Source organism: Ectothiorhodospira mobilis, from assembly GCF_016584115.1.
GTDB classification, from domain to species: domain Bacteria; phylum Pseudomonadota; class Gammaproteobacteria; order Ectothiorhodospirales; family Ectothiorhodospiraceae; genus Ectothiorhodospira; species Ectothiorhodospira mobilis.
Genome location: NZ_NRSK01000023.1, coordinates 1 through 45,601 on the forward strand (window position 1 = coordinate 1; position 45,601 = coordinate 45,601).

General features: G+C 69.2%; 42 protein-coding genes, 1 tRNA gene, 1 other RNA gene, 1 pseudogene and 1 riboswitch. Of the genes and pseudogenes, 26 read left to right on the top strand and 19 right to left on the bottom strand.

The window, feature by feature from the left end; genetic code table 11:
- The 5 genes and pseudogenes from CKO33_RS14020 to CKO33_RS09650 form a co-directional block, all read left to right on the top strand.
- Window positions 1-179: pseudogene (locus CKO33_RS14020) on the top strand (DUF502 domain-containing protein); the annotation flags it as partial.
- A 118-nt stretch (window positions 180-297) separates the two neighbouring features.
- Window positions 298-2,082 (top strand): aspartate--tRNA ligase, encoded by a 1,785-nt coding sequence (gene aspS / locus CKO33_RS09635; RefSeq protein ID WP_200181934.1) that lies wholly within the window; start codon window positions 298-300, stop codon window positions 2,080-2,082.
- 181 nt (window positions 2,083-2,263) lie between these two features.
- Window positions 2,264-5,155: a molybdopterin oxidoreductase family protein gene (locus CKO33_RS09640; protein ID WP_200181936.1), complete on the top strand. Its 2,892-nt coding sequence runs from the start codon at window positions 2,264-2,266 to the stop codon at window positions 5,153-5,155.
- Window positions 5,156-5,199: 44 nt separating this feature from the next.
- A complete protein-coding gene (locus CKO33_RS09645; RefSeq protein ID WP_200181938.1) occupies window positions 5,200-5,895 on the top strand; it encodes a 4Fe-4S dicluster domain-containing protein in 696 nt (231 codons plus the stop codon).
- A 44-nt stretch (window positions 5,896-5,939) separates the two neighbouring features.
- Window positions 5,940-6,869 carry a dimethyl sulfoxide reductase anchor subunit family protein gene (locus CKO33_RS09650; RefSeq protein ID WP_200181945.1) on the top strand — a complete coding sequence of 310 codons (930 nt, stop codon included), beginning with the start codon at window positions 5,940-5,942 and terminating at the stop codon, window positions 6,867-6,869.
- 5 nt (window positions 6,870-6,874) lie between these two features.
- Here CKO33_RS09650 and rhlB read toward each other — a convergent pair whose 3' ends face one another.
- Window positions 6,875-8,335: an ATP-dependent RNA helicase RhlB gene (gene rhlB, locus CKO33_RS09655; protein WP_200181947.1), complete on the bottom strand. Its 1,461-nt coding sequence runs from the start codon at window positions 8,333-8,335 to the stop codon at window positions 6,875-6,877.
- 133 nt (window positions 8,336-8,468) lie between these two features.
- Between rhlB and trxA the strand changes: the two genes are divergently transcribed.
- Window positions 8,469-8,795, top strand: a complete 327-nt coding sequence (gene trxA, locus CKO33_RS09660) for a thioredoxin TrxA (protein WP_200181949.1) — start codon at window positions 8,469-8,471, stop codon at window positions 8,793-8,795.
- Window positions 8,796-9,014: 219 nt separating this feature from the next.
- On the top strand, window positions 9,015-10,274 hold the full coding sequence (gene rho, locus CKO33_RS09665) for a transcription termination factor Rho (RefSeq protein ID WP_200181951.1): 1,260 nt from the start codon (window positions 9,015-9,017) through the stop codon (window positions 10,272-10,274).
- A gap of 71 nt (window positions 10,275-10,345) precedes the next feature.
- Here rho and CKO33_RS09670 read toward each other — a convergent pair whose 3' ends face one another.
- From CKO33_RS09670 to CKO33_RS09690, 5 genes are all read right to left on the bottom strand, one after another.
- Window positions 10,346-12,820, bottom strand: coding sequence for a glycogen/starch/alpha-glucan phosphorylase (locus tag CKO33_RS09670; protein WP_200181953.1), 2,475 nt, complete (start codon window positions 12,818-12,820; stop codon window positions 10,346-10,348).
- 39 nt (window positions 12,821-12,859) lie between these two features.
- Window positions 12,860-14,146, bottom strand: a complete 1,287-nt coding sequence (purD, locus tag CKO33_RS09675) for a phosphoribosylamine--glycine ligase (RefSeq protein WP_200181954.1) — start codon at window positions 14,144-14,146, stop codon at window positions 12,860-12,862.
- A 10-nt stretch (window positions 14,147-14,156) separates the two neighbouring features.
- Entirely contained in the window at window positions 14,157-15,734 is a 1,578-nt protein-coding gene (gene purH / locus CKO33_RS09680; protein WP_200181956.1) for a bifunctional phosphoribosylaminoimidazolecarboxamide formyltransferase/IMP cyclohydrolase, read from the bottom strand.
- A 316-nt stretch (window positions 15,735-16,050) separates the two neighbouring features.
- Window positions 16,051-16,356 (bottom strand): (2Fe-2S) ferredoxin domain-containing protein, encoded by a 306-nt coding sequence (locus CKO33_RS09685; RefSeq protein WP_200181958.1) that lies wholly within the window; start codon window positions 16,354-16,356, stop codon window positions 16,051-16,053.
- A gap of 22 nt (window positions 16,357-16,378) precedes the next feature.
- Entirely contained in the window at window positions 16,379-17,125 is a 747-nt protein-coding gene (locus CKO33_RS09690) for a DUF481 domain-containing protein (RefSeq protein ID WP_200181960.1), read from the bottom strand.
- A gap of 95 nt (window positions 17,126-17,220) precedes the next feature.
- Between CKO33_RS09690 and CKO33_RS09695 the strand changes: the two genes are divergently transcribed.
- The 4 genes from CKO33_RS09695 to CKO33_RS09710 all read left to right on the top strand — a co-directional run bounded on the left by CKO33_RS09695 (window position 17,221) and on the right by CKO33_RS09710 (window position 19,622).
- A complete protein-coding gene (locus CKO33_RS09695) occupies window positions 17,221-18,498 on the top strand; it encodes a (Fe-S)-binding protein (RefSeq protein ID WP_200181962.1) in 1,278 nt (425 codons plus the stop codon).
- Window positions 18,499-18,542: 44 nt separating this feature from the next.
- Window positions 18,543-18,971 carry a 50S ribosomal protein L13 gene (gene rplM / locus CKO33_RS09700; protein WP_200181964.1) on the top strand — a complete coding sequence of 143 codons (429 nt, stop codon included), beginning with the start codon at window positions 18,543-18,545 and terminating at the stop codon, window positions 18,969-18,971.
- Window positions 18,972-19,023: 52 nt separating this feature from the next.
- Window positions 19,024-19,416 (top strand): 30S ribosomal protein S9, encoded by a 393-nt coding sequence (gene rpsI / locus CKO33_RS09705; RefSeq protein ID WP_200181965.1) that lies wholly within the window; start codon window positions 19,024-19,026, stop codon window positions 19,414-19,416.
- A 132-nt stretch (window positions 19,417-19,548) separates the two neighbouring features.
- Window positions 19,549-19,622 (top strand) — tRNA-Gln (locus CKO33_RS09710).
- A 96-nt stretch (window positions 19,623-19,718) separates the two neighbouring features.
- Here CKO33_RS09710 and CKO33_RS09715 read toward each other — a convergent pair.
- Together CKO33_RS09715 and CKO33_RS09720 are read right to left on the bottom strand one after the other, a co-directional pair.
- Complete coding sequence (locus CKO33_RS09715; protein WP_200181967.1) at window positions 19,719-20,090, bottom strand: HepT-like ribonuclease domain-containing protein; 372 nt, start codon at window positions 20,088-20,090, stop codon at window positions 19,719-19,721.
- The gene (locus tag CKO33_RS09720; protein ID WP_200181969.1) at window positions 20,087-20,377 is read right to left on the bottom strand and encodes a nucleotidyltransferase family protein; all 291 of its coding nucleotides are present in this window, start codon (window positions 20,375-20,377) and stop codon (window positions 20,087-20,089) included. The genes CKO33_RS09715 and CKO33_RS09720 overlap by 4 nt, the downstream gene beginning before the upstream one ends.
- 180 nt (window positions 20,378-20,557) lie before the next feature.
- Between CKO33_RS09720 and CKO33_RS09725 the strand changes: the two genes are divergently transcribed.
- From CKO33_RS09725 to CKO33_RS09735, 3 genes are all read left to right on the top strand, one after another.
- Window positions 20,558-21,889 (top strand): sigma 54-interacting transcriptional regulator, encoded by a 1,332-nt coding sequence (locus tag CKO33_RS09725; RefSeq protein ID WP_200181971.1) that lies wholly within the window; start codon window positions 20,558-20,560, stop codon window positions 21,887-21,889.
- A 337-nt stretch (window positions 21,890-22,226) separates the two neighbouring features.
- Window positions 22,227-23,273, top strand: a complete 1,047-nt coding sequence (locus tag CKO33_RS09730; RefSeq protein ID WP_200181972.1) for a porin — start codon at window positions 22,227-22,229, stop codon at window positions 23,271-23,273.
- Between the two features lie 284 nt (window positions 23,274-23,557).
- On the top strand, window positions 23,558-27,403 hold the full coding sequence (locus tag CKO33_RS09735; RefSeq protein ID WP_200181974.1) for a DUF3683 domain-containing protein: 3,846 nt from the start codon (window positions 23,558-23,560) through the stop codon (window positions 27,401-27,403).
- Window positions 27,404-27,461: 58 nt separating this feature from the next.
- Here CKO33_RS09735 and CKO33_RS09740 read toward each other — a convergent pair whose 3' ends face one another.
- Complete coding sequence (locus CKO33_RS09740) at window positions 27,462-27,665, bottom strand: DUF2905 domain-containing protein (protein WP_200181976.1); 204 nt, start codon at window positions 27,663-27,665, stop codon at window positions 27,462-27,464.
- A 28-nt stretch (window positions 27,666-27,693) separates the two neighbouring features.
- A complete protein-coding gene (rpiA, locus tag CKO33_RS09745; protein WP_200181977.1) occupies window positions 27,694-28,353 on the bottom strand; it encodes a ribose-5-phosphate isomerase RpiA in 660 nt (219 codons plus the stop codon).
- A gap of 98 nt (window positions 28,354-28,451) precedes the next feature.
- Here rpiA and ilvA point away from each other — a divergent pair, with 98 nt between their 5' ends.
- Window positions 28,452-30,020, top strand: a complete 1,569-nt coding sequence (ilvA, locus tag CKO33_RS09750) for a threonine ammonia-lyase, biosynthetic (protein ID WP_200181980.1) — start codon at window positions 28,452-28,454, stop codon at window positions 30,018-30,020.
- Here ilvA and CKO33_RS09755 read toward each other — a convergent pair.
- The 5 genes from CKO33_RS09755 to CKO33_RS09775 form a co-directional block, all read right to left on the bottom strand.
- Window positions 29,989-30,453 (bottom strand): EVE domain-containing protein, encoded by a 465-nt coding sequence (locus tag CKO33_RS09755; RefSeq protein WP_200181987.1) that lies wholly within the window; start codon window positions 30,451-30,453, stop codon window positions 29,989-29,991. The genes ilvA and CKO33_RS09755 overlap by 32 nt on opposite strands.
- A complete protein-coding gene (locus CKO33_RS09760; RefSeq protein WP_200181989.1) occupies window positions 30,438-31,076 on the bottom strand; it encodes a 5-formyltetrahydrofolate cyclo-ligase in 639 nt (212 codons plus the stop codon). Before CKO33_RS09760 ends, CKO33_RS09755 begins: the two co-directional genes overlap by 16 nt.
- 108 nt (window positions 31,077-31,184) lie before the next feature.
- Window positions 31,185-31,370: non-coding RNA, 6S RNA (ssrS, locus tag CKO33_RS09765), on the bottom strand.
- Between the two features lie 49 nt (window positions 31,371-31,419).
- Complete coding sequence (locus CKO33_RS09770; RefSeq protein WP_200181991.1) at window positions 31,420-31,731, bottom strand: cell division protein ZapA; 312 nt, start codon at window positions 31,729-31,731, stop codon at window positions 31,420-31,422.
- Entirely contained in the window at window positions 31,728-31,961 is a 234-nt protein-coding gene (locus CKO33_RS09775) for a TIGR02449 family protein (RefSeq protein WP_200181993.1), read from the bottom strand. Before CKO33_RS09775 ends, CKO33_RS09770 begins: the two co-directional genes overlap by 4 nt.
- A 143-nt stretch (window positions 31,962-32,104) precedes the next feature.
- On the opposite strand from CKO33_RS09775, the gene CKO33_RS09780 reads away from it, so the two are divergent.
- The 9 genes from CKO33_RS09780 (at window position 32,105) to CKO33_RS09820 (ending at window position 40,561) form a co-directional block, all read left to right on the top strand.
- Entirely contained in the window at window positions 32,105-32,650 is a 546-nt protein-coding gene (locus CKO33_RS09780) for a UPF0149 family protein (protein ID WP_200181995.1), read from the top strand.
- Between the two features lie 22 nt (window positions 32,651-32,672).
- The gene (pepP, locus tag CKO33_RS09785; RefSeq protein WP_200181997.1) at window positions 32,673-33,998 is read left to right on the top strand and encodes a Xaa-Pro aminopeptidase; all 1,326 of its coding nucleotides are present in this window, start codon (window positions 32,673-32,675) and stop codon (window positions 33,996-33,998) included.
- A 70-nt stretch (window positions 33,999-34,068) separates the two neighbouring features.
- A complete protein-coding gene (locus CKO33_RS09790; RefSeq protein ID WP_200181998.1) occupies window positions 34,069-34,698 on the top strand; it encodes an SAM-dependent methyltransferase in 630 nt (209 codons plus the stop codon).
- 101 nt (window positions 34,699-34,799) lie between these two features.
- A riboswitch (glycine riboswitch) is annotated at window positions 34,800-34,891 on the top strand.
- Window positions 34,892-35,040: 149 nt separating this feature from the next.
- On the top strand, window positions 35,041-36,144 hold the full coding sequence (gene gcvT / locus CKO33_RS09795; protein WP_200182000.1) for a glycine cleavage system aminomethyltransferase GcvT: 1,104 nt from the start codon (window positions 35,041-35,043) through the stop codon (window positions 36,142-36,144).
- Between the two features lie 62 nt (window positions 36,145-36,206).
- On the top strand, window positions 36,207-36,599 hold the full coding sequence (gene gcvH / locus CKO33_RS09800) for a glycine cleavage system protein GcvH (RefSeq protein ID WP_200182002.1): 393 nt from the start codon (window positions 36,207-36,209) through the stop codon (window positions 36,597-36,599).
- A 139-nt stretch (window positions 36,600-36,738) separates the two neighbouring features.
- The gene (gene gcvPA / locus CKO33_RS09805; protein WP_200182004.1) at window positions 36,739-38,100 is read left to right on the top strand and encodes an aminomethyl-transferring glycine dehydrogenase subunit GcvPA; all 1,362 of its coding nucleotides are present in this window, start codon (window positions 36,739-36,741) and stop codon (window positions 38,098-38,100) included.
- 67 nt (window positions 38,101-38,167) lie between these two features.
- Window positions 38,168-38,668 (top strand): thiol peroxidase, encoded by a 501-nt coding sequence (gene tpx / locus CKO33_RS09810; protein ID WP_200182006.1) that lies wholly within the window; start codon window positions 38,168-38,170, stop codon window positions 38,666-38,668.
- A gap of 67 nt (window positions 38,669-38,735) precedes the next feature.
- The gene (gene gcvPB, locus CKO33_RS09815) at window positions 38,736-40,199 is read left to right on the top strand and encodes an aminomethyl-transferring glycine dehydrogenase subunit GcvPB (RefSeq protein WP_200182008.1); all 1,464 of its coding nucleotides are present in this window, start codon (window positions 38,736-38,738) and stop codon (window positions 40,197-40,199) included.
- Window positions 40,199-40,561, top strand: a complete 363-nt coding sequence (locus CKO33_RS09820) for a diacylglycerol kinase (protein WP_200182010.1) — start codon at window positions 40,199-40,201, stop codon at window positions 40,559-40,561. The genes gcvPB and CKO33_RS09820 overlap by 1 nt, the downstream gene beginning before the upstream one ends.
- 24 nt (window positions 40,562-40,585) lie before the next feature.
- Here the strand turns inward: CKO33_RS09820 and CKO33_RS09825 are convergent, their stop codons facing one another.
- Complete coding sequence (locus CKO33_RS09825) at window positions 40,586-41,548, bottom strand: zinc ABC transporter substrate-binding protein (RefSeq protein ID WP_200182012.1); 963 nt, start codon at window positions 41,546-41,548, stop codon at window positions 40,586-40,588.
- Between the two features lie 142 nt (window positions 41,549-41,690).
- Between CKO33_RS09825 and CKO33_RS09830 the strand changes: the two genes are divergently transcribed.
- Both CKO33_RS09830 and znuB read left to right on the top strand, forming a co-directional pair.
- On the top strand, window positions 41,691-42,461 hold the full coding sequence (locus CKO33_RS09830; RefSeq protein ID WP_200182022.1) for an ATP-binding cassette domain-containing protein: 771 nt from the start codon (window positions 41,691-41,693) through the stop codon (window positions 42,459-42,461).
- Window positions 42,462-42,474: 13 nt separating this feature from the next.
- Entirely contained in the window at window positions 42,475-43,296 is an 822-nt protein-coding gene (znuB, locus tag CKO33_RS09835; protein WP_200182014.1) for a zinc ABC transporter permease subunit ZnuB, read from the top strand.
- A 10-nt stretch (window positions 43,297-43,306) separates the two neighbouring features.
- Here the strand turns inward: znuB and CKO33_RS09840 are convergent, their stop codons facing one another.
- From CKO33_RS09840 to lgt, 3 genes are read right to left on the bottom strand one after another with little or no spacing between them, the layout of a single operon-like run.
- Entirely contained in the window at window positions 43,307-43,804 is a 498-nt protein-coding gene (locus CKO33_RS09840; protein WP_200182016.1) for a dihydrofolate reductase, read from the bottom strand.
- Complete coding sequence (locus tag CKO33_RS09845; protein ID WP_200182018.1) at window positions 43,801-44,634, bottom strand: thymidylate synthase; 834 nt, start codon at window positions 44,632-44,634, stop codon at window positions 43,801-43,803. Before CKO33_RS09845 ends, CKO33_RS09840 begins: the two co-directional genes overlap by 4 nt.
- Before the next feature lie 3 nt (window positions 44,635-44,637).
- Window positions 44,638-45,441, bottom strand: coding sequence for a prolipoprotein diacylglyceryl transferase (gene lgt, locus CKO33_RS09850; RefSeq protein WP_200182020.1), 804 nt, complete (start codon window positions 45,439-45,441; stop codon window positions 44,638-44,640).
- Window positions 45,442-45,601 lie beyond the last annotated feature (160 nt).

Sequence of the window (45,601 nt, forward strand, 5' to 3'; positions counted from 1 at the left end):
CAACCCCCAACCCCACCTCCGGCTTCATCCTGCTGGTGCCCCGGGATGAGGTGATCGAGATGGACATGACGGTGGAGGACGGCCTCAAGTTCGTCATGTCCCTGGGTGTGGTGTCGCCCCGTTCGTCCCAGACCCGGCGGGCACCGCCGGCCGTCCCCCCGGAAGCGGGACGGGAGTAGGGCGCACCCGCCGGGCGGCGGGGCTTGGGTCCCCTCCCAAAGCCCCTTGCCAGTGCGCAAACAACCCCCTTACCATTGCCGGTTTTCCCCTCCGAAGATGCAATCACCAGGAAAGGCCATGCGCACCCATTACTGCGGTATCGTCGACGAGTCCCTGCTGGACCAGGAAGTGACATTGTGCGGCTGGGTCCACCGGCGCCGCGACCATGGGGGCGTGATCTTCGTGGACCTGCGGGACCGGGAGGGCCTGGTGCAGGTGGTCTTCGACCCGGACCGGGCCGAGGTCTTCGCCCGCGCCGAGCGCATCCGCAGCGAATACGTCCTGCGGGTGCGGGGCCGGGTGCGGCGGCGTCCCGAGGGGACGGTGAACCCCGACCTGCGCACCGGCGCCATCGAGGTGCTGGGCCTGGAACTGGACGTGCTCAACACCGCCGAGACCCCGCCGTTCCAGCTGGATGAAGAGGATGTGGGGGAGGATACCCGCCTGCACTACCGCTACGTGGACCTGCGCCGCCCCCTGATGCAGACCCGGCTGCAGATGCGGGCGCGCATCACCGCCACCCTGCGGCGCTTCCTGGAGGCCAACGGCTTTTTGGATATCGAAACCCCCATGCTCACCAAGGCCACCCCCGAGGGGGCCCGGGACTACCTGGTGCCCAGCCGCACCCATCCCGGCAGCTTCTTCGCCCTGCCGCAGTCGCCGCAGCTGTTCAAGCAGCTGCTGATGATGTCGGGCCTGGACCGCTATTATCAGATCGTGCGCTGCTTCCGCGACGAGGACCTGCGCGCCGACCGCCAGCCGGAATTCACCCAGCTGGACATCGAGACCTCCTTCATGGACGAGGAGGGCATCATGGGGCTCATGGAACAGATGGTGCGTGAGCTCTTCGCTCAGGTGCTGGAGGTGCCCCTGCACGATCCCTTCCCGCGCATGTCCTATGCCGAGGCCATGCACCGCTTCGGCTCCGACAAGCCGGACCTGCGCATCCCCCTGGAGCTGGTGGAGCTCACCGACGTCATGGGCGAGGTGGACTTCAAGGTCTTCTCCGGCCCGGCCAGGGACCCCCATGGCCGGGTGGCCGCCCTGCGGGTGCCCGCCGGCGGGGAACTCACCCGCAAGGAGATCGAGGACTACACCGGCTTTGTCGGCCGTTACGGCGCCAAGGGCCTGGCCTATATCAAGGTCAACGACCTCAACGCCGGCCGGGAAGGCCTGCAGTCCCCCATCCTCAAGTTCCTGCCCGACACCGTGGTGGTGGAGATCCTGGACCGCACCGGGGCCGGGGACGGGGATCTGATCTTCTTCGGCGCCGACAAGGCCCGGGTGGTGAACGAGTCCATGGGCGCCCTGCGGGTGAAGCTGGGCCACGACCGCGGGCTGGTGGAGCGGGGCTGGCGGCCCCTGTGGGTGGTGGACTTCCCCATGTTCGAACTGGACGACAAGGAGGGTCGCTGGGTGGCCCTGCACCATCCCTTCACCGCGCCCCGGGTGGACAATCCCGACGAGCTGGCCGGGGATCCGGGGCACCTGGTCTCCCGCGCCTACGACCTGGTGCTCAACGGCACGGAAGTGGGCGGTGGTTCCGTGCGCATCCACACCATGGCCATGCAGCAGAAGGTGTTCGAGCTTTTGGGCATCGGCGAGACCGAGGCCCGGGAGAAGTTCGGCTTCCTGCTGGACGCCCTGAAGTACGGCTGCCCGCCCCATGGCGGCATCGCCTTCGGCCTGGACCGGCTGGTGATGCTCATGACCGGGGCCCAGTCCATCCGCGACGTCATGGCCTTCCCCAAGACCCAGACCGCCGCCTGCCCGCTGACCCAGGCACCGGCCCCGGTGGAACAGGCCCAACTCAAGGAACTGGGCATCCGCCTGCGTCCCGCCCCCGGCGCGCAGAAGGACTGATCCCTCCCGCCGCCCGCCCCGGTCCGGGGCGGGCGCGGCACCCCGCCTTCCCCCTTGCGGGTATTTACTTATGCCCGAATCAAAAACTTCCCTTTGAGTTGTCCGCCGCCCCCCGGCAGACTGTCCGCAGGACCCTGTGCAGGGGTCCGATCGACGGTCAACGCATTCACATGGAGCGGGTATGGGGACAATGCCGGACTTCGAGGATCACGCCGCCCAGGAGGTGAAGTACTCCACCTGCTACATGTGCGCCTGCCGCTGCGGCATCAAGGTCACGGTGGAGAACAACCGCATCCGCTACATCCAGGGGAACCCGGATCATCCGGTGAACCGGGGCGTGCTCTGCGCCAAGGGCAACGCCGGCATCATGAAGCAGCAGTCCCCGGCGCGCCTGCGCCAGCCGCTGATGCGTAAGTCGGGCACGGAGCGGGGGGCCGGTGAGTTCGAACCCGTCTCCTGGGACGAGGCCCTGGACGTGCTCACCCGGCGCCTGTCCCGCATCCGCGCCAGCGATCCCCGCAAGCTGGCCTTCTTCACCGGCCGCGACCAGATGCAGGCCCTCACCGGGCTCTGGGCCAGCCAGTTCGGCACCATCAACTGGGCCGCCCACGGCGGCTTCTGTTCCGTGAACATGGCGGCGGCGGGGCTCTACACCATGGGCCACGCCTTCTGGGAGTTCGGTGATCCGGACTGGGCCCGCAGCAAGTACTTCATGCTCTGGGGCGTGGCCGAGGATCATGCCTCCAACCCCATCAAGCTGGGCATCGAGCAGCTCAAGCGCCGCGGGGCCAAGTTCGTGGCCGTCAATCCGGTGCGCACCGGCTACCAGGCGGTGGCGGACGAGTGGGTCTCCATCCGCCCCGGCACCGACGGCCTGTTCGCCCTCTCCCTGATCCATGTCCTGCTGCGCAACGACCAGTTCGACCGGGACTACCTGCTGCGCTACAGCAACGCCCCCTGGCTGGTGGTGGACACCCCCGGGCAGAAGGGCCACGGCCTGATCCTGCGGGACGAGGACGGCAGGCCCCTGTGCTGGGACGAGGCCTCCGGGACCGTGGCCGACGCCTCCCGCACCGACATCCGGCCCGCGCTCTTCGGGGACCACACCGCCCCCGACGGCCGCCCGGTGCGCACGGTCATGACCCTGCTGGCGGAGCGCTACCTGGATCCCGAGTACGCCCCGGAACAGGTCAGCGGGCGCTGCGGCGTGCCGGCGGAGCAGATCGAGCGTCTGGCCCTGGAGATGGCCCATGTGGCCTTCCGCGAGACCATCGAGATCCCCTGCCGCTGGACCGATGCCTACGGCCGTGAGCACGACCGCTTCATCGGCCGGCCCGTCTCCATGCACGCCATGCGCGGCATCTCGGCCCATTCCAACGGCTTCCAGACCTGTCGTGCCATCCACCTGCTGCAGATCCTCCTGGGCACGGTGGATGTCCCCGGCGGCCATCTGGCCAAGGCCCCGTATCCCAAGCCCATCCCGCCGGGGATCAAACCCGCCCGGGAGACGGCCCCGGACACCCCGTTGTCGGGGCCGCCCCTGGGCTTCCCCACGGCCCCGGAGGACCTGGTGATCGACGCCGAGGGACGCCCCCTGCGCATCGACAAGGCCTATTCCTGGGATGCCCCCATCTCCCCCCACGGCCTCATGCACATGGTCATCACCAACGCGGTGAAGGGGGACCCGTACCCCATCGACACCCTCATTCTCTTCATGGCCAACATGTCCTGGAACTCCACCATGAACACCCGCGGGGTCATGGACATGCTGCGGGAGAAGGGCGAGGACGGGGAGTACAGGATCCCCTTCATCGTGGTTTCCGATGCCTTCCATTCGGAGATGGTCCACCACGCCGACCTGGTGCTGCCGGACACCACCTACCTGGAGCGTCACGACACCATCTCCCTGCTGGACCGGCCCATCTCCGAGCCCCACGCCCCGGCGGACTCCATCCGCCAGCCCGTGCTGGAGGTGGACCGGGACGTGCGCCCCTGGCAGGAGGTGCTGGTGGAACTGGCCGGGCGCCTGGGTTTTCCCGCCTTCACCCGGGAGGACGGCAGCCGCCGCTATCGTTCTTACCAGGACTTCATCGTCCACTACGAGAAGGAACCGGGCATCGGTTTCCTCGCCGGCTGGCGGGGCAGGGACGGGGACCAGCACCTGCGGGGCGAGCCCAACCCCCGCCAGTGGGAGGCCTATGCGGAAAACGGCTGCTTCTTCGCCCACCACCTGGAGGATCACCAGAAGTACTACCGCTTCTGCAACCGCGACTACCTGGAACTGGCCCGGCACGCCGGCTGGGTGGGCTCCACCGAGCCCATGGTCATGCAGCTCTACAGCGAGCCGCTGCAGCGCTTCCGCCTGGCGGGGGAGGGGCTCTACGACGGCCCGTGCCCCAGCACCCCGGAACACCGGGAACGCCTCACCCGCTACTTCGATCCCCTGCCCATCTGGTATCCGCCCCTGGAGCACGGACGCATCGATGAGGAGGCCTATCCTTTCCACGCCATCACCCAGCGGCCCATGTTCATGTACCACGCCTGGGACTCCCAGAACGCCTGGCTGCGCCAGATCTGTTCCGCCAACGTGCTCTACATGAACCGGGCGCGGGGCGAGGCCATGGGCATCGCCGACGGGGCCTGGGTCTGGGTGGAGTCCCATCTGGGGCGCATCCGGGTGCCGGTGAAGCTCATCGAGGCGGTGGAGCCGGACACCGTCTGGACCTGGAACGCCATCGGCAAGCAGCCGGGGGCCTGGGGCCTGTCCACCGACGCCGACGAGGGGCGCCGGGGGTTTTTGCTCAACCACCTGATCTCGGAACTGCTGCCCCGGCGGGGGGATGCCCTGGACGGCATGACCAATTCCGACCCCATCACCGGCCAGGCCGCCTGGTACGACCTGCGGGTGCGCATCACCCCCGCCGACCCCGGGGAGACCGGCACCTGGCCCGAGTTCGAACCCCTGCGCCCGCTCCCCGGGGCCCAGCCATCCCCCGGGGAGGTGCGCTACCACAGCCACCGGCCGGTGCGCCTGGGGCGCAGCCTGTGGGACGTGCTCACGCGGCGGGACTGAGACCGCACGAGGATGCGACGGATGCAACATCGAGGAGCCGATTCATGCGACTGGGCCTGGTGATCGACCTGGACACCTGCGTGGGCTGCCATGCCTGCGCGGTGGCCTGCAAGCAGTGGAACACCTCCGGCACCTCCGGACCCCTGACGGACGAATCCCCCTACGGGCCCGAACCCGGCGGGGTATGGTTCAACCGCGTGCGCCACTTCGAGGTGGACGACTACCCCCACAACAAGACGGTGAACCTGCCCCTGTCGTGCATGCACTGCGAGAACGCCGAGTGCGTCGACGTCTGCCCCACGGGGGCCTCCTACAAGCGGGCCGAGGACGGCATCGTGCTGGTGGACCACGACAAGTGCATGGGCTGCAACCTGTGCGCCTGGGCCTGCCCCTACGGTGCCCGGGAACTGGACCCGGCGGAAGGGGTGATGAAGAAATGCACCCTGTGCATCGACCGCATCCACGACGCGGCCCTGCCCGAGGCGGAGCGGCAGCCGGCCTGTGTGATCACCTGTCCCGCGCGGGCGCGTTTCTTCGGGGACTTCGACGACCCCGACTCCACGGTGAGCCGCCTGGTGCGGGAACGGGCCGGCCAGAAGCTCCTGCCGGAACTGGGCTACCGCCCCACCAACACCTACCTGCCGCCGCGCACGGCGCCGCCGGTGCCCACGGACGACGTGCGCCGTGCGCAGCCCGTGACCGGCGTGGAGGCCTGGATCCCCGCGCCGAAACCGCGCTGACGGCGCGGCGTCACCGCCCATCCGCAAGCCGAGACCGAAACGCCATGCATCCAGCGCTCTCCGTCATCCTCTTTACCGTCCTCTCCGGCGCCGGCTATGGCCTGTTCAGCCTGGTGGCCGTGCTGCAGCTCACCGGCGGCTATCCGGCGGCGGCCCCGGGGGAGGCCCTGCTCCAGCTGGGCGTGGCCCTGGTGCTGATCACCATCGGGCTCGTCTCCTCCAGCCTGCATCTGCACAACCCCAGGAACGCCTGGCGCGCCTTCCTGCGGGTGCACACCTCCTGGCTCTCCCGGGAGGCCCTGCTGGCGGTGGCCTTCTACCCCTTCGCCCTGATCCACCTCTGGGGCACGGCCACCGGTGCGGGGGGGCTGACCGCCGCCGCGGGCTGGCTGGCGGTGCTGCTGGCCGGGGGCACGGTGTTCTCCACGGGCATGATCTACGCCGGCCTGAAGACCCTGCGCCAGTGGCACACGGCCCTGACCCCGGCCAACTACCTGCTGCTGGGGCTGGCCCTGGGGGCGGTGTTCATGGCGGCGGTGCATGCCTTTTCCGGCGGCAGCGACCCGCTCCCGGTGGCCCTGGCCCTGGGGGCGCTGGTGGTGGCCGGTCTCATGAAGGGGATCTACTACCTGTGGATCCGCCTCGCCGGGGGCCCCACCCTGAACACCGCCACCGGCTTCACCCGCGCGCCGGTGCGGCTCATGGACCCGGGGCACAGCGCCGCCACCTTCCTCACCCGGGAGTTTGGCAACGACCCCGGCCGCGGGCGCGTGGAACGGGTGCGCCTGGGGGTCCTGGGGCTGGGCTTTGTCCTCCCGGTCCTGCTGCTGGCCTGGATGCTCCAGGGGGCGTCCGCCGTCTGGGTGTATGCGGCACTGCTCTCTGCGCTCATGGGGATCGGTCTCGAGCGCTGGCTGTTCTTCGCCGAGGCGCGCCACAGCGTGATGCTCTACCACGGCCTGCAGCGCACCTGATCCGGTCAGCCGCCGGAGTTGGGGGGAGGGGTGCCGCCCCGGCGATGGCGTGGGGCACGCTTGCGCCGGGAGGTCTGATCCGGGCGGGTATCCTTCGGGTCCGGGCTGCCGGAAGTCCCGGCCTTCCCGTCCTTGCCCCCGGCGCCGGATGTTCCCGGGCCGGCATCACCTGTGGCACGCCGGCGTCCCTGGCCGCCGCGGCCCTTGCCCCCTTCCCGGGGGCCGGGTTTCCTGCCGCGGCGCCCGTCCCCGTCCCGGGATCGCGGGGGGCGTTTCGCCGGCGGGGTCAGGTCTTCGGCCAGCACGGAGGCATCCGTCACCTGGGAGGGGATCTTGACCCCGATGTAGGCCTCGATCTCCGGCAGATGGAAGGCGGAGTCCTCGCAGGCGAAACTGATGGCATCCCCCTCGGCCCCGGCGCGGCCGGTGCGGCCGATGCGGTGCACATAGTCCTCGCCGGAGGCGGGCAGGTCGAAGTTGAAGACATGGGAGACATCGGGGATATGCAGCCCGCGGGCGGCCACGTCGGTGGCCACCAGGGCGCGGAAGCCGCCGTCCTCGAACTGCTGCAGCAGACGTTCCCGCTTGCGCTGGGGCACGTCCCCCGAGAGCAGGGCGGCCTCGACGCCGTTGGCCTGCAGCCATGCCGCGATCCGTTCGGCCATGTGCCGGGTGTTGACAAAGACCATGGCGCGCTCCGGCTGCAGCCGGCGCATGAGCCCCAGCAGCAGGGGGATCTTCTGGTCGTTGGCCGGGTAGTACACCACCTGGCGCACCCGTTTCGCGGTGACCTGCTCGTCCTCGGTCTGCACCTTCACCGGGTTGTTCATATGCTCGTAGGCCAGTTCCATCACCCGGTAGGACAACGTGGCGGAGAACAGCATGGACTGACGCCGGTCCGGGGCCGGGGCGCGGCGCAGCAGGAAACGCACATCCTTGATAAAGCCCAGATCGAACATGCGGTCCGCCTCGTCCAGGACCAGGGTCTGTACCCCGCGCAGGTCGAAGACCTTCTGCTTGAAATAGTCGATGATGCGCCCCGGGGTGCCGATGAGGATGTCCACCCCCTCGGACAGCTGCCGGCGCTGGCGGTCGTAGTCGGTGCCGCCGTAGGCCAGGCCCAGGACCAGGCCGGTGTGCCCCCCCAGCACCTGGGCGTCGCGGTGGATCTGCAGGGCCAGTTCCCGGGTGGGGGCCAGGATCAGGGCCCGGATCTGCTGGGGGCGGCGCTCCGCCGGGGCGGGGTGGTGCAGCAGGTGGGTGAAGACGCCGATGAGAAAGGCGGCGGTCTTGCCCGTGCCCGTCTGCGCCTGTCCGGCCACGTCCTGACCCGCCAGGATGGGGGGCAGGGCCAGGGCCTGGATGGGGGTGCAGCGGCTGAAGCCGGCGTCCGCCAGGCCCTGCTGCACGGCCCCGGGGAGGGGGAAGCGTGAGAAACGGGTGTCGGAGAGATGCTGGTCCGTCATGGAGATGGGGCCTTTGCTCGCGGTATCATGGGCGGGCTTGCAACGGGATGCCGAATCGGCTCCAATTAACCCGCGCGTCGCGGTGCACGCGTCATGCCGATCGCGACGACTATTCTAACGGAGGTCAAGCGTAGTGAGTGAAAAGATCAGCCACGTATCGGATGCGAGCTTCGAGGACGATGTCCTGAAGTCGGATCAGCCCGTGCTCGTCGACTACTGGGCCGAGTGGTGCGGTCCCTGCAAGATGATCGCCCCCATCCTGGACGAGATCGCCGAGGAATACGACGGCAAGCTCCGGGTGGCCAAGCTCAATATCGACGAGAATCCCGCCACCCCGCCCAAGTACGGCATCCGCGGCATCCCCACCCTGATGCTCTTCAAGGGGGGCAACGTGGAGGCCACCAAGGTGGGGGCCCTGTCCAAGTCGCAGCTGACGGCCTTCATCGATCAGAACCTCTGATCGCCGCCGCCGGGAGGTCCGGTCCCAGGGGCTGGACGTCCCGGTGACGACATGGTACTGTCACAGAAAAAATATCCTTGCCCGGCCTGCCGTTCTGGCAGGGGCACTTCCTGACCCCAAACCCGTTGCAACCTGTCGTCCCTTGGGTACCCCTCTCCGGGCGGACCCCGCGTCCGGTACAGGTCATCCCTACACTCAACCCCCGCCCCCGAAACCCCTATGAACCTCACCGAACTCAAGCGTAAGTCGGCCGCCGAACTGGTGGAGATCGCCCAGTCCATGGACCTGGAGGGGATGGCGCGATCCCGCAAGCAGGACATCATCTTCTCCATCCTCAAGGCCCACGCCAAGGGGGGCGAGGACATCTTCGGGGACGGGGTGCTGGAGATCCTGCAGGACGGCTTCGGGTTCCTGCGGGGGGCCGACAGTTCCTATCTGGCGGGGCCGGATGATATCTACGTCTCCCCGAGTCAGATCCGCCGCTTCAGCCTGCGCACCGGGGACACCATCTCCGGCAAGATCCGGCCGCCCAAGGAGGGGGAACGCTACTTCGCGCTGCTGAAGGTGGACAAGATCAACTTCGAGGCCCCCGAGGCGGCCAAGAACAAGGTCCTGTTCGAGAACCTCACCCCCCTGCATCCCTCCAGCCGCATGCGCATGGAGCGGGGCAACGGCTCCACCGAGGACATCACCGCCCGGGTGATCGACATCGTCGCCCCCTTCGGCAAGGGTCAGCGCGGCCTCATCGTCTCCCCCCCGAAGGCGGGCAAGACCATGATGCTGCAGAACATTGCCCAGAGCATCACGGCCAACTACCCCGAGTGCTATCTCATCGTGCTGCTCATCGACGAGCGCCCCGAGGAGGTGACGGAGATGGCCCGCATGGTGCAGGGGGAGGTGGTCTCCTCCACCTTCGACGAGCCGGCCACACGTCATGTACAGGTGGCGGAGATGGTCATCGAGAAGGCCAAGCGCCTGGTGGAGCACCGGCGCGACGTGGTCATCCTGCTGGACTCCATCACCCGCCTGGCCCGGGCCTACAACACCGTGGTGCCCTCCTCGGGCAAGGTGCTCACCGGCGGTGTGGATGCCAATGCCCTGCACCGGCCCAAACGCTTCTTCGGCGCCGCCCGCAACATCGAGGAGGGGGGCAGCCTCACCATCCTGGCCACGGCCCTGATCGACACCGGTTCCAAGATGGACGAGGTGATCTACGAGGAGTTCAAGGGCACCGGCAACATGGAGGTCCACCTGGACCGGCGCATCAGCGAGAAGCGGATCTATCCCGCCATCAACATCAACCGCTCCGGCACCCGCCGCGAGGAGATGCTCACCGATCCGGAGGAGCTGCAGAAGCTCTGGATCCTGCGCAAGTTCCTGCATCCCATGGACGAGCTGGAGGCCATGGATTTCCTCCTGGGCCGCCTGTCGTCCACCAAGACGAACAACGAGTTCTTCGACCTGATGAAGCGCAGCTAGGCCCCAGGCCCCGCGCCGGCGCCGCGCCCCCGCCCTCCCGATGGAGGCGGACCGGGGGCGCGGCCTCCCCTTCAGTTCCAGCCTTCCGGCTGCACCCCCCAGATCTTGTCCGCGTACTCCTGGACCGTACGGTCGATGGAGAAATAGCCCATGCGCGCGGTATTGAGCAGGGCCATGCGGCTCCAGGCCTGCGGGTCCTGGTAGAGGGCATCCACCCGGTCCTGGGCCTGGATGTAGCTGGCGTAGTCCGCCAGCACCATGAAGGTGTCCTCGGTGAGCAGATGGTGCACCAGGTCCCGGTAGCGGCCGGGCTCGTCGGGGGAGAAGAAACCGTCGCGGATCATGTCCAGGGCCCGGCGCAGCTCGGGATTGGACTCGTAGTAGTCCCGGGGCCGATAGCCCTCGGCCCGCAGCCGGTCCACCTCGTCGGCGTTGAGGCCGAAGATGAAGATGTTCTCCTCGCCCACCGCCTGGCGGATCTCGATGTTGGCCCCGTCCAGGGTGCCGATGGTGATGGCGCCGTTCAGGGCCAGCTTCATGTTGCCGGTGCCCGAGGCCTCGGTGCCGGCGGTGGAGATCTGCTCCGACAGGTCCGCGGCGGGGATGATCAGGGCCGCGCTGCTCACCTCGTAGTTGGGGAAGAAGACCACCTGCTGGCGCTGGTGCACCACGGGGTCGTTGTTGACCACGTCCGCCACGTCATTGATGAGATGGATGATCTGCTTGGCACGCACGTAGGAGGGGGCGGCCTTGCCGGCGAACAGGCTCACCCGGGGGGCCTGGCCCTCGGCGTGGCCGTCACGGATGCGGTTGTACAGGGTGATGATGTGCAGCACGTTCAGGAGCTGGCGCTTGTACTCGTGGATGCGCTTGATCTGCACGTCCATCAGGGCCCCGGGCTGGATGGTCAGGCCCAGGCGGCTGTGGATCTCCGCCGCCAGGCGCTCCTTGTTGCGCAGCTTCACCTCGCGGAAGTCCCGGAGGAAATCCGCGTCCTCCAGGCAGTCCTCCAGCTGCTTCAGACGCCCCAGGTCCATGACCCAGTCCGGCCCGATCTGCCGGGTGATCCGCTCTGCCAGCCCCGGATTGGCCTGGTTCAGCCACAGGCGCGGGGTGATGCCGTTGGTGATGCTGACGAAGCGGTCCGGCCACAGGCGGTGGAAGTCCCGGAACAGGTGCCGCTTGAGCAGTTCGGTGTGCAGGGCGGCGACGCCGTTGACCTTGTGGCTGCCCACCACCGCCAGGTGGGCCATGCGCACCTGGCGGCCGTGGTCCTCGTCGATGATGGAGAGGCGGCGCACGATGGAGTGGTCGCCGGGGAAGTTGTGCCGCACCTCGTTGAGGAAGTGGAAGTTGATGTCGAAGATGATCTGCATGTGCCGCGGCAGCACCCGCTCCATGAGCGCAACCGGCCAGGTCTCCAGGGCCTCGGGCATGAGGGTGTGGTTGGTATAGGCGAACACCCCCCGGGCGATCTCCCAGGCCTGGTCCCAGGGCACCAGGTGCTGGTCCACCAGCAGGCGCATGAGTTCGGCCACGGCGATGGCGGGATGGGTGTCGTTGAGCTGGATGGCCACCTTGTCCGCCAGGTCGGTGATGGGGTAGCCCAGCTTGATGTGCCGCGCCAGGATGTCCTGCAGGGAGGCGCTGACGAAGAAGTATTCCTGCTTGAGGCGCAGCTCCCGGCCCACGGCGGTGGCGTCGTTGGGGTAGAGAACCATGGAGATGGTCTCGGATTCGATCTTCTCCTGCACCGCCCGGATGTAGTCCCCCTCGTTGAAGTAGTCCAGATCGAAGTCGCGGGTGGCCTTGGCGGCCCACAGGCGCAGGTTGTTCACGTTCTTGTTGCCGTAGCCGGGAACGGGCAGGTCGTAGGCCATGGCGATGACCTCCTCGCCGTCCTCCCAGTGATGCCGCACCACCCCATGGTCCCGGTGCTCCACCACATAGCCGTAGAAGTGCACCGGGTAGATCTTCTCCGGCCTTGGGAATTCCCAGGGGTTGCCGTAACGCAGCCAGTTGTCCGGATGTTCCACCTGCTCGCCGTGTTCGATGTGCTGGTGGAACATGCCGAATTCGTAGCGGATGCCGTAGCCGTAGCCCGGCAGGCACTGGGTGGAGAGGGAGTCCAGGATGCAGGCGGCCAGGCGTCCGAGACCGCCGTTGCCCAGGGCGGCATCGGATTCCAGGTCGATGATCTCATGCAGGCTGACCCCCATCTCCTCCAGGGCCTGGCAGCAGGCATCGTAGAACCCCAGGTTCATCAGGTGGTTCACCAGCATGCGGCCGATGAGGTATTCCATGGAGAGGTAGTACACCCGCTTCACCTGTTCCTGGTTGAACAGGCGCTTGGTGTACATGCGCTGCTCGATGATGCGTTCCCGGGCGGCATAGGCCACCGCGTGCAGCCAGTCCCGGGAGGTGGCGTTGCGCGGGTCCTTGCCGATGACGTGGACCAGGGCCTCGCGGATGGAGCGCTTCAGGCTGTCCTTGTCACACGGCAGCGGTTCCAGGTCGTATTCGTGCTCCATGTCCAGCTTCTTCATGGTCTTGAGGGCCTGCTCGGTGGATGGGGGGCCGGGGCTTCAGCCCCCTTCCCGGGCCACGGCGCGGTGGCCGATGTCGCTGCGGTAAAAGACGTCCGGCCAGTGGATGCGCCGGGCCAGGGCATAGGCCCGGTCCCGGGCGTCGGCCACCCGTTCCCCCAGGCCCACGGCACAGAGCACGCGCCCCCCGGCGGTGACCACGCGGCCGTCCTCCAGGGCCGTGCCGGCGTGGAAGACCCGGGCATCGTCCGTGTCCGCCGCCTCCAGACCCTGGATGACGTCCCCCTTGCGGTAGTCGCCGGGATAGCCGCCGGCGGCCAGCACCACCCCCAGGGCCGCCCGCGGGTCCCAGCGGGCCTCCACCCGGTCCAGGCGTCCGTCCACGGCGGCCTGCAGCAGGTCCACCAGGTCGGACTGCAGGCGCATGAGGATGGGCTGGGTCTCCGGGTCGCCCATGCGGCAGTTGAACTCCAGCACCCGCGGCGTCCCCTCGGCGTCGATCATGACCCCGGCGTAGAGGAAGCCGGTGTAGGGATGGCCCTCCCCGGCCATGCCCTGCACCACGGGGCGGATCACCTCGTCCATGATGCGCCGGTGGATGGCGGGGGTCACCACCGGCGCGGGGGAGTAGGCCCCCATGCCGCCGGTGTTGGGGCCCCGGTCGCCATCATCCCGGGCCTTGTGGTCCTGGGAGGTGGCCATGGGCAGGATGTGCTCGCCGTCCACCATGCAGATGAAGCTGGCCTCCTCCCCCTGCAGGAATTCCTCGATCACCACCCGGTGGCCCGCCTCGCCGAAGGCGTTGCCCGCCAGCATGTCCCGCACCGCGGCCTCGGCCTCCTCCAGGGTCCGGGCCAGGATCACCCCCTTGCCCGCGGCCAGGCCGTCGGCCTTGACCACGATGGGGGCCCCCTGCCGGCGCAGATAGGCCAGGGCCTCGTCCAGGTCCGTGAAGCTGGCGTAGGCGGCGGTGGGGATGCGGTGCCGGGCCAGGAAGTCCTTGGAGAAGGCCTTGGAGCCCTCCAGGCGGGCGGCGTCCCGGGTGGGCCCGAAGATGGCCAGCCCCCGGGCCCGGAAGAGGTCCACCACCCCCGCCACCAGGGGGGCCTCCGGCCCCACCACGGTGAGGTCCACCCCCCGCTCTTCGGCGAAGGCCGCCAGGGTCTCCACGTCCGTGGCCGGGATGGCCACGTTCTCGCAACCGGGTTCGGTGCCGGTGCCGGCGTTGCCCGGGGCGACGAACACCTGCTCCACCCGGGGCGAGCGGGCCGCCTTCCAGGCCAGGGCGTGTTCGCGTCCGCCGTTGCCGATGATGAGGATCTTCATGGGGGTCGCCTCAGTGCCGGAAGTGGCGCATGCCGGTGAAGACCATGGCCATGTCGTGCTCGTCGGCGGCGGCGATGACCTCCTCGTCGCGCACGGAACCGCCGGGCTGGATGACGGCGGTGATGCCGGCGTCGGAGGCGGCGTCGATGCCGTCCCGGAAGGGGAAGAAGGCGTCCGAGGCCATCACCGAACCGGCCACCGGCAGGTTCTCGTCGGCCGCCTTGATGCCGGCGATGCGGGCGGAGTAGACCCGGCTCATCTGTCCGGCCCCCACGCCGATGGTCTGCCCGCCGCGGGCGTAGACGATGGCGTTGGACTTGACGAACTTGGCCACGCGCCAGGCGAAGAGCAGGTCCGCCTGCTCCTGGGGGGTGGGCCGGCGCCGGGTGACGCATTTCAGGTCATCCGCGGTGATGCGGCCCAGGTCCCGGTCCTGCACCAGCAGGCCGCCGTTGACCCGCTTGTAGTCCCAGCCCGGCACGGCGTCCCCGTCCCATTCCCCGCATTCCAGCAGGCGCACGTTGGGCTTGTCCGCCAGGGCCCGGGCGGCCTCGGGTTCCACCCGGGGGGCGATGATCACCTCCACGAACTGGCGGGCCAGGATGGCCCGGGCCGTGGCCCCGTCCAGGGGGCGGTTGAAGGCGATGATGCCGCCGAAGGCGGAGGTGGGGTCCGTCTGGAAGGCCTTGTCGTAGGCGGCACCCGGGTCCGGGGCCACCGCCACGCCGCAGGGGTTGGCGTGCTTGACGATGACGCAGGCCGGTTCCACGAACTGCTTGACGCATTCCAGGGCGGCGTCGGTATCGGCGATGTTATTGAAGGACAGGGGCTTGCCCTGGATCGGGCGGGCCGAGGCCACCCCCGCCTCGGCGGGCCGGGCCTCCCGGTAGAAGGCGGCGCCCTGGTGGGGGTTCTCGCCGTAGCGCAGGTCCAGGGCCTTGTCGAACTGCAGCGACAGGGTCTGCGGGAAGGGGCTCGGTTCCTCCCCCTGACGGGCCGTGAGGTAGTTGGCGATGGCGCCGTCGTAGCGGGCGGTGTGGGCATAGGCCTTGGCCGCCAGTTCGAAGCGCAGGGCGGGGTCCGTGGCGCCGTTGCCCGTGCCCATGGTCTCCAGGATGCGGTCATAGTCGGCCGGGTCCACCACCACCGTCACCGCGGCGTGGTTCTTCGCCGCCGCCCGCACCATGGCCGGCCCGCCGATGTCGATGTTCTCGATGGCCTCCTCCAGGGTGCAGCCCGGACGGGCCACCGTGGCCTCGAAGGGATAGAGATTCACCACCACCAGGTCGATGGGGGGGATGTCGTGGTCCTCCATGGCCGCGTCGTCCGTGCCGCGCCGGCCCAGGATGCCGCCGTGGATCTTCGGGTGCAGGGTCTTGACGCGGCCGGCCATCATCTCGGGGAAGCCGGTGTGGGCGGAGACCTCGGTCACCTGCACCCCGGCCTCGCTCAGCATGCGGGCGGTGCCGCCGGTGGAGAGGATCTCGACGCCGCGCCCGGCCAGGGCCCGGGCGAAGGGAAGCAGGCCGGTCTTGTCCGAGACGCTGATCAGGGCGCGGGTGATGGGGCGGGGGTCGGCTTGGGTCATCTTTGCTTGGGGGTCCGGGGCTGGTGAAAAGCTCTGAAGTATAGCGTTTTTCCTGGCCTTGGCGGTAGGAAGGCGGTGCGGGAAGGGGGGCGGATCGGCCAAAAAAAAGCGCGGCTTGAGGGGCCGCGCCAAAACCACCAAAGGAGGATGGAGGAGTATACCGATCCGGGGCTCGACGCCCGGAAACAGTATGGTGCGTACTATCCTATGCTGCACTGCACATGTCAAGCCCGCCGGTGACTTAGCCCGTTTTCCGGGAGACGGGAGGCCGGCCCGGGGCGATGGATGGTGCGCTGCGGCAAACCCCGGCCGGGGATCAGACGCGCAGCCGCTCCACCACCCGCCCGTGGACCAGGTGCTCCTGGAGGATCTCCTCCAGATCGTGTTCGTCGGCGAAGGTGTACCAGACCCCCTCGGGGTAGACCACCGCCACCGGACCCTCACTGCAGCGGTCCAGGCAGCCGGCGCTGTTGACGCGCACGCCGCCCGGGCCCGCCAGCCCCAGGGCCCGGACCCGTTCCTTGGCATAGGCGCGCAGGGCGCTGGCGCCGAAGTCCTCGCAGCAGTTGCCCGTCTCCCGGCGGTTGGTGCAGATGAACAGGTGTCGCTGGTAGTAACTCATGGCCCCGGTCGCGGATGCGGCTTCATCTCCACAGATCGTAGACCAGGTTGACGGCGGTGATGGTGTCGGTGTGCTCGCGGTCAGCGGGGACCTGGGTGTTGTGCTGCACGGTAAAGGACAGGCGCGTGGAGAAGCGGTCGTTGATGCGCAGTCGCAGGGCGCTCACCGCCTCGATCTCCGTGTTGTCCTCGCCGCTCTGCACCAGCAGGTCTTCCGTGAAACGGGTGGTATCGCTCACCTCCAGGGCCAGGGCCGCGGCGCCGCGCAGGATCACCTCTTCCTCGGCGGCCTGGCCCTCGAGTTGGTCCTGGCGCAGGCCGGCGCCCCCCTCCAGGCTCAGCTGCAGCCGTGGGGTGTCCAGCACCTGGCGGCCATAGCCGGCGGAGAGGGCGCGCTGGTAGTCGTAGCCGCTGAAGCGGTCCTTCTCCGCCCGCAGGGCCGCGAACAGGTAGGCCCGCTGCGACAGGCGCCGGTCCGACTGGAAGGCCCCCAGGTAGCGTTCCTCCGTGGTCTCGTCGTCCTCCGAGCCGGTATGGGCCTCCAGCTGCAGGGTGTGGCGCCACTGCTGCGTCTGGTGGCGCAGGCGGGCGCGGGCATTGAGACTCTCCGATTCGGTGTTGCCGGTGTTCAGGGTGGCCCCCAGCTCCGCATCGCCGCTCCAGCCGGTGTAGTCCGACCATTCCTGGGCCGCCAGCGGCGGGGCTGCCAGGAGGAGGCCGGCGAGGCCGAGGCTGATACAATGCAACGGAGCGATCCGTTTCAGGGACATGCGCTTCCCCCAGGGATGTGGATGAGAGGCCAGACCCTAACAGAACCGGGTGCCGGACCCGAACGGGCGGCGCCCCCACGAGGCGATACCGTGCCATGAAGCCCTGCCCCGAAAGCCCAGACCCCCGTGCGGTGCTCCAGGACACCGACCTGTGCGTCAAGTGCGGCCTGTGTCTGCCCCATTGCCCCACCTACCGGGCCACCCGGGACGAGGGGGACTCGCCCCGCGGCCGCATCACCCTCATGCAGGGCCTCATGGCCGGGCAGCTGGAGGATGATGCGGTGGTGCGCCGTCATCTGGACGGCTGCCTGAGCTGCGGCGCGTGCACGGCGGTCTGCCCCTCCCGGGTGCCCTTCGGCCGGCTCATGGACGCGGCCCGGGCGGTGCTGACCCCGCCCCGCAGCCAGGGCCGGGTCAGCGGGCACCTGCTGCGCCACGCCGGCACCCGCCGCGCGGCGGCCGGGGTGCTGCGGGTGGCCCAGCGCACGGGCATGATGCAGGTGGCCGGCGTCCTCGGCTCCTCCCGGCGCCCCGGCCTGGCCCGGGACGCGCGCCTGCTGCCGCGCCTGGGGCCGGCGCCGCCGCGCCGCGGTGGCCACACCAGGCCGGAGACGGCGGCAGGGGAGGGGGCCGGGGCGGCGCGCCGGGTGGCCCTGTTCACCGGCTGCACCGGCGAGACCCTGGATGCCGCCGCCGTGCGCGCCGCCCTGGCGGTACTGGAGCGCCTGGGCTGGCAGGTGACGGTGCCCCGGGAGCAGGTGTGCTGCGGCGCCCTGGATCAGCATGCCGGCCGGCCCGGCGCCGCTGCCGATCTGGCCCGGCGCAACCGCCGCGCCTTTGCCGCCAGCGAGGGCCCCATCCTCAGCCTCAACAGCGGCTGCCGCGCCCACCTGCGGGACTACGCCGCCTGCGACGGGGAGGGCGCGGACATCGCCGCCCGGGTCACGGGCCTGTGCACGCTGCTGCAGGGGGTGGACCTGGGGCCGCTGCGGCTGCGGGACGACCCGTTGCGGGTGGCCATGCACACCCCCTGCACCCTGCGCCATGTCCTGGGCGAGCACGACGCCCTGGAGGCCCTGCTGCGCCGTCTCCCCGGGGTGGAGGTGCTGCCGCTGCCGGAGAACGAACTGTGCTGCGGTTCCGCCGGCACCCACATGCTGGAGAATCCGGCCATGGCCGACCGTCTCCTGGCCCCCAAGCTGGAGGCCGTGGAGGCCCTGGCACCGGACGTGCTGGTGACCGCCAACGTGGGCTGCGCCGTGCACTTCGCCGCCGGCCTCAAGGCGCGCCGCTCGGGGGTGGCGGTGCTGGGCCCGGCGGAACTGCTGGCGCAACGCATGGGGGTACTTGAATCCTCACCCCCGGACCGCTAACATACCCGGCCTTCCGTGATTCAAGTGCACCCTGGAGTTCAGGAATGAAGACCTTTAGCGCCAAGCCCGCTGAAGTCAGCCGCGACTGGTACGTGGTGGACGCCTCCGGCAAGACCCTGGGCCGCCTGGCCACCGAACTGGCCCGCCGGCTGCGCGGCAAGCACAAGCCGGAGTACACCCCCCACGTGGACACCGGCGACTACATCGTGGTGGTCAACGCCTCCCAGGTGCGCCTCAGTGGCAAGAAGGAATCCGACAAGATGTACTACCGGCACACCGGGTACATCGGTCACATGAAATCCGCCAGCGCCCAGCAGATGCGTGAGCGGGCCCCCGAGCGCCTCATCGAGATCGCCGTCAAGGGCATGCTGCCCAAGAACCCGCTGGGCCGGGCCATGTTCAAGAAGCTGAAGGTCTACGCCGGCAGCGAACACCGCCACGCCGCCCAGCAGCCCCAGCCGCTGGATATCTGAACCCCCTTGCGCCGCATCGGGCGGCGCCGGACAGCACAGAGCAGGTCGAGACATGGCAACAACCCAGAACTACGGAACCGGACGCCGCAAGAATGCCTCTGCGCGCGTCTTCCTGCGCCCGGGCAAGGGTGACATCGTCGTCAACAACAAGCCCCTGGACGAGTTCTTCGGTCGCGAGACCTCCCGCATGGTGGTGCGCCAGCCCCTGGAGGTCTCCGAGAACGTGGACCGCTTCGACGTGGTCGCCACGGTGAGCGGTGGCGGCGCCAACGGCCAGGCCGGTGCCATCCGCCTGGGCATCGCCCGCGCCCTGGTGGACTACGACGAGAACCTGCGGGGCAAGATGCGGGAATACGGCTACCTCACCCGCGACGCCCGCGAGGTGGAGCGTAAGAAGATCGGCCTGCGCAAGGCCCGCCGCGCCACCCAGTACAGCAAGCGCTGATCCGGCCGCCCCCCGTGCGTGCACGGGGGGGCGCCGCCCGGCCCCCGGGGCCGGGATGAACGCCACAGGCAGGCACCCCTTGCCCCCGGCGTCCGAATGCGATAAAGTAAGCATTCAAAATCAGAGTGTTATTGGGGGATCGTCTAGCGGTAGGACTGCGGACTCTGACTCCGTCAACCCAGGTTCGAATCCTGGTCCCCCAGCCATCCATAGAAAAAGGCCCCCTCGCGGGGCCTTTTTCTATGGATCATTGAAGACTCACCGGGATTCGAACCTGGAAGGTTCGACGCGCGGCGCCTTTTCTATATGGATGCAGGAAGGGATTGGATTGTTTTATTCACCTGTACCGCCAATTCGGGCAAATCCCTCTCGACGGTCTTCCATACCATATCCAGATCGACCTTGAAGTAGCCGTGTATCAGGGCATTCCGGGTGCCGTAAGCTGCCTTGAGGGGGAAGTCTGGATGCTTTGCATCAAAGTCAGGGAAATGACGTTGGATATAACCTGCCGCCTCTCCAATCACCTCAAGGTTGCGAATGACTGCATCCTGTTTCTCTTCGTTTGCGAGGAATCCGGCATGGTCCATGTCATGGAGATAGCGCTGGATACGCCCAATGGCCTGCTGGATGTGCTCAAGGTAGTCTCTCAGGGCAAGTTCGTCCCGATGACTCATATGGCCTGAGCCTCTTGGAGTACCTGACGTCTCCATCGGTCCGGCAGCGCACCGGGGGTCAGCACATCCACTTCCACCCCGAGGAGTTCAGTCAGCTCCGAGCGAATGGCACCCACATCAAAGAGGGAGGTTTCTTCCGTGGTGTCGATGAGGATGTCCAGGTCGCTTTCATCCGTATCCTGTCCATGGAGGACGGAACCGAAGATGCGTGGATTCCTGGCACGATGCCGCTCCACGATCTGCCGTATGGCATCACGGTGCGGTGGATATGCGGCAGATGGCCTCATGCAGAGAAACCGATTGGTACCCGGATGGCCCATCTTTAGGGCATGAGGTCCCCGCCGTCAATCACGCAGGCGTTTTGAGCCGCGTATTGCGGCACATGCATCGAGCAAAGGGGGCAGCCCCGGATGAAGGATGCCCGGCTGGCCGCTACCGTAGGCAACAGGGAAGGTTCGACGCGCGGCGTGGGTGAGTTGTGGGGCGGGGCGGGGTCTTGTATCGTCTGCTCCATGCTCTCCCTCACCGAGACCCCCGCGCTGATGCCCCCGGACCTGGGCGAGGCCATGGACCTGATCCCGGAGGCCTTTCTCATCTTCGACCGGGATCACCGGGTGGTGGCCGCCAACGGGGCGGCGGCGACGCTGCTGTCGCGGCCCCGGGCCGCCCTTTTGGGGCGGGGTTGTCAGGAGATCCTGCACGGCCGTCCGGGGCCCTGTCCGGGGGCGGGTCGCTGCCCGCTGGAGGCCGGGGCCACCGCCGGCCCCGGTATCCTGGTGGAGCCGGCGGGGGGGGGGCGGCTGCGGCTGCGCATCACCACCTCCCCGGCGGGCTGGATCGGGGCCTTCCTGCAGGCCGAGGGCGGCGCCCGGGAGGGCGGCGATGCCGTCTCCCTGGTGGGGCGCTCCGCGGCCCTGCGCGGCCTCATGGACATGGTGGATCGGGTGGCGGCCACCCAGGCCACCGTGCTCCTGCTGGGGGAGAGCGGCGTGGGCAAGGAACGGGTGGCGGAGTATCTGCACCGCCGCTCCCGACGGGCCGCGGGGCCCCTGGTGGTGGTGGACTGCTCCACCCTGGGGGAGGCCCTCATCGAGGCGGAACTGTTCGGCTACGAGAAGGGGGCCTTCACCGGCGCCGACCGGCGCAAGACCGGTCTGTTCGAGGCCGCCCACGGGGGCACGCTGTTCATCGACGAGGTGGGGGAGATGCCCCTGGCCCTGCAGAGCAAACTGCTGCGCGCCCTGGAGACCGCCCGCATCCGCCGCGTCGGCGGCACCGACTACATCGACGTGGACGTGCGCGTCGTGGCCGCCACCCACCGGGACCTGGCCGCCATGGTGACCGATGGGGCCTTCCGCCAGGACCTGTACTACCGCCTCTCCGCCTTCCCCGTGCGTATCCCCCCCCTGCGGGAGCGCCGCGAGGACATCCTGCCCCTGGCGGAACACTTCCTGCGCCAGGCGGACGGCGGCGCCCGCCATCTCCCCCTGGAGGGGGCCGTGGCCGCGGCCCTGCAGGGCCACGATTACCCCGGCAACGTGCGCGAGCTCAAGAACATCGTCACCCGCGCCGCCATCCTGGCCGGGGATGGCCCCCTGCGCCCGGAACACTTCGCCGTGCCGGGGGCGGACGGGGGCAGGGGGGGCGAGGCCCCCTCCCGCCGCGGACGCCTGGACGCGGGCCGCATCCGCGCCGCCCTGGACGCCTGCGACGGCCACCGCGGCGAGGCGGCCCGGCGCCTGGGGGTGAGCGAACGCACCCTCTACCGCTACCTGCGGCGCCTGGAAGGCGGGGGGTGATCCCCCGCGGGGTGGTTCGTCGCCCAAGCGGTTCATCCGGGGTCTGAAGGAAGACCGGGATGTGAACCCGATCCCCGCTCCCCCAGGCCCGGACGCCCCCCCCCCATGGCGATGCCGTCCCGCGCCCATCATGGCCGGGCCCTGCCGTGTGATTTTTACAACACCCTGGCGTGATGTCATGACGTCGTCATGACAGTGGCACCCATGTTGTCAGGGGTGTGGTCTTTTTGCACGAGCCATTTCAATGACTTGGATTGTGGCACGGCTCCTGCATCCGTTGTATATGGCTGACACATCCGAGCCATCCATAACAACACTCTGCAGAGGATCCACAATCATGAAGAAAACCGTACTCGCTTTCGCCGTGGCCGCTGCCGTGGCCGCCCCCGCCGCCATGGCCGACACCACCCTGTACGGCCGCATGAACCTGTCCCTGGACTTCGTGGACAACGATGAGGACTCCTCCCACCAGCTGGCCTCCAACTCCTCCCGCCTGGGTGTGCGCGGTTCCGAGGACCTGGGTATGGGCCTGAAGGGGGTCTACCAGATCGAGGCCGGTCTCTATAGCGACCGCCAGACCTTCGACAACTCCGACCTGACCGCCCGCAACACCTACCTGGGCCTGGCCGGCGGCTTCGGTGAACTGCGTCTGGGTAAGCACGATAGTGCCTACAAGACCGCCACCCTGCCCCTGAACTTCTTCGCCGACACCCTGGGCGACATGCACCACATCGCCGGTCAGTTCGATGATGCCGCGGGGGTGGATAACTTCTACAACCGCGACGACAACACCATCGTCTACATGAGCCCGAACCTGGACGGCATGCGTTTCATGGCCAACTACACCACGGACAAGGACGACGACACCCCGGACGCCTATGCCAATGACCGGAGTGCCATGTCCCTGGCCGGCACCTTCGAACAGGGCCCCATGTACCTGGGCGTGGCCTACCAGCAGATGAACGAGTACAACGCTGCGCGTGACGCCGATGCCACCGGCTGGAAGGTGGGCGGCACCTACGACCTGGGGGGCTTCACCCTGGCGGCCATGTACGAGAACCTGGACTCCGATCAGGATGCCTTTGGTGATCGGGACATGTTCCACCTGGGTGGCAAGTACGCCATGGGCCAGGCCTACCTGATGGCCTCCTACTCCATGGCCGATGAGAACGACATGGACGAAACTGGGGCCGACATGTACGCCCTGGGCGCCGGCTACAACCTGTCCCAGCGCACCAACATGTACGCCACCTACGCCCAGATGTCCAATGACGATGCCGCCACCTATGCCTTCACCGGTTCCGGCAAGGGTAAGAGTGTGGCAGCCTCTGCGGCTGGCGCCGAGGTCTCCGGCTTCCAGGTGGGTGTGGCCCACAACTTCTAAGAAATCGGCCCCCAGGCCGACGTCCTGGTCCCTTCGCCGCCCCGGCGGCAAGGGGCCCTGTATTGAAGGGCGCGATGCGGAGGGTTCCGCTCGCGCCCTTTTTCTGTTCCGGCGGGGGAAATGCCGCCGATTGCTGCGCTGCGGTGTATGCACCCGGGCCGGTTCCGTGTCGATAACCCCATGAAATGAAAGTGAATTTTTCGTGGCAAACGCGGGGCTTGACTTGTCCGGAGGGGGCGGTGCTGTTACCCTCCCAAGTTCCCTTCGCAATCCTCCCCGCATCTATGACCTCCACGACCCGCATTCGCGAGATCCCCTACAACTACACCTCCTATTCCGACCGGGAGATCGTCATCCGGTTTCTCGGCGAGTCCATGTGGGACGTACTCAACACCCTGCGCGCCCAGCGGCGCACCGGCGTGTCCGCCCGCATGCTCTTCGAGGTGCTGGGGGATATGTGGGTGGTGACGCGCAACCCCTATATCCAGGATGACCTGCTGGCGGATAAGAAGCGCCTGAGCCATCTCATCGGCGCCATGGACCATCGCATCGACCAGATCGTGGCCCGGGCCGACGGCAACGAGAAGGCCCTGGAGCTGGCCGGGGCGGCGCGGCAGGCGGTGCGCCGCTTCGAGGCCTGGTTCCCCGAGCAGCAGGCCCTGCGCGAACGGGTGCGCCGCCGGCTTCTGCGCCACACCGCCCGGGACAACATCGCCTTCGACGGCCTGGCCCGGGTGTCCCATGTCACCGACGCCACCGACTGGCGCGTGGAGCTGCCCTTCGTGGTGATCACCCCCGACACCGAGGAGGAGATGGCCCAGGTGGTGGCCGCCTGCCTGGAACTGGGGCTGACGGTGATCCCCCGGGGCGGCGGCACCGGCTACACCGGCAGCGGCGTGCCCCTGACCCCCGACGCGGCGGTGATCAACACCGAGAAGCTGGACTGGGTGGGCGAGGTGGAATTCCGCGAGCTGCCCGGCCTGGAACAGCCGGTGCCCACCGTGCACACCGGCGCCGGGGCGGTGAACCGGCGCATCTCCGAGGCGGCCCTGCGGGGCGGCCATGTCTTCGCCGTGGATCCCACCTCCCAGGACGCCTCCACCGCGGGCGGCAACATCGCCATGAACGCCGGCGGCAAGAAGGCCGTGCAGTGGGGCACCGCCCTGGACAATCTGGCCTCCTGGCGCATGGTGACCCCCGACGCCCGCTGGATTGAGGTGGAGCGGGTGAACCACAACCTGGGCAAGATCCACGACCAGGAGGAGGTGACCTTCCGCATCACCCGCTACCAGGCGGACGGCCACACCCCCGAGGGGGAGCCGGAGGAGATCACCTTCCCCGGCCGCGCCTGCCGCCGCGAGGGGCTGGGCAAGGACGTGACCGACAAGCGCCTGTTCGATCTCCCCGGGGTACAGAAGGAGGGCTGCGACGGCCTCATCACCTCGGCGGTGTTCGTGGTGCACCGCATGGCCTCTCACCTGCGCACGGTGTGCCTGGAGTTCTACGGCCCGGACCTGCATCAGGCGGTGCCCGCCATCGTGGAGATCAAGAACGATCTGGAGGCGGATCCGAAGGTGCAGCTCACGGGGCTGGAGCATCTGGACGACCGCTACGTGCGCGCCGTGCGCTACACCCCCAAGGGGTCCCGGCGGGAGCGGCCCAAGATGCTGCTCATGGCCGACCTGGCCTCGGACGATGAGCAGGCCGTGGCGGATGCCGCCGCCCGGGTGGTGGGCATGGCCAATGCCCGCAACGGCGACGGTTTCATCGCCGTCAGCCCCGAGGCGCGCCGCCGCTTCTGGGAGGAGCGCTCCCGCACCGCCGCCATCGCCGCCCACACCAACGCCTTCAAGATCAACGAGGACGTGGTCATCCCCCTGGAGCGCCTGGGGGAATACAGCGAGGGCATCGAGCGCATCAATATCCACCAGTCCCTCACCAACAAGCTGCGCATGGCCGAGGAGATCCTCGAATGCCTGGACGCGGACCGCCAGGCCCTGGTGGCCAGGCTGGGCCTGGACAACGACGAGGCGCGCAACTGGTTCGAGAAGCGCCGCCAGGCCGCCGAGGCCCATGTGCTGCAGGTGCGCGACCGCTGGCGCCGCATCCTGGAGCACCTGGAGACGGACGCCACCGAGGTGGATGAACTCCTGGACGACACGGCCCGCCAGGCGCGGCGTCCCGGCGACCGGCTGGTGCATCTCATCCTGCGCCATGACCTGGTGATCTCCTACCGCCGCGAGCTGGAGGCCCCGCTGTTCGAGATCTTCGACGGGCGGGATCTGGACACTGTGCGCCAGCGCATCCAGGCGATCCACGACCGGGTGCTCACCAGCCGCCTGTTCGTGGCCCTGCACATGCACGCCGGGGACGGCAACGTGCACACCAACATCCCGGTGAACTCCAACGACTACGCTATGATGCACGAGGCGGAGCGCATCGTCGGGCAGGTGATGGACCTGGCCCGCAGCCTCGGCGGCGTCATCACCGGCGAGCACGGGGTGGGGCTCACCAAGATGCAGTACCTGGACCCGGAGGTGGTGGAGGCCTTCGCCGACTACAAGCGCCGGGTGGACCCGGACAACCGCTTCAACCGCGGCAAGCTCATGACGGGCTCCGGCCTGGCCATGGCCTACACCCCCTCCCTGCGCCTGGTGGAGGAGGAGGCCCTGATCCTGGAGCAGAGCGAGCTGGGGGCCCTGAACGACGACATCCGCGACTGCCTGCGCTGCGGCAAGTGCAAGCCGGTGTGCAGCACCCACGTGCCCCGGGCCAACCTGCTGTACTCGCCGCGCAACAAGATCCTGGCCACCGGGCTCATCATCGAGGCCTTCCTCTACGAGGAACAGACCCGCCGCGGCCTGTCCTTCCGCCACTTCGATGAGCTCAACGAGGTGGCGGACCACTGCACCGTGTGCCACAAATGCCTGCCGCCGTGCCCGGTGAACATCGACTTCGGCGACGTCACCGCGCGCATGCGCACCATCCTCAAGGAGCAGCGCCAGCGCCGCAGCAGCATGGCCGCCCGGGTCTCCATGACCTACCTGAACATCCAGGATCCGCGGGCGGTGCATGTGATGCACAAGGCCCTGGTGCAGTGGGGCTTCACCGCCCAGCGGGTGGGGCATACCCTGTTCCGGCGCGTGGGTCTCAAGGGGCCGGCCATCCCCCCCGCCACCACCCGCCGGCGGCCGCTGCACGAGCAGGTCATCCACATGATGAACAAGCCCCTGCCGGCGGATGTGCCCGCCCAGACCACCCGCACCATGCTGGGGCTGGACGATCCCAGCCATGTGGCCATCGTGCGGGATCCGGCGCAGATGGAGGACAACGGCGAGGCGGTGTTCTACTTCCCCGGCTGCGGCTCCGAGCGCCTGTTCAGCCAGGTGGCCCTGGCCTCCCTGGCCATGCTCTACCGCACCGGGGCCCAGACGGTCCTGCCGCCGGGCTATCTCTGCTGCGGCTATCCCCAGGAGGCCTCCGGGGAGGCGAAGAAGGCCCGGGAGATCGAGACCGCCAACCGCGTGCTCTTCCACCGCGTGGCCAACACCCTCAACTACCTGGACATCAAGACGGTGATCGTCTCCTGCGGCACCTGCATGGATCAGCTGCTCAAATACGAGTTCGAGCGCATCTTCCCCGGCTGCCGCCTGCTGGACATCCACGAATACCTGCTGGAGAAGGGGGTGACCCTGGAAAACGGCGTGGAAGGGCGGCAGTACCTGTACCACGATCCCTGCCACAGCCCCATGAAGACCCATAACCCGCTGAAGGTGGCCAATGCCCTCATGGGGCAGCCGGTGGTCCACTCCGACCGCTGCTGCGGCGAGGCGGGCACCTTCGCCATGAACCGCCCGGACGTGGCCACCCAGGTGCGCTTCCGCAAGCAGGAGGAGATCACCAAGGGGGTGACCCAGCTCACCGGTGAATCCGTGGCGGACCCGGGGCAGGTGAAGGTCCTCACCGCCTGTCCCGCCTGCCAGCAGGGGCTGGCCCGCTATGGCGAGGAGACCGGCGTGGGCACCGACTACATCGTGGTGGAGATGGCCGAGGCCCTCCTGGGGGCGGACTGGCAGCGCCGGTTCATCGACCAGGCCCGCCGTGAGGGCATCGAGAAGGTGCTGCTCTAGGCCCGCCCCGGGCCGCCGCGCCCGGGTGCGCCGGATGGCGTGGCCCGGAGCGCCGGCCCTAGAGGCGGTGGATCAGCCACAGCAGCAGGGACACCACCGCGCTGACCACCAGGGAGGTGGTGAGGGGGAGGTAGAAGGTGAAGCCGTCCCGCTGGATGAGCAGGTCCCCCGGCAGGCGCCCCAGGCCCAGCCGCGCAAGCCACGGCCAGGCCAGGCCCGCCAGGAGGAGCAGAATGCCCAGGGCGATCAGGATCCGGGCCATGGCGCGCGTCCTCCCGCCGGCCGCGGGCCTACCTCAGGGTGCGCACCCCGTCGGGGCCTGCCAGCAGCAGCACATCCGCCGGGCGGCGGGCGAAGATCCCCACGGTGACCACCCCGGCGATCTGGTTCAGGGTGGTCTCCATCTCCACCGGGTTGGCGATGCGCAGGTTGTGCACGTCCAGGATGAGGTTGCCGTTGTCCGTGGTGAAGCCCTGGCGCAGCTCCGGCTGCCCCCCCAGCTTGAGGATCTCCCGGGCCACGTAGCTGCGGGCCATGGGGATCACCTCCACCGGCAGGGGGAAGGCCCCCAGCACGTCCACCCGCTTGGATTCGTCGGCGATGCAGACGAAGGTCTCGCTGGCGGCGGCCACGATCTTCTCCCGGGTGAGGGCGCCGCCGCCCCCCTTGATCAGGTGCAGGTGTTCCGTGGCCTCGTCGGCCCCGTCCACGTACAGGGGCAGGGTGCCGGTGCTGTTCAGGTCCATCACCTGGATGCCGTGTCCCCGCAGGCGCTGGGCACTGGCCTCGGAGGAGGCCACGGCGCCCTCGATGCGGTTCTTCATGCCGGCGAGCAGGTCGATGAAGTGGTTGGCCGTGGATCCGGTGCCCACGCCCACGATCATGCCGTCTTCCACGTATTCCAGGGCCGCTTGGGCGGCGGCCTTCTTCATGTCGTCCGCGTTGCTCATGGGGTTTCTCCTCTGGTTTGAGGGGCATTCTACGCGCAGCGGCGGGGCGGGGTCATCACCGCTTGCGGCTGGGGAAGGGCGGGCGGTATCTTGATCCCATGACCTATCCCTACCTGCAGAAGATCCTCACCGCCCGCGTCTACGACGTGGCCCGCGAAACCCCCTTAGACCCCATGCCCACCCTCTCGCGCCGCCTGGGCAACCAGGTGCTGCTCAAGCGCGAGGACCTGCAGCCGGTGTTCTCCTTCAAGCTGCGGGGGGCCTACAACAAGATCGTGCAGCTGCCGCCGGAGGTGCGCGCCCGGGGGGTGATCGCCGCCTCCGCCGGCAACCATGCCCAGGGGGTGGCCCTCTCCGCCCGCCGCCTGGGGATCCCGGCGGTGATCGTCATGCCCCGCACCACGCCGTCCATCAAGGTGGACGCGGTGCGCGCCCTGGGGGGGGAGGCCATCCTGCACGGTGATTCCTACGACGAGGCCTACCGGCTCACCCAGGAGCTGGTGGAGGAGAACGGCTACACCTTCATCCATCCCTTCGACGAACCGGAGGTGATCGCCGGGCAGGGGACCGTGGCCATGGAGTTGCTGCGCCAGCATCCGGACCCGCTGGACGCCGTCTTCGTGGGCGTGGGCGGCGGCGGCATTCTCGGCGGCATGGCCGCCTACATCAAGGCCCTGCGTCCGGACATCCGCGTCATCGGCGTGGAGCCGGATGATGCCCCCTGCATGCAGCAGGCCCTGGAGAAGAAGCGCCGCGTGGTGCTGGAGCAGGTGGGCATCTTCGCCGACGGCGCGGCGGTGCGCCAGGCGGGCAAGGAGACCTATCGCCTGGCCCGGGAATACGTGGATGAGATCCTGCTGGTGTCCTCGGACGAGCTCTGCGCCGCCATCAAGGACATCTTCGACGACACCCGGGTGATGGCCGAACCCGCCGGGGCCCTGGGGGTGGCGGGCCTGAAGAAGTACCTGGAGCGGGAGGGGACCCGCGACGGCCGCTATGCCGCCGTGCTCAGCGGGGCCAACATCAACTTCGACCGTCTGCGCCACGTCACCGAGCGGGCGGAGCTGGGGGAGCACCGGGAGGCCCTGTTCGCCGCCACCATCCCCGAGCGCCCCGGCAGTTTCCGTGCCTTCTGCGAGGCCATCGGCAAGCGTTCCGTCACCGAGTTCAACTACCGCTATGCCGACGACCGTCAGGCCCATGTCTTCGTGGGGGTGCAGCTGAGCGGCGGCGAGGCGGAGGGCAAGGCCCTGCTGGCGGACCTGGAGGCCCGGGGCTATGCCATCGTGGACCTGAGCCGCAACGAGATGGCCAAGGCCCACCTGCGCCACATGGTGGGCGGGCACGCCACCCACGTGGGGGACGAGCGGGTCTACCGCTTCGAGTTCCCGGAGCGGCCGGGGGCGCTGATGAACTTCCTCAGCCACATGGGCCAGGACTGGAACATCAGCCTGTTCCACTACCGCAACCATGGCGCCGCCTACGGCCGGGTGCTGGTGGGGCTGCAGGTGCCCCCCGAGGACAAGACCCGCTTCAGGCGCTTCCTGAAGGATCTGGGCTACATCCACTGGGAGGAGACGGACAACCCGGTCTACCGGTTGTTCCTCGGGCCTGAAAACGGGGCCGTGCCGGAGCTCAGTCCCGGGGGTTCTCCAGAGAGAGGATGAAGTCCCATTCCCCGGGGGTGACCGGCAGGATGGAGAGGCGGTTGCCGCGGCGCACCAGGGGCATGGCGGACAACTCCGGGGCCTGTTTCAGTTCGCTTAAGGGGATGATCCGCTCCAGGCGTCGCTGGAAGGCCACATCCACCCGGAACCAGCGGGGGTTTTCGGGGGTGCTGCGGGGGTCGTGATAGCGGTGTCCGGGGGTCCAGGCGGTGTCATCGGGATAGCCCCCGCGCACGATGCGCATGATCCCGGCGATGCCGGGCACCTTGCAGTTGGAGTGATAGAGAAAGGCCAGGTCCCCGGCGTGCATCTCGTCCCGCAGCATGTTGCGGGCCTGGTAGTTGCGCACCCCCTCCCAGGGTTCCTCCCCCACCCGTTCCAGGTCGTCGATGCCGAAGACCCCGGGTTCGGATTTCATCAGCCAGTAGCGCATGGGGATCCTCCCGTGTCGCCCTGATCCCGGCGGGACCAGAGGATCAGTTCCCGTTCCGTGGCCACCGCGTCCAGGGCCACGTCCCAGGGGGCATGGGGCAGGGCCGCCACCTCCTGGAAGCCGTAGGCCAGGCCCAGCAGGCGCGGCCGGTGCCAGCAGCGGTGGCGGTTGAGATGCGAGAAGGTGGTGTCGTAGAAGCCGCCGCCCATGCCCAGGCGGTGGCCGGCCCGGTCAAAGCCCACCAGGGGGGCGATCACCAGGTCCAGGTGCCGCGCCGGCCGCCGGCGGCGTGCCCGCACCGGCGGCTCGGGGATGCCGAAGCGGTTGCGCACCAGCCGGTCCCCCGGCTGCCAGGGCATGAACCACAACAGGCGCGGATGGCGCGGGGCCAGCACCGGCAGGTAGAGCTGCTTGCCGGCGGCCCGGGCCGCCTGCATCAAGGGGCCGGGGTCCACCTCCCCCCGGTCCGGGAGGTAGAAGGCGATATGCCGCGCGGCGGTGAACAGGCGGTGATGGCGCACCCGTGCCGCCACCTGCCAGGCCAGGGCCCGGCGCTCCCCGGGGGAGAGGGCGAGCCGCCGCCGTCTCAGGTCGCGTCGCAGGGCATGGCGCGGTGGCTGCATGGCGGTATCAGCAAGGAAAGGGGAGGGGATTGCGGGGACCTCCCCGAAGGAAAAAGGCCCGAAGAAAAAAGGGCCGGCCTGTTGGGGCCGGCCCTGGGGATAAGGAGGACACGCTCCGCATGTGCCGTGGCAGACCTTCGACCTTGAACCAGCGGTTCAAGTGGGTGCCTACGCGATGGATCCAGGCTTTCCGCACGAGGGCGGACATGCACAACACCATCGCAGTTCGGCTCCCGGGGTAGTTCATTAGGCTCAAGGATAAACCCCGGCCGCACACGTACACCGCAGAGGTGCCCAAACTCGTCAAACTCAAAACCTTTGGCCATCCGGGCCGTTGTCCGCCTCAGCCGGCGTGTTCCCGGCCCTCCTGCCGGGCCAGCGCGGCATCGATGCGTTGCCGCAGCTGCTGCATGCGCTCGTCCGTGCGGGCCTGCCGGCCCTTCATGGCCAGCAGTTCGTGGGTGAGGTTCAGCGCCGCCATGACGGCGATGCGGTCCCCCCCCACCACCTTGCCGGTGTCCCGGATCTCCTTCATGCGCCGGTCCAGCAGGTCGGCGGAGGCCACCAGGGCGCTGCGCTCGTCCTCCGGGCAGGCGATGCGGTAGTCCTTGCCCAGGATCTGCACCGTCACCGGTTCGGTGGCGCGTTCGTTCACGAGGCCTGCTCCATGGAACGCAGGCGGCTGATCATGGACTCCACCTTGATGCGCGCCTGTTCGCCCCGTTCCGACAGCGCCGCCCGTTCGGAGCGCAGCTGTTCGTTCTCCTGCCGCAGCAGGCGGTTCTCCTCCTGCAGGCGGTCGCAGAACTGCACCAGCGCCTCCACCCGGGATTCCAGTTCCCGCAACGTCTGTTCGGCGGGATCGTTGTGGGGCGCCTCCGTCATGGGGCCAATATAGGCCTGTCCGGCGGGGGGCGTCAACGGTCCGGGGCAGGACCCTGCAGGCCCCGGCGGGGCGCATGGGCAGGGGGGATGCGGCGGTGTTAGACTGGCCAGAAACCCTCCCCGCCCCACGCGAGATCCGTGCCATGATGCCTGGTTATGAAGCCGTCGAAGACAGCCTGCGCACCGCCGGTGCCGCCGCCGGCGCCGCCGAGGTCCACGGCACCCTCTGCGGCCTGCTCACCGCCAATCTGGGTTCCGGGGCCGGGGCCTGGCTGCGGGAGATCCTGCCCCCGGACGCCGGGGGGCAGGGGGAGGCGGCGCCGCCGCAGGCCCTTGCGGCCCTGTTCGAGGCCACCCGCACCCAGCTGGCGGATGCCCTCTTGAGCTTCGATCTGCTGCTGCCCCCCGATGACAGCGATCTGGAGCGGCGGGTGGAGGCCCTGGGGCTGTGGTGCCAGGGTTTCCTCTATGGCCTGGCCCTGGCCGGCGTGGGGGAGCCCCGCACCCTGCCCCAGGACTCCGCGGAGATCGTCCGGGATCTGTCCGAGATCGCCCGTACGGGCTTCTCCCTGGACGACCAGGAGGAGGATGAGGCCGCCTTCCAGGAGATCCACGAATACGTGCGTGTGGGTGTGCTGCTGGTGAGTGAGGAGCTCCAGCCCCTGAAGGGCCCCTCCGGGCTGCACTGAGCCCGCTTCGGACCATCGAGCCATGATCCCGAACCCGACCCGACTGCAGGAATTCGCCCACCGCCGCCGCCGCCTCATGGAGGCCATGGGGGAGGGGGCCATCGCCATCATCCCCGGGGCCCCGGAGCGCACCCGCAACCGGGATGTGACCCATCCCTTCCGCCAGGACAGCGATTTCTGGTACCTCACCGGCTTCACCGAGCCCGAGGCGGTGGCCGTGCTGGTGCCGGGGCGGGCCGAAGGGGACTATATCCTCTTCTGCCGCGAGCGCGATCCCGAGAAGGAGACCTGGCACGGCCGCCGCGCGGGCACGGAGGGGGCGGTGCGCGACTTCGGCGCCGGCGAGGCCCATCCCCTGGCGGACCTGGAGCAGCTCCTGCCCGGCCTGCTGGAGGGCCGGGAGCGGGTCTATCTGAGCCTGGGGCACGAGTCGGGCATGGACCGCCGGGTGAGCGCCTGGATCGAGGCCATGGGCCGCCGTGGCCGTGCCGGGGTGCGCCCGCCCCGGGCGCTGGTGTCCCTGGACCCCCTGCTGCACGAGCTGCGCCTGTTCAAGTCGGGGCAGGAGCTGGAGGCCATGCGCCGGGCGGCGGCGGTCACCGTGGAGGCCCATCGGCGCGCCATGGCCGCCTGCCGGCCGGGGATGTGGGAGTACCAGCTGGAGGCGGAACTGCTCTATACCTTCCGCCATGCCGGCATGGAACCGGCCTATGCCTCCATCGTCGGCGGGGGGGCCAACGGCTGCATCCTGCACTATACCGAGAACGAGGACCGGCTGCGGGACGGTGACCTGGTGCTCATCGATGCCGGTTGCGAATACCTGGGATACGCCGGCGATGTGACCCGCACCTTCCCGGTGAACGGGCGCTTTTCCCCGGCCCAGCGGGCGGTGTACGACATCGTCCTGGAGGCCCAGGCGGCGGCCATCGCCCGGGTGGCCCCGGGGCGGCACTGGGAGGAGCCCCACCAGGCGGCGGTGGCGGTGCTCACCCGGGGGCTGGTGGACCTGGGGGTGCTGCAGGGCCCGGTGGAGCGGCTGGTGGAGGAGGGGGCCTATCGGCCCTACTACATGCACCGCACCGGGCACTGGCTGGGTCTGGATGTGCACGATGTGGGGGACTACCGGGTGGACGGTGCCCCGCGGCCCCTGCAGCCGGGGATGGTGATGACCGTCGAGCCGGGGCTCTATTTCCCGCCGGGGGGCGAGGGGGTGCCGGAGGCGCTGGCCGGCATCGGCGTGCGCATCGAGGACGACGTGGCGGTGACCCGGGACGGGCACGAGGTGCTCACGCACGACTGCCCCAAGGCCCCGGAGGCCATCGAGGCCCTCATGGCTGGCGTGCGTTGAGCCCCGCATGCCCCGGCGCCGCCGGGATTGGCCTACACTATCTGGCCGGATCGCCAGGGGACATCGCATCATGAAAGAGTTCTGGGATAACCGTTTCGCCGCCGGCGGATATGTCTACGGCACGGCGCCCAATGCCTATCTCCTGGCCCATCACGCCCTGTACCGGCCCGGACAGCGGGTGTTGTGCGTGGGGGACGGTGAGGGCCGCAACGGGGTCTGGCTGGCCGGCCGGGGGCTGGAGGTGACCTCGGTGGACTTCTCCCGCCAGGCCCTGGACAAGGCCGAGGCCCTGGCACAGCACCGCGGCGTGTCGCTGCACACCGTCTGCGCCGATCTGGCGGGCTGGGACTGGCCCCGGGAGCGCTTCGACCACGTGGTCTCCATCTTCCTGCATCTGCCCCCGGAGCAGCGCCGGCGGGTGCATGCCGCCATGTTCCGGGCCCTGAAGCCCGGGGGATGGCTGCTGCTGGAGGCCTTCCATCCGGAGCAGATCCACTACCACAGCGGGGGTCCCCGGGACGTCGCCATGCTCTATGGCAGCGTCACCCTGCGGGAGGACCTGGTGGATGCCGAGTTCCGGGAGCTGGCGGAGGTGGCGGTGCACCTGGACGAAGGGCCGGGGCATCAGGGCCGTGCCGCGGTGACCCGGGCCCTCATCCGCCGCCCCGAGCCGGCACCGGGGGCCTCCGGCAAGCCATAGCCGTGGGCTATAAAGGATCCCGGATTCATACCCTTCGGAATGCTTTCGCTTTGATGACACCCCAGGTATAGTGGCGGCCACAGAAACGGGTGACCAGTCACCCCGGCAGCGTGGGAGAGACCTCCCCTTGGGGAGGCGCCGAAGGCGCAACTTCCGCCCGGAAACGCTCAGGCAAAAGGACTGCGCTGCCCGCATCGACTCTGGAGAGCGGCCCGAGGGCCCACCGAAGGGGATAGCCGGCGCCACGGGCGTGGTTCAATCTCTCAGGTTTCAGGACAGAGGGGCGGTCGACACCCAGCACGTGTCGGCCGCCCCTTTTTCGTTCAACGGGAGCCTGAAGCCATGACGACGCCCAGACAGACCACCCTGCACGATACCCACGTGGCCGCCGGCGCCCGCATGGTGGACTTTGCCGGCTGGTCCATGCCCATCCACTACGGCTCGCAGCTGGAGGAGCACCACGCCGTGCGCCGCGATGCCGGCATGTTCGACGTCTCCCACATGACGGTGGTGGACGTGGCCGGTCCCGGTGCCCGCGCCTACCTGCGCCGCCTGCTGGCCAACGACGTGGACAAGCTCCGCACCCCGGGCCGCGCCCTCTACAGCTGCATGCTCAACGCCGACGGTGGCGTGCTGGACGACCTCATCGTCTATCGCCGGGAGGAGGGTTATCGCGTGGTGGTCAATGCCGCCACCCGGGACAAGGACCTGGCCTGGATGCAGGAGGTGGCGGCCGCTCATCAGGGCTTGTCCGTGACCGAGCGGGAGGACCTGGACATGATCGCGGTGCAGGGCCCCGGGGCCCGGCAGCGCATTCTGCCCCTGCTGCCCGGGGCCCTGCAGGGCCCGGCGGCGGAGCTGACCCCCTTCCACGCCATGGAATCCGGCGACTGGTTCGTGGCCTGCACCGGCTACACCGGCGAGGATGGCTTTGAGGTGATCCTGCCCGCCGGGGAGACCCGTGCCTTTTGGTCGGCCCTTTCCGGGGCCGGGGTACGCCCCGTGGGCCTGGGGGCCCGGGACACCCTGCGCCTGGAGGCGGGCATGAACCTCTATGGCACCGATATGGACGAGACCACCACCCCCCTGGAATCCGCCCTGGGCTGGACCGTGGCCCTGGAGCCGGCGGACCGGGACTTCATCGGCCGCGCCGCCCTGGAGCGTCAGAAGGCCGAAGGGGTGCCCCGCCGCCTGGTGGGTCTGGTGCTGGAGGGCCGGGGGGTGCTGCGGGGACACATGAAGGTCCTGGCCGGGGAGGCCGGCGAGGGCGAGACCACCAGTGGCAGCTTCTCCCCCACCCTGGGGGCCTCCATCGCCCTGGCCCGCCTCCCGGCCGGGGCCGGCGAGCGCGTCCAGGTGGAGATCCGCGGCAAGGCGGTGCCGGCCCGGGTGGTGCGGCCCCCGTTCGCCCGCAACGGCCAGCCGGTGGTCGACATCCCGGCCTGAAACCGATTCAATCGCCCTTTCCAATCCCCAAAGCATTTTCAGCCTTTTCAGGAGCCATCCCCATGAGCAATGTCCCGAGCGATCTGAAGTACGCCAAATCCCACGAATGGGTGCGCCAGGAGTCCGATGGCAGCCTCACCGTGGGCATCTCCGAGCACGCCCAGGAGCTGCTGGGGGATCTGGTCTTCGTGGAGACCCCCGAGGCGGGCACGACCCTGGAGGCCGGCAGCGCCTGTGCCGTGGTGGAATCGGTGAAGGCGGCCTCCGATGTCTACGCCCCGGTGAGCGGCGAGGTGACGGCGGTGAACGAGCAGCTGGGGGACAGCCCCGAGCTGGTGAACAGCGATCCCTACGGCGAGGGCTGGCTCTTTCGCGTGAAGCCCGCCGACAGCGGTGAACTGGCCGGCCTCATGGATGCCGAGGCCTACAAGGCCCACCTGGAGGCGGAGGGCTGATCCCGCCGCTGCCCGTACCGGGCCATGCGTGAGCGTTGCGGGCGGGGGCTCCCCGCCCGCCCCCGGACCCCGGCCTCCCTTCCCGGGGCACGGGACCGGTTCGCCCCTGCTTTTCGTCATCCGGAGAATCCCCAAGACCATGCCCTTTATCCCCCACACCGAATCCGACGTGCGCGAGATGCTCTCGGCCATCGGCGCCGATGCCATCGAGACGCTGTTCGACGAGATCCCCCAGGCCCTGCGGGTGGACGGTCTCAAGGGGCTGCCCCCGGCCCTGAGCGAGATGGAGGTGACCCGGCTCATGGAGACCCGGTCCGCCGGGGACGCCACCGCACTCAATTTCATCGGCGCCGGGGCCTATGAGCACCACGTGCCGGCGGCGGTCTGGCAGATCGCCACCCGCGGCGAGTTCTATAGCGCCTACACCCCCTATCAGGCGGAGGCCAGCCAGGGGACGCTGCAGCTCATCTACGAATACCAGTCCATGATGGCCGGGCTCACCGGCCTGCCGGTATCCAACGCCTCCCTCTACGACGGGGCCTCCGCCCTGGCGGAGGCGGCCCTCATGGCCGTGCGCGCCAACCGCAAGAACAAGAGCCAGCGCATCCTCATGCCGGCCAGTGTGCATCCCGCCTACCGCGCCGTGGTGCGCAGCATCGTCTCCCCCCAGGGGATCGAGCTGGTGGACCTGCCCTTCGATGCCGCCGCCGGCCGCGTGGATCCCGCGGCCCTGGAGGCCGAGGCCCCCGGGGAGGCGGCCGCCCTGGTGATCCCCCAGCCCAACTTCTTCGGCGTGCTGGAGGAGGCGGACGCCCTCACCGACTGGGCCCATGGACAGGGCATGCAGGTGATCGGCGTGGTCAATCCCGTCTCCCTGGCCCTGCTCAAGGCGCCGGGGGAATGGGGCGGGAAGGGGGCCGATATCGTCGTGGGCGAGGGCCAGCCTCTGGGCGCGCCCCTGTCCTCCGGCGGACCCTATTTCGGCTTCATGTGCTGCCGCAAGGAACACGCCCGGCAGATGCCCGGCCGGGTCGTGGGGCGCACCACGGACGCCGACGGCCGTGATGGTTTCGTGCTCACCCTGCAGGCCCGGGAGCAGCACATCCGCCGTTCCAAGGCCACCTCCAACATCTGCACCAACCAGGGGCTGATGGTCACCGCCGCCACCATCCACATGGCCCTGCTGGGTCCGGAGGGGCTGGAGCGGGTGGCCGCCGCCTCCATGGCCCATACCCAGAATCTGGTGGAGCGACTGGCGGCCTGCGGCTGCGAGCCGGTGTTCTCCGGCGAACGCTTCCACGAGGTGGCGGTGCGCGTGGGTGGCGATGCCGAACGCGTGGCCGCGGCCATGGCGGAGGAGGGGGTGCTCGCGGGCTATCCCCTGGGCCGGGACTATCCCGAGCTGAAGGACGCGCTGCTGGTGTGCGTCACCGAGACCAAGACCGGCGCGGACCTGGACCGTTACGTGGCGGCACTGGAAAAGGCGCGGGCGGCTTCCTAAGTTCCCTACAGGGGCGTGCCATCCGGGCCGACCCGAGTCATCCAGCCGCAACCCTCAGGAGGGTCCCATGGCCGAGATCACATTGCAGGGCAATCCCATCCATACCAGCGGTGAACTGCCCCAGGTGGGCACCCGGGCGCCGGACTTCACCCTGGTGGACAAGGACCTGAACGACGTCTCCCTGGGGGATTTCCGGGGCGTGAGGAAGGTGCTGTCCATCGTGCCCAGCCTGGATACCGACGTGTGCGCCGCCTCCGCAAAGCGGTTCAATGCCGATGTCGCCGGCCGGGACGATGTGGTGGTGCTCAATGTCTCCGCCGATCTGCCCTTCGCCCAGGGCCGGTTCTGCCAGGCCGAGGGGGTGGACCGGGTGAAGACCCTGTCCATGATGCGCTCCCGGGACTTCGCCCGGGACTACGGCGTGCTCATCGTGGACGGCCCCCTGGCGGGGATCGCCGCCAGGGCCGTGCTGGTGCTGGACGCGGACGACACCATCCTGCACGCCCAGCTGGTGCCGGAGATCACCCAGGAACCGGACTACGACGCCGTTCTCGCCCACTTGTCATGATCCCCGGGCCCGGTGCGCCACAGGCCGCCGGGCCCCAAACCCGAATCCCGTGAATCAGGAGCAGGCTATGCTGATCTTCGAACTCTCCCGTCCCGGCCGCCGGGCTGCCGCCCAGGCCCCCCTGGAACGGGCCGAGACTCCGGTGCTGCCGGAGCGCTTCCGGCGCACGCGCCGGGCGCCGCTGCCGGAGGTGTCGGAGATGGACGTGGTGCGCCACTATACCCGGCTGTCGCAGAAGAACTTCTCCATCGACACCCAGTTCTATCCCCTGGGCTCCTGCACCATGAAGTACAACCCCAGGGCCAGCAACAGCCTGGCCATGCTGCCGGGGTTCCTGCGCCGCCATCCCCATGCCCCCGAGGCCCAGAGCCAGGGCTTCATGGCCTGCATGCATGAACTGCAGGAGATGCTCCAGGAGGTGACGGGGATGCGCCAGGTCTCCCTCACCCCCATGGCCGGGGCCCAGGGGGAGTTCGCCGGCGTGGCCATGATCCGGGCCTATCACCGCGCCCGGGGCGATACGGCCCGCACCGAGATCCTGGTGCCCGACGCGGCCCACGGCACCAACCCCGCCACCGCCACCATGTGCGGCTATACCGTGCGGGAGATCCCCACCGACGCCTCCGGGGATGTGGACATGGAGGCCCTGAAGGCGGCCGTGGGGCCCGCCACCGCCGGGATCATGCTCACCAACCCCTCCACCGTGGGGGTCTTCGAGCGGCGCATCCGGGAGATCGCCGGACTGGTGCACGAAGCCGGCGGGCTGCTGTACTACGACGGGGCCAATCTCAACGCCATCCTGGGCAAGGTGCGCCCGGGGGACATGGGCTTTGACGTCATCCACATGAACCTGCACAAGACCTTCTCCACCCCCCACGGGGGCGGTGGGCCGGGGGCCGGGGCCGTGGGGGTGAGCGAGCGCCTGCGTCCGTTCCTGCCCGTGCCGTTGGTGGAGCGCCGGGAGGAGGGCTACCGCTGGGTCACGGAGGCGGACCTGCCCCAGACCATCGGCCGCCTGTCGGCCTTTGCCGGCAACGCCGGGGTGCTGCTGCGGGCCTATGTCTACATGCGCCTGCTGGGGCGGGAGGGGATGCCCCGGGTGGCGGACTACTCCACCCTCAACGCCAACTACCTCATGGCCCGCCTGCGGGAGCAGGGCTTCGACGTGGCCTTCCCGGATCGCCGCGCCACCCATGAGTTCATCGTCACCCTGAAGCGCCAGGCGAAGGAGCAGGGGGTGACCGCCATGGATGTGGCCAAGCGCCTGCTGGACTACGGCTTCCACGCCCCCACCACCTACTTCCCGCTGCTGGTGCCCGAGTGCCTGCTGGTGGAGCCCACGGAGACGGAGAGCAAGGAGACCCTGGACGCCTTCGTGGAGGCCATGGCCCGGATCCTGGAGGAGGCCTCCAGCGACACCGAGACGGTGAAGACCGCCCCCCATACCCTGTCCAACCGGCGCTTTGACGAGGTGCGGGCGGCCAAGGCCCTGGATGTGGCCTGGTCCGCCGATGAGGCGGCGGCCGGCTGATGGCCGCCAGCGGCCACCGGGGGCTGACCCGCATCGTCAAGGCCGCCGGGTACTCCTGGAAGGGCCTGTGCAGCACCTTCCGCCACGAGGCGGCCTTCCGCCAGGAGCTTCTGGCCTGTGCCGTGCTCGCCCCCCTGGCCCTGTGGCTGGGGGAGGGGGGCGTGGAACGGGTCCTGCTGCTGGGCAGCCTGATCCTGGTGCTCATCGTGGAACTGCTCAACAGCGGCCTGGAGGCGGCCATCGACCGTTTCGGCGGTGAGCCGCACCCCCTCTCCGCCCGCGCCAAGGACATGGGCTCGGCGGCCGTGCTCCTGGCCCTGGTCCACGCCGCCCTGGTCTGGGGGCTGATCCTCCTCTTCTGACCGTTCGCCCCTCCCGGCGGGCCCTCAGCGCCCGCCGTCGGCGCCATCGCGGCTGAGGCAGTCCACCAGGTGGTCCGCCAGGTCCCGCAGCAGCCGGTAATAGCTCTCCACCCCCGGGGGCAATGCCGCCCCCAGGGGGTCCAGCACCCCGGTGCGGGCATCGGTGCCTTCCACCAGGGTATGCACCAGATCCGGCTCGAACTGGGGTTCCACGAAGACGCACAGGGCCCCGGCCCCGCGGATGCGCTCCCGGATCTCATGGATGCGCCGCGCACCCACGGACCTGGAGGGGTCCAGGGTGATGGAGCCGGCGGGGCTCAGGCCGTAGTGGCGTTCAAAGTACTGGTAGGCGTCGTGGAAGACGATGAAGGGCCGGTCGTCCACGGGGGCGAGGCGTTGCGCAAGCTGCGCATCCAGGGCCTGGAGCTCCGCCAGGATGCGGTCGCGGTTGGCCCGGTAGCGCTGGGCGTTCTGCGGATCCGCCTGCGCCAGCACCCCGGCCACGTGGCGGGTGATGCGGACCGCGTTCTCCGGGGAGAGCCAGACATGGGTGTCCACATCCCGGTCGTGGTCCTCCTCCGGGTGGCCATGGCCGTGGGCATCCCCGTCAGCATGGGGGCGGTGTTCCCACAGCCCGCCCTCGCGCCGCGGGTGGACGATGAGATCGGCGTCCTCCATGAGGGAGACCCGCACCAGGTCTTCCGGCGCCGTGGCCAGGGGGCGTACCAGGAAGGTCTCCATCTCCGGGCCGATCCACACCGCCACGTCGGCCTCGTGCAGGCGGCGCATGTCCGAGGGCCGCAGGCGGTAGGTGTGGGGCGAGGCCCCCGGCGGCACCAGCCGCACCGGCTCCGCCACGCCTTCCATGACACCGTGCACCAGGTTGTGGATCGGGGCGATACTGGTCACCACCCGGGGCGCCGCCCCGGCGCTGCCCCAGGCGATCAATGCGAGCATCAGGATGAGCAGACGGGATGCGCGTTCCATGAAGACCTCCCGGAATCCGTTGGCTGGGAAAAGGATATAATATAACATCCTTGCGGCGTTCCACCGGGTGCCGATGGGGAGTCCGGCCGTGCTGTTTGCAACGAACCAGAAGAGCCAGTCTTCGGACCACCTTTCCTGCCTCATGGAGGCCCGCGGCGTGGGCCTGGTCCTGGGGGGGCGGCGTATCCTCCGGGACGTGGACCTGCGCATCGAACCCGGGCAGATCACCACAATCATCGGTCCCAACGGTGCCGGCAAGACCTCGCTGCTGCGGGTCCTGCTGGGTCTGGTGCCCCCCACGGAGGGGGTGCTGCACCGGCGCCGGGGGCTGCGCATCGGCTACATGCCCCAGCGCATCGTGGTGGACGAGATCCTGCCCATCACGGTGCGCCGTTTCCTCTCCCTGGGGCGGCGCCTCCCCCGGCAGCGGCTGCAGGACGTGCTCCGGGAGGTGGGGGTGGGGCGGCTGCTGGATCAGCCCGTGCAGTCCGTCTCCGGAGGGGAGATGCAGCGCATCCTGCTGGCCCGGGCCCTGCTGCGGGAGCCCCATCTGCTGGTGCTGGACGAGCCGGCCCAGGGGGTGGATGTGTCCGGCCAGGGGGAGGTGTTCCAGCTCATCGCCGCCCTGCGGGACCGCTACGGCTGCGGCGTGCTGATGGTCTCCCACGAACTGCACCTGGTGATGGCGGCGGCGGATTCGGTGGTGTGCCTGAACCGCCATGTCTGTTGCACGGGACATCCCGAGGTGGTGAGCCGGGATCCGGCCTACCGCCGCCTCTTCGGCGACTCCATGCCCCCCGGGGTGGCCTTTTATCCCCATCATCACGATCACCACCACGACCTGCGGGGCAACATCCTCCCCGAATCCGCCCCGGAAGGGGCGCCGGTCCACGGTGAGGACAACGACGACTGACGGAGGTATACCCATGGACGCCTTCATCCTGCGGGCCCTGCTGGGCGGCCTGGCGGTGGCCCTGGTGGCAGGCCCCCTGGGTTCGTTCATGGTCTGGCGGCGCATGGCCTACTTCGGCGACACCCTGGCCCATTCGGCCCTGCTGGGGGTGGCCCTGGGGTTCCTCATGGGCATCAGCGTGAACCTGTCGGTGATCCTGGTGTGCATGGCCCTGGCGGCGGCCCTGGTGGTGCTGCAACGCCAGCGCCGGCTGGCCTCGGACACCCTCCTGGGCATCCTGGCCCACAGCGCCCTGTCCCTGGGGCTGGTGGCCATCGCCTTTCTGGAGACGGTGCGCATCGACCTGATGGCCTATCTTTTCGGGGACATCCTGGCGGTGTCCTGGGTGGACCTGGGGTGGATCCTGGGGGGCGGTGCGGTGGCCCTGCTGGCTCTGGTGGGGATCTGGCGTCCGCTGCTGGCGGCCACGGTGCACGAGGACCTGGCCCGGGTGGAGGGGGTGCCGGTGACGGCGGTGGGCATCGCCTTCATGATGCTCATCGCCCTGGTCATCGCCGTGGCCATGAAGGTGGTGGGGGTACTGCTCATCACCTCCCTGATGATCATCCCCGCCGCCGCGGCCCGGCGGCTGTCCCGCACCCCGGAACAGATGGCGGCCCTGGCCTCACTCCTGGGCTGCCTGGCGGTGACGGCGGGACTCTGGGGCTCCTGGAACTGGGATACCCCGGCGGGGCCCTCCATCGTGGTGGCGGCGGCGGGGATCTTCCTGCTGATGCTGGCCGTGCCGGTGGACTGGATGCGGCGTCGCGGGGATCCGGAACGATCCGAAGCCTGAGTCCGAGGCGTCAGTCCCGTTCCAGGGTGACAAAGCTGTAGGGGTGGGGGTTTTGGGGGTCCGCGGCATGGAACTCGCGGGCCGTCTCCCGCCAGCCGGGGCCGAAGGGGGGCATCCAGGTGTCCCCCGTAAAGGCGTGATGGATCTCCGTCAGGTGGATGCGCCGGCAGCGGGGCAGCAGCTGGGCGAAGAGGTCGGCGCCACCGATGAGGAAGACCTCCGCCGCGGGCGCCGCCGCCGCGAGTCCCGCCTCGGGGGAGGACACCACGGTGCAGCCCCCGGCCTGATATCCCGGGTCGCGGCTGACCACGATGCTGCGCCGGCGGGGCAGGGGACGGCCGATGGATTCAAAGGTGCGCCGCCCCATGAGCAGGGTCCCGTCCAGGGTGAGGCGCTTGAAGTGGGCCAGGTCCGCCGGCAGGTGCCAGGGCAGGCCGCCCACCGCCCCGATGAGGCGGTTGCGGTCCATGGCCACCACCACGGTGAGCAGGGGTTCGGGGGCGTTCATACGGCGATGGGGGCCTTGATGGGGGGATGGCAGCGGTAGTCCTCCAGGCGGATGTCCTCGAAGCGGAAGGCGAACAGGTCGTCCACCTGGGGATTCAGCCACAGCCGCGGCAGGGGGAAGGGTTCCCGGGCGAGTTGCTCCCGGGCCTGTTGCAGATGGTTGCGGTACAGGTGCACGTCGCCGAAGGTGTGCACGAATTCGCCCGCCTCCAGTCCCGTGGCCCGGGCCACCATGTGGGTGAGCAGGGCGTAGGAGGCGATGTTGAAGGGCACTCCCAGGAAGATGTCCGCGCTGCGCTGGTAGAGCTGGCAGGAGAGGCGCCCGTTGGCCACGTAGAACTGGAACAGGCAGTGGCAGGGGGCCAGGGCCATGCGTCCGTCCCGGGCGTTCTCCACCGGGGAGCGGGATTCATCCGGCAGGTCCGCCACGTTCCAGGCGCTCACCACCAGCCGGCGGGAATCGGGGCGGCTGCGGATCTGCTCCACCACCTCCCGCATCTGGTCGATGCTGCGCCCGTCGGGGGCCGGCCAGGAGCGCCACTGGCGGCCGTAGATGGGGCCGAGGTCGCCGTCCTCCGTGGCCCATTCGTCCCAGATGCTCACCCCGTGGGTATGCAGGTAGTCCAGATGGGTCTCCCCCCGCAGGAACCACAAAAGCTCGTGCACCACCGACTTCAGGTGCAGCCGCTTGGTGGTCACGGCCGGGAAGCCGTCCGCCAGGTGGAAGCGGATCTGGCGTCCGAACAGGGAACGGGTGCCGGTGCCGGTGCGGTCGTCCTTCTCCGTGCCGTGGTCCAGGATCTCCTGCAGCAGTTCCAGGTAGGGGCGCACGCTTCACACCTCCGGGGGCCGGTTACGGCGCCCGGCCCAGGCCATGAGGCCGAGACCGGCCAGGATCATGGGCAGGCTCAGGAGCTGGCCCATGGTCAGCCAGCCGAAGGCCAGGTAGCCCAGGTGGGCGTCCGGTTCGCGCACGAATTCGATGATGAAGCGGAACAGCCCGTAGCCGATGAGGAACAGCCCGGAGGCGGCCCCGGTGGGTCGCGGCCGGCGGGTGAAGAACCAGAGCACGGTGAACAGCACCACCCCCTCCAGGAAGGCCTGGTAGAGCTGGCTGGGGTGTCGGGGCAGCAGATCCGCCGCGGGGAAGACCATGGCCCAGGGCAGGTCCGTGGGCTTGCCCCAGAGCTCGCCGTTGATCCAGTTGCCGATACGGCCCAGACCCAGGCCGATGGGCACCAGCGGGGCCACGAAGTCCGTGAGCCGGAAAAAGGCGATGCCCTGGCGGTGGCCATAGAGGCCCGTGGCCAGCAGGACCCCGATCAGTCCGCCGTGGAAGCTCATGCCCCCTTCCCAGATGCGCAGCACCATGAGCGGGTCCCCGGCCAGGGCGTCCCACTGATAGAACAGTACATAGCCCAGGCGCCCCCCCAGGAGGACCCCGAGGACGCCATAGAACAGCAGATCCCCCAGCTGTTCCGCCGTCAGCGGGCTCCAGGGCTGGCGCACGCGCAGCCGCCCCAGGCCCCAGAAGGCGGCGAAGCCCAGCAGGTACATGATCCCGTACCAGTGGATGGCCAGGGGGCCGATCTCGATGGCCACGGGGTCGATGAAGGGATGGCTCGGGTAGGCGGACATGGGAAGGCGGATTCTACGTGATTCTCCCGGACCTCACCAAGCCTTGTCCAACGACACATGAGCCTGAAGGAGGGACGTGATTCCAGCGTGAAGTGAGCCTGAAGGCGGTCGGGGTTTGGGATCATCGGAGGATGATCCTCATGCTCAAGACCCAAGGACT

What these genes read in the sequence shown, in the direction of transcription:
- rplM (WP_200181964.1), top strand. Translation starts at nt 18,543, where the DNA reads ATGAAGACCTTTAGCGCCAAGCCCGCTGAAGTCAGCCGCGACTGGTAC.
- CKO33_RS09640 (WP_200181936.1), top strand. Translation starts at nt 2,264, where the DNA reads ATGGGGACAATGCCGGACTTCGAGGATCACGCCGCCCAGGAGGTGAAG.
- CKO33_RS09760 (WP_200181989.1), bottom strand. Translation starts at nt 31,076, where the DNA reads ATGCAGCCACCGCGCCATGCCCTGCGACGCGACCTGAGACGGCGGCGG.
- aspS (WP_200181934.1), top strand. Translation starts at nt 298, where the DNA reads ATGCGCACCCATTACTGCGGTATCGTCGACGAGTCCCTGCTGGACCAG.
- pepP (WP_200181997.1), top strand. Translation starts at nt 32,673, where the DNA reads ATGATCCCGAACCCGACCCGACTGCAGGAATTCGCCCACCGCCGCCGC.
- gcvH (WP_200182002.1), top strand. Translation starts at nt 36,207, where the DNA reads ATGAGCAATGTCCCGAGCGATCTGAAGTACGCCAAATCCCACGAATGG.
- rhlB (WP_200181947.1), bottom strand. Translation starts at nt 8,335, where the DNA reads ATGACGGACCAGCATCTCTCCGACACCCGTTTCTCACGCTTCCCCCTC.
- CKO33_RS09780 (WP_200181995.1), top strand. Translation starts at nt 32,105, where the DNA reads ATGATGCCTGGTTATGAAGCCGTCGAAGACAGCCTGCGCACCGCCGGT.
- gcvPB (WP_200182008.1), top strand. Translation starts at nt 38,736, where the DNA reads ATGCTGATCTTCGAACTCTCCCGTCCCGGCCGCCGGGCTGCCGCCCAG.
- gcvPA (WP_200182004.1), top strand. Translation starts at nt 36,739, where the DNA reads ATGCCCTTTATCCCCCACACCGAATCCGACGTGCGCGAGATGCTCTCG.
- rpiA (WP_200181977.1), bottom strand. Translation starts at nt 28,353, where the DNA reads ATGAGCAACGCGGACGACATGAAGAAGGCCGCCGCCCAAGCGGCCCTG.
- purH (WP_200181956.1), bottom strand. Translation starts at nt 15,734, where the DNA reads ATGACCCAAGCCGACCCCCGCCCCATCACCCGCGCCCTGATCAGCGTC.
- purD (WP_200181954.1), bottom strand. Translation starts at nt 14,146, where the DNA reads ATGAAGATCCTCATCATCGGCAACGGCGGACGCGAACACGCCCTGGCC.
- rpsI (WP_200181965.1), top strand. Translation starts at nt 19,024, where the DNA reads ATGGCAACAACCCAGAACTACGGAACCGGACGCCGCAAGAATGCCTCT.
- CKO33_RS09670 (WP_200181953.1), bottom strand. Translation starts at nt 12,820, where the DNA reads ATGAAGAAGCTGGACATGGAGCACGAATACGACCTGGAACCGCTGCCG.
- CKO33_RS09740 (WP_200181976.1), bottom strand. Translation starts at nt 27,665, where the DNA reads ATGGCCCGGATCCTGATCGCCCTGGGCATTCTGCTCCTCCTGGCGGGC.
- CKO33_RS09685 (WP_200181958.1), bottom strand. Translation starts at nt 16,356, where the DNA reads ATGAGTTACTACCAGCGACACCTGTTCATCTGCACCAACCGCCGGGAG.
- lgt (WP_200182020.1), bottom strand. Translation starts at nt 45,441, where the DNA reads ATGTCCGCCTACCCGAGCCATCCCTTCATCGACCCCGTGGCCATCGAG.
- gcvT (WP_200182000.1), top strand. Translation starts at nt 35,041, where the DNA reads ATGACGACGCCCAGACAGACCACCCTGCACGATACCCACGTGGCCGCC.
- CKO33_RS09730 (WP_200181972.1), top strand. Translation starts at nt 22,227, where the DNA reads ATGAAGAAAACCGTACTCGCTTTCGCCGTGGCCGCTGCCGTGGCCGCC.
- ilvA (WP_200181980.1), top strand. Translation starts at nt 28,452, where the DNA reads ATGACCTATCCCTACCTGCAGAAGATCCTCACCGCCCGCGTCTACGAC.
- CKO33_RS09690 (WP_200181960.1), bottom strand. Translation starts at nt 17,125, where the DNA reads ATGTCCCTGAAACGGATCGCTCCGTTGCATTGTATCAGCCTCGGCCTC.
- CKO33_RS09735 (WP_200181974.1), top strand. Translation starts at nt 23,558, where the DNA reads ATGACCTCCACGACCCGCATTCGCGAGATCCCCTACAACTACACCTCC.
- CKO33_RS09645 (WP_200181938.1), top strand. Translation starts at nt 5,200, where the DNA reads ATGCGACTGGGCCTGGTGATCGACCTGGACACCTGCGTGGGCTGCCAT.
- CKO33_RS09825 (WP_200182012.1), bottom strand. Translation starts at nt 41,548, where the DNA reads ATGGAACGCGCATCCCGTCTGCTCATCCTGATGCTCGCATTGATCGCC.
- tpx (WP_200182006.1), top strand. Translation starts at nt 38,168, where the DNA reads ATGGCCGAGATCACATTGCAGGGCAATCCCATCCATACCAGCGGTGAA.
- CKO33_RS09775 (WP_200181993.1), bottom strand. Translation starts at nt 31,961, where the DNA reads ATGACGGAGGCGCCCCACAACGATCCCGCCGAACAGACGTTGCGGGAA.
- CKO33_RS09830 (WP_200182022.1), top strand. Translation starts at nt 41,691, where the DNA reads ATGGAGGCCCGCGGCGTGGGCCTGGTCCTGGGGGGGCGGCGTATCCTC.
- CKO33_RS09650 (WP_200181945.1), top strand. Translation starts at nt 5,940, where the DNA reads ATGCATCCAGCGCTCTCCGTCATCCTCTTTACCGTCCTCTCCGGCGCC.
- CKO33_RS09755 (WP_200181987.1), bottom strand. Translation starts at nt 30,453, where the DNA reads ATGCGCTACTGGCTGATGAAATCCGAACCCGGGGTCTTCGGCATCGAC.
- rho (WP_200181951.1), top strand. Translation starts at nt 9,015, where the DNA reads ATGAACCTCACCGAACTCAAGCGTAAGTCGGCCGCCGAACTGGTGGAG.
- CKO33_RS09695 (WP_200181962.1), top strand. Translation starts at nt 17,221, where the DNA reads ATGAAGCCCTGCCCCGAAAGCCCAGACCCCCGTGCGGTGCTCCAGGAC.
- znuB (WP_200182014.1), top strand. Translation starts at nt 42,475, where the DNA reads ATGGACGCCTTCATCCTGCGGGCCCTGCTGGGCGGCCTGGCGGTGGCC.
- CKO33_RS09715 (WP_200181967.1), bottom strand. Translation starts at nt 20,090, where the DNA reads ATGAGTCATCGGGACGAACTTGCCCTGAGAGACTACCTTGAGCACATC.
- CKO33_RS09790 (WP_200181998.1), top strand. Translation starts at nt 34,069, where the DNA reads ATGAAAGAGTTCTGGGATAACCGTTTCGCCGCCGGCGGATATGTCTAC.
- CKO33_RS09720 (WP_200181969.1), bottom strand. Translation starts at nt 20,377, where the DNA reads ATGAGGCCATCTGCCGCATATCCACCGCACCGTGATGCCATACGGCAG.
- CKO33_RS09840 (WP_200182016.1), bottom strand. Translation starts at nt 43,804, where the DNA reads ATGAACGCCCCCGAACCCCTGCTCACCGTGGTGGTGGCCATGGACCGC.
- CKO33_RS09820 (WP_200182010.1), top strand. Translation starts at nt 40,199, where the DNA reads ATGGCCGCCAGCGGCCACCGGGGGCTGACCCGCATCGTCAAGGCCGCC.